52 protein-coding genes (1 of these 52 running past the window's edge) are annotated in these 57,671 nt (G+C 70.1%); 37 read left to right on the forward strand and 15 right to left on the reverse strand.

Annotated elements, in window-relative coordinates:
- Positions 1-314 precede the first annotated feature (314 nt).
- The 3 genes from QSK35_RS40215 to nusB are packed head-to-tail and all read left to right on the forward strand — an operon-like array spanning position 315 to position 2,406.
- Complete coding sequence (locus QSK35_RS40215; RefSeq protein ID WP_285753365.1) at positions 315-1,391, forward strand: M24 family metallopeptidase; 1,077 nt, start codon at positions 315-317, stop codon at positions 1,389-1,391.
- 30 nt (positions 1,392-1,421) lie between these two features.
- Entirely contained in the window at positions 1,422-1,985 is a 564-nt protein-coding gene (gene efp / locus QSK35_RS40220) for an elongation factor P (RefSeq protein WP_285753366.1), read from the forward strand.
- A gap of 1 nt (position 1,986) precedes the next feature.
- The gene (gene nusB / locus QSK35_RS40225; RefSeq protein WP_285753368.1) at positions 1,987-2,406 is read left to right on the forward strand and encodes a transcription antitermination factor NusB; all 420 of its coding nucleotides are present in this window, start codon (positions 1,987-1,989) and stop codon (positions 2,404-2,406) included.
- A gap of 130 nt (positions 2,407-2,536) precedes the next feature.
- On the opposite strand, the gene bldD is transcribed toward nusB, so the two are convergent.
- Positions 2,537-3,025 carry a transcriptional regulator BldD gene (gene bldD, locus QSK35_RS40230; protein ID WP_030471611.1) on the reverse strand — a complete coding sequence of 163 codons (489 nt, stop codon included), beginning with the start codon at positions 3,023-3,025 and terminating at the stop codon, positions 2,537-2,539.
- A 256-nt stretch (positions 3,026-3,281) separates the two neighbouring features.
- Here bldD and pyrR point away from each other — a divergent pair, with 256 nt between their 5' ends.
- The 14 genes from pyrR to QSK35_RS40300 all read left to right on the forward strand — a co-directional run bounded on the left by pyrR (position 3,282) and on the right by QSK35_RS40300 (position 19,429).
- A complete protein-coding gene (gene pyrR / locus QSK35_RS40235; protein WP_285753369.1) occupies positions 3,282-3,854 on the forward strand; it encodes a bifunctional pyr operon transcriptional regulator/uracil phosphoribosyltransferase PyrR in 573 nt (190 codons plus the stop codon).
- On the forward strand, positions 3,851-4,783 hold the full coding sequence (locus tag QSK35_RS40240; RefSeq protein WP_285753371.1) for an aspartate carbamoyltransferase catalytic subunit: 933 nt from the start codon (positions 3,851-3,853) through the stop codon (positions 4,781-4,783). The genes pyrR and QSK35_RS40240 overlap by 4 nt, the downstream gene beginning before the upstream one ends.
- Positions 4,780-6,060 (forward strand): dihydroorotase, encoded by a 1,281-nt coding sequence (locus QSK35_RS40245; RefSeq protein ID WP_285753373.1) that lies wholly within the window; start codon positions 4,780-4,782, stop codon positions 6,058-6,060. The genes QSK35_RS40240 and QSK35_RS40245 overlap by 4 nt, the downstream gene beginning before the upstream one ends.
- Complete coding sequence (locus tag QSK35_RS40250) at positions 6,057-6,545, forward strand: PH-like domain-containing protein (RefSeq protein ID WP_285753375.1); 489 nt, start codon at positions 6,057-6,059, stop codon at positions 6,543-6,545. Before QSK35_RS40245 ends, QSK35_RS40250 begins: the two co-directional genes overlap by 4 nt.
- On the forward strand, positions 6,542-7,654 hold the full coding sequence (gene carA, locus QSK35_RS40255) for a glutamine-hydrolyzing carbamoyl-phosphate synthase small subunit (protein WP_285753376.1): 1,113 nt from the start codon (positions 6,542-6,544) through the stop codon (positions 7,652-7,654). The genes QSK35_RS40250 and carA overlap by 4 nt, the downstream gene beginning before the upstream one ends.
- Positions 7,654-10,962, forward strand: coding sequence for a carbamoyl-phosphate synthase large subunit (gene carB / locus QSK35_RS40260; RefSeq protein ID WP_285753378.1), 3,309 nt, complete (start codon positions 7,654-7,656; stop codon positions 10,960-10,962). Before carA ends, carB begins: the two co-directional genes overlap by 1 nt.
- Entirely contained in the window at positions 10,959-11,771 is an 813-nt protein-coding gene (gene pyrF, locus QSK35_RS40265) for an orotidine-5'-phosphate decarboxylase (RefSeq protein ID WP_285753380.1), read from the forward strand. Before carB ends, pyrF begins: the two co-directional genes overlap by 4 nt.
- Positions 11,772-12,079: 308 nt before the next feature.
- Positions 12,080-12,397, forward strand: a complete 318-nt coding sequence (gene mihF / locus QSK35_RS40270; RefSeq protein WP_285753382.1) for an integration host factor, actinobacterial type — start codon at positions 12,080-12,082, stop codon at positions 12,395-12,397.
- Entirely contained in the window at positions 12,394-12,996 is a 603-nt protein-coding gene (gene gmk / locus QSK35_RS40275) for a guanylate kinase (protein ID WP_285753384.1), read from the forward strand. Before mihF ends, gmk begins: the two co-directional genes overlap by 4 nt.
- Positions 12,997-12,999: 3 nt before the next feature.
- Positions 13,000-13,281, forward strand: a complete 282-nt coding sequence (gene rpoZ / locus QSK35_RS40280) for a DNA-directed RNA polymerase subunit omega (RefSeq protein ID WP_285753386.1) — start codon at positions 13,000-13,002, stop codon at positions 13,279-13,281.
- Between the two features lie 233 nt (positions 13,282-13,514).
- On the forward strand, positions 13,515-14,744 hold the full coding sequence (gene coaBC / locus QSK35_RS40285; RefSeq protein WP_285753388.1) for a bifunctional phosphopantothenoylcysteine decarboxylase/phosphopantothenate--cysteine ligase CoaBC: 1,230 nt from the start codon (positions 13,515-13,517) through the stop codon (positions 14,742-14,744).
- A 75-nt stretch (positions 14,745-14,819) separates the two neighbouring features.
- Complete coding sequence (metK, locus tag QSK35_RS40290) at positions 14,820-16,022, forward strand: methionine adenosyltransferase (protein WP_285753389.1); 1,203 nt, start codon at positions 14,820-14,822, stop codon at positions 16,020-16,022.
- 110 nt (positions 16,023-16,132) lie between these two features.
- The gene (locus QSK35_RS40295; RefSeq protein WP_285753390.1) at positions 16,133-18,088 is read left to right on the forward strand and encodes a phosphocholine-specific phospholipase C; all 1,956 of its coding nucleotides are present in this window, start codon (positions 16,133-16,135) and stop codon (positions 18,086-18,088) included.
- Between the two features lie 9 nt (positions 18,089-18,097).
- Positions 18,098-19,429 carry a hypothetical protein gene (locus tag QSK35_RS40300; protein WP_285753391.1) on the forward strand — a complete coding sequence of 444 codons (1,332 nt, stop codon included), beginning with the start codon at positions 18,098-18,100 and terminating at the stop codon, positions 19,427-19,429.
- Here QSK35_RS40300 and QSK35_RS40305 read toward each other — a convergent pair.
- Both QSK35_RS40305 and QSK35_RS40310 read right to left on the reverse strand, forming a co-directional pair.
- Positions 19,426-20,511, reverse strand: a complete 1,086-nt coding sequence (locus tag QSK35_RS40305) for an alpha/beta hydrolase family protein (protein ID WP_285753393.1) — start codon at positions 20,509-20,511, stop codon at positions 19,426-19,428. The genes QSK35_RS40300 and QSK35_RS40305 overlap by 4 nt on opposite strands.
- A 40-nt stretch (positions 20,512-20,551) precedes the next feature.
- Entirely contained in the window at positions 20,552-22,033 is a 1,482-nt protein-coding gene (locus QSK35_RS40310) for an alpha/beta hydrolase (protein ID WP_285753394.1), read from the reverse strand.
- A 92-nt stretch (positions 22,034-22,125) separates the two neighbouring features.
- Between QSK35_RS40310 and QSK35_RS40315 the strand changes: the two genes are divergently transcribed.
- The 3 genes from QSK35_RS40315 to QSK35_RS40325 all read left to right on the forward strand — a co-directional run bounded on the left by QSK35_RS40315 (position 22,126) and on the right by QSK35_RS40325 (position 27,503).
- Positions 22,126-24,087, forward strand: a complete 1,962-nt coding sequence (locus tag QSK35_RS40315) for a primosomal protein N' (RefSeq protein ID WP_285753395.1) — start codon at positions 22,126-22,128, stop codon at positions 24,085-24,087.
- 110 nt (positions 24,088-24,197) lie between these two features.
- Complete coding sequence (gene ggt, locus QSK35_RS40320; protein ID WP_285753396.1) at positions 24,198-25,964, forward strand: gamma-glutamyltransferase; 1,767 nt, start codon at positions 24,198-24,200, stop codon at positions 25,962-25,964.
- Positions 25,965-26,114: 150 nt separating this feature from the next.
- Positions 26,115-27,503, forward strand: a complete 1,389-nt coding sequence (locus QSK35_RS40325) for an FAD-binding oxidoreductase (RefSeq protein ID WP_285753398.1) — start codon at positions 26,115-26,117, stop codon at positions 27,501-27,503.
- Here QSK35_RS40325 and QSK35_RS40330 read toward each other — a convergent pair.
- From QSK35_RS40330 to QSK35_RS40340, 3 genes are read right to left on the reverse strand one after another with little or no spacing between them, the layout of a single operon-like run.
- The gene (locus QSK35_RS40330) at positions 27,490-28,590 is read right to left on the reverse strand and encodes a hypothetical protein (protein WP_285753400.1); all 1,101 of its coding nucleotides are present in this window, start codon (positions 28,588-28,590) and stop codon (positions 27,490-27,492) included. The genes QSK35_RS40325 and QSK35_RS40330 overlap by 14 nt on opposite strands.
- Complete coding sequence (locus QSK35_RS40335) at positions 28,587-28,871, reverse strand: hypothetical protein (RefSeq protein ID WP_285753402.1); 285 nt, start codon at positions 28,869-28,871, stop codon at positions 28,587-28,589. Before QSK35_RS40335 ends, QSK35_RS40330 begins: the two co-directional genes overlap by 4 nt.
- Complete coding sequence (locus QSK35_RS40340; RefSeq protein WP_285753404.1) at positions 28,868-29,437, reverse strand: RNA polymerase sigma factor; 570 nt, start codon at positions 29,435-29,437, stop codon at positions 28,868-28,870. Before QSK35_RS40340 ends, QSK35_RS40335 begins: the two co-directional genes overlap by 4 nt.
- A 119-nt stretch (positions 29,438-29,556) precedes the next feature.
- On the opposite strand from QSK35_RS40340, the gene QSK35_RS40345 reads away from it, so the two are divergent.
- The 12 genes from QSK35_RS40345 (at position 29,557) to QSK35_RS40400 (ending at position 38,577) form a co-directional block, all read left to right on the forward strand.
- Positions 29,557-29,694, forward strand: coding sequence for a hypothetical protein (locus tag QSK35_RS40345; RefSeq protein WP_285753405.1), 138 nt, complete (start codon positions 29,557-29,559; stop codon positions 29,692-29,694).
- A gap of 49 nt (positions 29,695-29,743) precedes the next feature.
- The gene (gene def, locus QSK35_RS40350) at positions 29,744-30,292 is read left to right on the forward strand and encodes a peptide deformylase (protein WP_285753406.1); all 549 of its coding nucleotides are present in this window, start codon (positions 29,744-29,746) and stop codon (positions 30,290-30,292) included.
- A gap of 1 nt (position 30,293) precedes the next feature.
- Positions 30,294-31,217, forward strand: coding sequence for a methionyl-tRNA formyltransferase (fmt, locus tag QSK35_RS40355; protein ID WP_285753407.1), 924 nt, complete (start codon positions 30,294-30,296; stop codon positions 31,215-31,217).
- A complete protein-coding gene (locus QSK35_RS40360) occupies positions 31,214-32,647 on the forward strand; it encodes an RsmB/NOP family class I SAM-dependent RNA methyltransferase (protein WP_285753408.1) in 1,434 nt (477 codons plus the stop codon). Before fmt ends, QSK35_RS40360 begins: the two co-directional genes overlap by 4 nt.
- 73 nt (positions 32,648-32,720) lie before the next feature.
- A complete protein-coding gene (locus tag QSK35_RS40365; RefSeq protein WP_285753409.1) occupies positions 32,721-33,206 on the forward strand; it encodes a flavoprotein in 486 nt (161 codons plus the stop codon).
- A gap of 15 nt (positions 33,207-33,221) precedes the next feature.
- A complete protein-coding gene (locus tag QSK35_RS40370) occupies positions 33,222-34,001 on the forward strand; it encodes a hypothetical protein (RefSeq protein ID WP_285753410.1) in 780 nt (259 codons plus the stop codon).
- A gap of 32 nt (positions 34,002-34,033) precedes the next feature.
- On the forward strand, positions 34,034-34,699 hold the full coding sequence (gene rpe, locus QSK35_RS40375; RefSeq protein ID WP_285753411.1) for a ribulose-phosphate 3-epimerase: 666 nt from the start codon (positions 34,034-34,036) through the stop codon (positions 34,697-34,699).
- A 14-nt stretch (positions 34,700-34,713) separates the two neighbouring features.
- Positions 34,714-35,721 (forward strand): bifunctional diaminohydroxyphosphoribosylaminopyrimidine deaminase/5-amino-6-(5-phosphoribosylamino)uracil reductase RibD, encoded by a 1,008-nt coding sequence (gene ribD, locus QSK35_RS40380; protein ID WP_285753442.1) that lies wholly within the window; start codon positions 34,714-34,716, stop codon positions 35,719-35,721.
- Positions 35,702-36,328, forward strand: coding sequence for a riboflavin synthase (locus QSK35_RS40385; RefSeq protein ID WP_285753443.1), 627 nt, complete (start codon positions 35,702-35,704; stop codon positions 36,326-36,328). The genes ribD and QSK35_RS40385 overlap by 20 nt, the downstream gene beginning before the upstream one ends.
- Positions 36,321-37,580 carry a bifunctional 3,4-dihydroxy-2-butanone-4-phosphate synthase/GTP cyclohydrolase II gene (locus QSK35_RS40390; protein ID WP_285753412.1) on the forward strand — a complete coding sequence of 420 codons (1,260 nt, stop codon included), beginning with the start codon at positions 36,321-36,323 and terminating at the stop codon, positions 37,578-37,580. The genes QSK35_RS40385 and QSK35_RS40390 overlap by 8 nt, the downstream gene beginning before the upstream one ends.
- Positions 37,577-38,074: a 6,7-dimethyl-8-ribityllumazine synthase gene (gene ribH, locus QSK35_RS40395; RefSeq protein ID WP_285753413.1), complete on the forward strand. Its 498-nt coding sequence runs from the start codon at positions 37,577-37,579 to the stop codon at positions 38,072-38,074. Before QSK35_RS40390 ends, ribH begins: the two co-directional genes overlap by 4 nt.
- A complete protein-coding gene (locus QSK35_RS40400) occupies positions 38,071-38,577 on the forward strand; it encodes a PH domain-containing protein (RefSeq protein ID WP_285753414.1) in 507 nt (168 codons plus the stop codon). Before ribH ends, QSK35_RS40400 begins: the two co-directional genes overlap by 4 nt.
- Here the strand turns inward: QSK35_RS40400 and QSK35_RS40405 are convergent.
- From QSK35_RS40405 to QSK35_RS40430, 6 genes are all read right to left on the reverse strand, one after another.
- Entirely contained in the window at positions 38,491-38,916 is a 426-nt protein-coding gene (locus QSK35_RS40405) for a DUF1761 domain-containing protein (protein WP_285753415.1), read from the reverse strand. The genes QSK35_RS40400 and QSK35_RS40405 overlap by 87 nt on opposite strands.
- A gap of 53 nt (positions 38,917-38,969) precedes the next feature.
- Positions 38,970-39,161: a hypothetical protein gene (locus tag QSK35_RS40410; RefSeq protein ID WP_285753416.1), complete on the reverse strand. Its 192-nt coding sequence runs from the start codon at positions 39,159-39,161 to the stop codon at positions 38,970-38,972.
- A gap of 238 nt (positions 39,162-39,399) precedes the next feature.
- Positions 39,400-39,573, reverse strand: coding sequence for a DUF397 domain-containing protein (locus QSK35_RS40415; RefSeq protein WP_285753417.1), 174 nt, complete (start codon positions 39,571-39,573; stop codon positions 39,400-39,402).
- Positions 39,574-39,584: 11 nt separating this feature from the next.
- The gene (locus QSK35_RS40420) at positions 39,585-40,325 is read right to left on the reverse strand and encodes a DUF5753 domain-containing protein (RefSeq protein ID WP_285753418.1); all 741 of its coding nucleotides are present in this window, start codon (positions 40,323-40,325) and stop codon (positions 39,585-39,587) included.
- Between the two features lie 252 nt (positions 40,326-40,577).
- Positions 40,578-42,017: a S8 family peptidase gene (locus QSK35_RS40425; protein WP_285753419.1), complete on the reverse strand. Its 1,440-nt coding sequence runs from the start codon at positions 42,015-42,017 to the stop codon at positions 40,578-40,580.
- 14 nt (positions 42,018-42,031) lie between these two features.
- On the reverse strand, positions 42,032-44,284 hold the full coding sequence (locus QSK35_RS40430; RefSeq protein WP_285753420.1) for a PQQ-dependent sugar dehydrogenase: 2,253 nt from the start codon (positions 44,282-44,284) through the stop codon (positions 42,032-42,034).
- 288 nt (positions 44,285-44,572) lie between these two features.
- Here QSK35_RS40430 and QSK35_RS40435 point away from each other — a divergent pair, with 288 nt between their 5' ends.
- Genes QSK35_RS40435 through QSK35_RS40455 form a run of 5 tightly spaced genes read left to right on the forward strand, consistent with a single transcriptional unit; the run spans position 44,573 to position 56,748 of the window.
- Complete coding sequence (locus tag QSK35_RS40435; RefSeq protein WP_285753421.1) at positions 44,573-50,758, forward strand: type I polyketide synthase; 6,186 nt, start codon at positions 44,573-44,575, stop codon at positions 50,756-50,758.
- Between the two features lie 2 nt (positions 50,759-50,760).
- Positions 50,761-54,657, forward strand: a complete 3,897-nt coding sequence (locus QSK35_RS40440; protein ID WP_285753422.1) for a beta-ketoacyl synthase N-terminal-like domain-containing protein — start codon at positions 50,761-50,763, stop codon at positions 54,655-54,657.
- Entirely contained in the window at positions 54,633-54,929 is a 297-nt protein-coding gene (locus tag QSK35_RS40445; RefSeq protein ID WP_285753423.1) for an acyl carrier protein, read from the forward strand. Before QSK35_RS40440 ends, QSK35_RS40445 begins: the two co-directional genes overlap by 25 nt.
- On the forward strand, positions 54,929-55,690 hold the full coding sequence (locus QSK35_RS40450) for an alpha/beta fold hydrolase (RefSeq protein ID WP_285753424.1): 762 nt from the start codon (positions 54,929-54,931) through the stop codon (positions 55,688-55,690). The genes QSK35_RS40445 and QSK35_RS40450 overlap by 1 nt, the downstream gene beginning before the upstream one ends.
- Positions 55,687-56,748 (forward strand): glycosyltransferase, encoded by a 1,062-nt coding sequence (locus tag QSK35_RS40455; protein WP_285753425.1) that lies wholly within the window; start codon positions 55,687-55,689, stop codon positions 56,746-56,748. The genes QSK35_RS40450 and QSK35_RS40455 overlap by 4 nt, the downstream gene beginning before the upstream one ends.
- On the opposite strand, the gene QSK35_RS40460 is transcribed toward QSK35_RS40455, so the two are convergent.
- The 3 genes in view from QSK35_RS40460 to QSK35_RS40470 are tightly spaced (at most 16 nt apart) and all read right to left on the reverse strand, a layout consistent with a single transcriptional unit that may run on beyond the window.
- Positions 56,735-57,304: a class I SAM-dependent methyltransferase gene (locus tag QSK35_RS40460; RefSeq protein WP_285753426.1), complete on the reverse strand. Its 570-nt coding sequence runs from the start codon at positions 57,302-57,304 to the stop codon at positions 56,735-56,737. The genes QSK35_RS40455 and QSK35_RS40460 overlap by 14 nt on opposite strands.
- Before the next feature lie 16 nt (positions 57,305-57,320).
- The gene (locus QSK35_RS40465) at positions 57,321-57,656 is read right to left on the reverse strand and encodes a hypothetical protein (protein ID WP_285753427.1); all 336 of its coding nucleotides are present in this window, start codon (positions 57,654-57,656) and stop codon (positions 57,321-57,323) included.
- A protein-coding gene (locus tag QSK35_RS40470; protein WP_285753428.1) for a BrnT family toxin crosses the window boundary here: on the reverse strand, positions 57,653-57,671 show its 3' portion. It continues 251 nt past the right edge of the window; the window shows 19 of its 270 coding nt (coding positions 252-270); its start codon lies beyond the right edge, outside the window — the gene reads right to left on this strand; the stop codon is at positions 57,653-57,655. The genes QSK35_RS40465 and QSK35_RS40470 overlap by 4 nt, the downstream gene beginning before the upstream one ends.

Consider the following 57,671-nt stretch of genomic DNA (forward strand, 5'->3'; position numbering starts at 1 on the left):
CCCTCCCGTCGCATCGCACCTGAGGCAGCCGCATCCGAGACCCCAGGTCAAGCGAAAAGCGTGCTTGACCTGGGGTCTCGGATGCGGCAGGGCTTCGCCTGCGATGCGACGGGAGGGGCCCACCACCGGTTGGTTGCGCGCTGCGCGCGCGGTGTACCTGCCGGTTCCGTACGTGGTCGCTTCCTTGGCTGGCGGTTCCGTCGTGGTTGGTTCCGGGGCTCGCGCTTCGCGCATCGTGTGTGGGGTGTGGCTCTTTCGGGGTAGGTCGAAGTTCTGGGCCCCGCGTGCGGCCCGGCGGCCGTAGGCTGCTGGGCATGTCGGAGTCGTACGCCAACCGCCGTGCCGCACTGCGCTTGAAGCTCCGTGACCTGGAGCTGGACGCCCTGCTGGTCACCGATCTGCTCAACCTTCGTTACCTCACCGGGTTCACCGGATCCAACGGCGCGGTGCTCGTCTCCGCCGAAGGGGACGAGAAGACGGTCTTCTGCACGGACGGGCGGTACCTGACGCAGTCCGCGCAGCAGGTGCCGGACCTGGAGCGCCTCATTGAGCGGCCGTGTGACCTGGCGTTGGCGGCCAAGGCCAAGGGGCGGACGGGGTACGAGAGCCATCACGTGACGGTGGACGGGCTGGACTCTCTGGCCAAGGCGGCGGACGCCGAGCTGGTGCGGGCGCCGGGGCTGGTGGAGGAGTTGCGGCTCGTCAAGGACGAGATCGAGATCGAAGCCCTGCGCATGGCGTGCGCGGCGGCTGATCGGGCGTTGGCGGCGTTGATTCAGCACGGTGGGTTGAGGCCGGGGAGGACTGAGCGGGAGGTTGCCCGCGAGCTGGAGAGCCGGATGCTCGACCACGGGGCGACTGGGCCGTCGTTCGACACGATTGTGGCGTTCGGCGTGAACAGTGCGGTGCCGCACCACCGGCCGACCGACGCGGCCTTGCACAAGGGTGACCTGGTCAAGCTCGACTTCGGGGCGCTGGTGGACGGGTATCACTCGGACATGACGCGCACGCTCGTCGTGGGGAAGCCCGCTGACTGGCAGCGGGAGCTGTACGACCTGGTCGCGCGGTCGCAGGCTGCTGGGCGGGCGGCGTTGGCGCCGGGGGTGGCGTTGAAGGACGTCGACAAGGCGGCTCGCGACGTCATTGAGAAGGCTGGGTACGGGGAGCAGTTCCTGCACGGGCTCGGGCACGGGGTCGGGTTGGAGATCCACGAGGCTCCGGCGCTGTCGAAAGTCGGTGACGGTACACTTTCGGCCGGTATGGCGGTCACCGTCGAGCCCGGCGTCTACCTGTCGGGGAAGGGCGGGGTCCGCATCGAGGACACTCTCGTCGTGCGCGAAAGCGCGCCGGAGCTCCTCACCCTGACCACGAAGGAACTCGTGGTCGTCTGACGCCCGTCCCAACACAGGAGAAACTCCACCGTGGCCACCACGAACGACCTCAAGAACGGCCTGGTGCTGAACCTCGACGGCCAGCTGTGGACCGTCACCGCGTTCCAGCACGTCAAGCCGGGCAAGGGCGGCGCCTTCGTGCGTACGACCCTCAAGCACGTGCTGACCGGGAAGGTCGTCGACAAGACCTTCAACGCGGGCACCAAGGTCGAGACCGCCACCGTGGACAAGCGCGGCATGACGTACCTGTACAAGGACGGCGCCGACTTCGTCTTCATGGACGGCGACACGTACGACCAGATCCACGTCGCGGCCGAGGTCGTGGGCGACAACGCCAACTACATGCTGGAGAACCAGGAAGCGGTCGTCGCCGTGCACGAGGGCGTGCCGCTCTTCATCGAGCTCCCCACCTCGGTCGAGCTGGTCATCGAGCACACCGACCCCGGCCTGCAGGGCGACCGCTCCACGGGTGGCACCAAGCCCGCGAAGCTGGAGACCGGCGCGGAGATCCAGGTCCCGCTGTTCGTGACCACCGGCGAGAAGATCAAGGTCGACACCCGCGACGGTCGCTACCTCGGTCGCGTCAGCAGCTGACATGGGTGCACGGAGCAAGGCGCGCAAGCGCGCGGTCGACTTCCTCTACGAGGCTGACCTCCTCGGCACGGACCCGGTGACGCTGCTCGCCGAGCGCGTCGGCTCACCGGATGTGCCGCCGGTCAACGACTACACGGTGGCCCTCGTCGAGGGGGTCACCGCGCACCGGGCGCGGATCGACGACCTCATCTCGGAGCACTCCGAGGGGTGGACGCTGGCCCGCATGCCGGCGGTCGACCGGGCTGTATTGCGGATCGGGCTGTACGAGCTGCTGTGGGCTTCCGATGTGCCCGACGCCGTGGCGATCGACGAGGCCGTCGAGCTGGCCAAGGGGTTGTCGACGGACGACTCGCCGCGGTTCGTGAACGGTGTGCTGGGGCGGATCGCCGTCATCGCGGACCAGATCCGCGCGGTTCTCTAGACGCCGTTAAGGCCACCTTCACTGCGCTCAACGCAGTGAAGGTGGCCTTAACGGTGTCAGCAGGGAGGCACGGCTTGTGTCCCCTTGGCGCGCTCCGTCAGGACAGCGCATCAAGGGGACACAAACGCGTTCAGTCTTCCTTCGCGGGGCGGGCCTCAGGGGGAAGGACGCCCCAGTCGATGAGCTGTTCGGTCAGTTCACCAGGGGTCATGTCGTAGATGATGGCGAGCGAACGCAGGTCCTCGGTGCGGATCGAGAGGACCTTACCGTTGTAGTCGCCGCGCTGGGACTGGATGGTCGCGGCGTAGCGGGCCAGGGGACCCACCTTTTCGACCGGCAGCTGTTGCAGCCGTTCGAGGTTGATCACGATCTTCGTTGCCGGCTCGGCGCCGGAGGGGACGCGGCCCTCGGGAAGAAGCTCGGCCACGGGGACCCCGTAGAAGTCGGCCAGCTCGGCCAGCTTCTGCACGGTCACCGCACGGTCTCCGCGCTCGTACGAGCCGACGACCACGGCCTTCCAACGACCGCCGGACTTCTGCTCGACGCCGTGCAGGGACAGGCCCTGCTGCTGGCGGATAGCGCGGAGCTTGGCCCCCAGCGCCTTGGCGTAGTCGCCCATGTGGCGGTTCTCCGTTCATTCGCCCCGTCAGCAGTACGGGCGGCTGCGGGGAGGCTTAGATCGATACGCAGAGTAATGATTGCTCTCCGTGGTCATAAGGTCAAGCTGATCTCGACGAAGCCAACCGCGTCGCAACCCGACACCACCCGGAAGGTTGACCCGCCACGCCTGATACGGTGCAGGTCAGCCCGGCAATAACCGGGTGTCCGACGTCCTTTAAGGACCCGTCCAGTGAGGCGGGGAAGGAGGTCCAGCCGTGGCGCCACGTCAACGTGGTGCGACGGATCCGGCTGGAGATCGCGAGATCTTGTCAGCCGGTGATGTCGCGCGCACCGTCGCCCGAATGGCCCATCAGATCATCGAGAAGACCGCTCTCGATGCACCGAGCGCACCCGACGTCGTCTTGATGGGTATTCCCAGCCGGGGTGCCCCGCTCGCGCGCCGGCTCGCCGAGAAGATCGCCGAGTTCTCCGGCACGACGCCCAGAACCGGCACGCTCGACGTCACCCTCTACCGCGATGACCTGCGGCGCGGCCCGACCAGGCCGCTGGAGACGACGAAGCTGCCCGACGGCGGGATCGACGACAAGCTGATCATCCTGGTCGACGACGTGCTGTTCTCCGGACGCACGATCCGCGCCGCCCTCGACGCGCTGCGGGACCACGGACGGCCCCAGGCCGTCCAGCTCGCCGTGCTGGTCGACCGCGGCCACCGCGAGCTGCCGATCCGCGCGGACTACGTCGGCAAGAACCTGCCGACCGCGAAGAGCGAGGACGTGATCGTCTACCTCGACGAGATGGACGACCGGGACGGGGTGCTGATCCGGTGAAACACCTGCTCAGCACGGAGAGGATCGACCCGGACACGGCGACCGCCATCCTCGACACCGCCGACCGCCTCAAGCAGGCGCTGCTCGGCCGCGAGGTGCGCAAGCTCCCCACGCTGCGCGGCCGCACCGTGATCACGATGTTCTACGAGAACTCCACCCGCACGCGCGTGAGCTTCGAGATCGCCGGCAAGTGGATGAGCGCCGACGTGATCAACGTCAGCAGCAGCGGCTCCAGCGTCAGCAAGGGCGAGAGCCTGCGCGACACCGCGCTCACGCTCCAGTCCGCAGGTGCGGACTGCATCATCGTGCGCCACCCGGCGAGCGGCGCGGCGCACCGGCTCGCGGGCTGGCTGCAGCACACGAACACGAGCGTCGTGAACGCCGGTGACGGCATGCACGAGCACCCCACGCAGGCGTTGCTCGACGCCGCCACGCTCAGGGACCGGCTCGGGAGTCTCAACGGCCGCCGCATCGCGATCGTCGGCGACGTCCTGCACAGCCGGGTCGCCCGGAGCAACGTGCACCTGCTGCACGCGCTGGGCGCGGACGTCACGCTCGTCGCCCCGCCGACCCTGCTGCCGACGGGCGTGCAGAACTGGCCGGTCACCGTCTCGCACGAGCTGGACGCAGAGCTGTCCAGCCTCGACGCGGTCATGCTGCTGCGCGTGCAGGCCGAGCGGATGCACGGCGGGTTCTTCCCGTCCGCCCGCGAGTACTCGATCGCCTATGGCCTCAACGAGAACCGCCTCAGGCTCCTCCCGGAGCACGCGGTCGTGCTGCACCCCGGCCCGATGCTGCGCGGCATGGAGATCGCGTCCGTCGTCGCCGACAGCCCCCAGGCCGCCATCACCGAACAGGTCCGCAACGGCGTGCACGTGCGCATGGCCGTCCTGTACCACCTGCTTGCGCACGAGGAGGAGACCGCGTGAAGCCTTTGCTGCTCAAGGGAGTAAGGCCCTACGGCGAGGGTGACCCGGTAGACATCCTGATCAAGGACGGCGTCATCGCCGAAGGCACCGACGACAACGCCGAAGTGATCGAGGGCAACGGCGCGATCCTGCTGCCGGGCTTCGTCGACCTGCACACCCACCTGCGCGAACCGGGCCGCGAGGACACCGAGACCATCGCGACCGGCTCCAAGGCCGCGGCGCTCGGCGGCTACACGGCGGTCTTCGCCATGGCCAACACCGATCCGGTCGCGGACAACGCGGTGATCGTCGAGCACGTCGCCCGCCGGGGGAAGGAAGTCGGCCTGGTCGACGTCCACCCGGTCGGCGCCGTCACGGTCGGCCTCAAGGGCGAGAAGCTCGCCGAGCTGGGCACCATGGCGAAGTCCAGCGCGAACGTCCGGGTGTTCTCCGACGACGGCCACTGCGTGCACGACCCGTTGATCATGCGCCGGGCGCTGGAGTACTCGAAGGCGTTGAACGCCGTCATCGCCCAGCACGCCGAGGAGCCCCGGCTCACGATCGGCGCGCAGGCCCACGAGGGTGAGAACGCGAGCAGGCTGGGCCTGCAGGGCTGGCCGGCCGCCGCCGAGGAGTCGATCGTCGCCCGCGACTGCATCCTCGCGAAGCAGGTCGACGCGCGGCTGCACGTCTGCCACGTCAGCACGACCGGCACCGCCGACGTGCTGAAGTGGGCGAAGGAGCGCGGCACCAAGGTCAGCGCCGAGGTCACCCCGCACCACCTGCTGCTGACCGACGACCGGCTGGAGACCTACGACCCGGTCAACAAGGTCAACCCGCCGCTGCGCACGCAGGCCGACGTGGACGCACTCCGCCAAGCGCTGGCCGAGGGCACGATCGACTGCGTCGCCACGGACCACGCCCCGCACGCCGTGCAGGACAAGGACTGCGAGTGGTCCGCGGCCCGCCCCGGCATGCTCGGCCTGCAGACCGCCCTGTCCGTCGTCATCAAGACCATGGTCCAGACGGGTCTGCTCGACTGGCGCGGCGTCGCTCGCGTGATGAGCGAGAAGCCCGCCGAGATCGCCGGTCTGACCGACCACGGCCGGCCGATCGAGGCCGGCGAGCCCGCCAATCTCACGCTGGTCGACCCGGACGCGACGTGGGTCGTCAACGGCGCCGAACTGGCGAGCGTGGCGGGCAACACCCCGTTCGAGGGCATGGAACTGCCCGGCGTGGTGACGACGACCATCTTGCGTGGGCAGGTCACGGCCGCGCGGGGAAGGATTGACGCATGACCCGCGTGTTGCTCGTCCTGATCGTCTTCCTCTTCTTCGCGCTCTGCGTGTACGGCATGTGGCACGGCTGGCGACGACGCGCGCGCAAGCAGGCCGAGTCCCTGCCCGCGTTCCCCGCGAAGCCGGAGCAGCTCGGTGACGAGATCCTGAACGCGACCGGCGTGTACATCGGCACGACGAACGCGGGCAACTGGCAGGACCGCATCCAGGTCGGCGACATCGGCCACCGCGCCGAGGCCGAGCTGCACCTGCACCCCGAAGGCGTCGCGATCGAACGCGTCGGCGCGGACGACCTGTTCATCCCGAAGACCGCGATCAAGGACGTCCGGACGGACAAGGGACTCGCGGGCAAGGTGATGTTCGACGAGGGCCTGCTGGTCATCCAGTGGGAGCTGGAGGACCGCGTGTTGGACACCGGTTTCCGCGGCGACGACAAGAGTGTTTATGGCCAGTGGGTTGACGCCCTGGTGGGAGGTAAAGCGTGACGAACGCGGCTCTGGTTCTTGAAGATGGTCGCGTTTTCCGCGGCGAGAAGTTCGGCGCGGAAGGGCGTTCGCTCGGTGAGGTCGTGTTCTCCACGGCCATGACCGGCTACCAGGAGACCCTGACCGACCCGTCGTACCACCGGCAGATCGTGGTGCAGACGGCACCGCAGATCGGCAACACGGGCTGGAACGACGAGGACGACGAGTCGTCCCGCATCTGGGTCGCCGGCTATGTCGTGCGGGACCCGGCGCGGACCCCGTCCAACTGGCGGTCCAAGCGCAGCCTGGACGACGAGCTCGTCCGGCAGGGGATCGTGGGCATCTCGGGGATCGACACCCGGACCCTGACCCGGCACATCCGGGAGCAGGGCGCGATGCGCGCGGGTGTGTTCTCCGGTGACGCGCTCGGGCCGAAGGACTACATGCTCGAGCAGGTCCGCGAGTCGGCGGGGATGCTCGGCGCGAACCTCGCGGGCGACGTCACGACGGCCAAGCCCTACGTGGTCGAGGCGATCGGCGAGAAGAAGTTCACCGTCGCGGCACTCGACCTGGGCATCAAGTCGAACACCCCGCGGATGATGGCGGCGCGGGGCATCGAGGTGCACGTCATGCCGTTGACAAGCACGATCGACGACATTCTGAGCGTGAACCCCACGGGTGTCTTCCTGTCGAACGGTCCGGGCGACCCGGCCACGCAGGACCACGCGATCGGCCTGACGAAGGAAGTGCTGCAGCGGAAGCTGCCGTTGTTCGGCATCTGCTTCGGCAACCAGATCCTGGGCCGCGCGGTGGGTCGGGGGACGTACAAGATGCGCTACGGCCACCGCGGCATCAACATCCCGGTGATCGACGTCGCCACCGGCAAGGTCGCGATCACGGCGCAGAACCACGGGTTCGCGCTGGAGGGAGAGCCGGGGGAGGAGTTCGGTTCGGACTTCGGCCGGGTACAGCTGAGCCACTACTGCCCGAACGACGGCACGGTCGAGGGCGTGCGGCTGCTGGACACGCCTGCGTTCTCCGTGCAGTACCACCCCGAGGCCGCGGCCGGTCCGCACGACGCCGCGCCGCTGTTCGACGAGTTCGTGAACCTGATGAGCGAGGCCAACTGATGCCGAAACGCACCGACCTGAAGCACATCCTCGTCATCGGTTCCGGCCCGATCGTCATCGGCCAGGCCTGCGAGTTCGACTACTCCGGCACGCAGGCGTGCCGGGTGCTGCGGGAGGAGGGCCTGCGCGTCAGCCTGGTCAACTCCAACCCGGCCACGATCATGACCGACCCGGAGTTCGCCGACGCCACCTACATCGAGCCGATCACGGCCGAGTTCGTGGAGAAGGTCATCGCGCAGGAGCGCCCCGACGCGGTCCTGGCGACGCTGGGCGGGCAGACCGCGCTCAACACCGCGATCGCGCTGCACGAGCGTGGGGTGTTGGAGAAGTACGACGTCGAGCTGATCGGCGCGGACATCGACGCGATCCAGCGCGGCGAGGACCGGCAGATGTTCAAGGACATCGTGCGCAAGATCGGCGCCGAGGTCCCGCGTAGTGCCGTGTGCAAGTCCATGGACGAGGTCCGCGCCACGGTCAAGGAACTCGGCCTTCCCGTCGTCATCCGGCCCTCGTTCACCATGGGCGGCCTGGGGTCGGGCATGGCGCACACCGACGAGGAACTCGAGCGTCTCGCCGCGACCGGCCTGGCCGAGTCCCCGGTCACCGAGGTGCTGATCGAGGAGAGCGTGCTCGGGTGGAAGGAGTACGAGCTCGAGCTGATGCGCGACCGCAACGACAACGTGGTCGTGATCTGTTCGATCGAGAACATCGACCCGATGGGTGTGCACACCGGTGACTCCGTCACGGTGGCGCCGGCGATGACGCTGACCGACCGCGAGTACCAGCACATGCGCGACGTCGGCATCAAGGTCATCCGCGAGGTCGGCGTCGACACCGGTGGTTGCAACATCCAGTTCGCCATCCACCCCGACAACGGCCGCATGGTCGTCATCGAGATGAACCCGCGCGTGTCCCGCTCGTCCGCGCTGGCCTCCAAGGCGACCGGCTTCCCGATCGCCAAGATCGCCGCCAAGCTGGCGATCGGCTACACGCTGGACGAGATCACCAACGACATCACCGGCGAGACCCCGGCGTCGTTCGAGCCGACGCTGGACTACGTGGTCGTGAAGGTGCCGCGGTTCGCGTTCGAGAAGTTCCCCGGCGCGGACCCGACGCTGACCACGACGATGAAGTCGGTCGGCGAGGCGATGTCCATCGGCCGCAACTTCATCGAGGCGCTGGGCAAGGCGTTGCGCTCGATGGAGACCAAGGCCGTCGGGTTCTGGACGCGGGAGGACCCCGAGGGCATCACGCTCGGGTCCACTTTGGAGCAGCTGAAGACGGGCCACGACGGCCGCCTCTACACCGTGGAGCGCGCGCTGCGGCTCGGTGCGTCGATCGAGCAGGTCTACGAGGCCTCGCGCATCGACCCGTGGTTCATCGAGCAGATCGCCTGGCTCGGGACGCTGCGGACCGAGCTGGTCGACGCCCCGGTGCTCGACGAACCGTTGCTGCGCAAGGCGAAGCGGGCCGGGTTGTCCGACCGGCAGATCGCCGCGCTGCGGCCGGAGCTGGCCGGTGAGGACGGCGTGCGGGCGCTGCGGCACCGCCTGGGTGTGCGGCCGGTCTACAAGACCGTGGACACGTGTGCGGCGGAGTTCAAGTCCGAGACGCCGTACCACTACTCGGCCTACGAGCTGGACCCTGACGCCGAGTCCGAGGTCGCCGAGCAGCGCGAGCGGCCGAAGGTGATCATCCTCGGCTCGGGGCCGAACCGGATCGGGCAGGGCATCGAGTTCGACTACTCGTGCGTGCACGCCGCCATGGCGCTGCGCGAGGCCGGGTACGAGACCGTGATGGTCAACTGCAACCCGGAGACCGTCTCGACCGACTACGACACCTCCGACCGCCTGTACTTCGAGCCGCTGACGTTCGAGGACGTGCTGGAGGTCGTGCACTCCGAGCAGGCCTCCGGTGATGTGGCCGGGGTGATCGTGCAGCTGGGCGGCCAGACGCCGCTGGGTCTCGCGCAGCGCCTCGCAAACGCCGGGGTGCCCGTGGTGGGCACGCCGCCCGAGGCGATCCACCTCGCGGAGGACCGGGGCGCGTTCGGCAAGGTGCTCACCGACGCCGGGCTGCCCGCGCCGAAGTTCGGCACCGCCACCTCGTTCGACGAGGCCCGCGCCATCGCCCAGGAGATCGGCTACCCGGTGCTCGTCCGGCCGTCGTACGTGCTGGGCGGGCGCGGCATGGAGATCGTCTACGACGAGGAGACGCTCGCCGGCTACATCGCCCGCGCCACCGAGGTCACCCCGGAGCACCCGGTGCTGGTGGACCGGTTCCTCGATGACGCCATCGAGATCGACGTCGACGCGTTGTGCGACGGCACCGAGGTGTTCATCGGCGGCGTGATGGAGCACATCGAGGAGGCCGGCGTGCACTCCGGTGACTCGTCGTGCGCCCTCCCGCCGATCACGCTGGGCGCGTCGGACATCGAGAACGTGCGGCGCTCGACGGAGGCCATCGCGCGCGGCATCGGCGTCCGCGGGCTCCTGAACGTCCAGTACGCGCTCAAGGACGACGTGCTCTACGTCCTGGAGGCCAACCCGCGTGCCTCGCGCACCGTGCCGTTCGTCTCCAAGGCGACCGCGGTGTCGATGGCCAAGGCGGCGTCGCGGGTCATGCTCGGCGCCACCATCGCCCAGCTCCGCGAGGAGGGCATCCTCCCGAAGAAGGGCGACGGGGCGCAGCTGCCCGAACACGCGCCGGTGGCGGTCAAGGAAGCGGTCATGCAGTTCCACCGCTTCCGCACCCCCGAGGGCCACGGCGTCGACTCGCTGCTCGGCCCGGAGATGAAGTCCACCGGCGAGGTCATGGGCATCGACTCGTCGTTCGGCAAGGCCTTCGCGAAGTCCCAGACCGCCTCGTACGGCTCCCTGCCGACTTCCGGCCGGGTGTTCGTGTCGTTCGCCAACCGGGACAAGCGGGCGATGATCTTCCCGGTCAAGCGGCTCGCCGACCTCGGCTTCGAGGTTCTCGCGACGTCCGGCACGGCCGAGGTGCTGCGCCGCAACGGGATCCCGTGCACGGTGGTGCGCAAGCACTTCGAGGGCGAGAAGAACGTGGTCGACATGATCCTCGGCGGTGAGGTCGACATGATCTTCAACACCCCTTACGGCAACAGCGGGCCGCGCGTGGACGGCTACGAGATCCGCACGGCGGCGGTGGCCCGCGACATCCCGTGCGTCACCACGATCCAGGGCGCGGCGGCGGCCGTGCACGGCATCGAGGCGCTGATCCGCGGCGACATCGGCGTTCAGCCGCTCCAGGCCCTTCAGGCCGCTCTGCGGGCCGGTGGTTCCGAATGACGTTCGGAGAACGGCTCACGAAGGCTGTGGACGCGTTCGGGCCGCTCTGTGTGGGCATCGACCCGCATCCGGGCCTGATGGACGCCTGGGGGCTGTCTCAGGACGCCTCCGGGCTGGAGCGGTTCGCGCTGACCTGCGTGGAGGCGTTCGGCGGCCGGGTGGCGGTCGTGAAGCCGCAGTCGGCGTTCTTCGAGGCGTGCGGGTCGCGTGGCGTGGCGGTGCTCGAGCGTGTCATCGCCGATCTGCGCGACTCGGGGACGCTCGTGCTGCTGGACGCCAAGCGCGGCGACATCGGCTCCACGATGGCCGCCTACGCGGCGGCGTACCTGACCGAGGGGTCGCCGCTGGCGGCGGACGCGGTGACGCTGTCGCCGTACCTCGGCTTCGGGTCGCTGGAACCGGCCCTGGAGGCCGCTCGGGCGAACGGGCGGGGCGTGATCGTGCTCGCGCTGACGTCCAACCCGGAGGGCGCTTCGGTCCAACGCGCGGTTGGGCCGGATGGGCGAACCGTGGCTCAGTCGATCGTGGATTTCGCTGCGGAACGGAATTCCGGCATTTCCCCCGTGGGTGATGTCGGTCTGGTCGTCGGGGCCACGATCGGGGAAACCGGGGTCGACCTGTCGAAGCTCAACGGCCCCGTCCTGGCGCCCGGTTTCGGCGCCCAGGGAGCCACCGTGGCCGACCTGAAGGCGTTGTTCGGCGCCGATTTGCGGAACATTCTGCCGACTTCGTCGAGGGACGTCCTCAAGCATGGCCCGGACGTATCTTCGCTGGTCAGCGCGGTGCAGCGGGTGCAGGAAACGCTCTGAGGAGGTGTGCGCCACGCCGTCCTGGGGAAACTTAGGGGCGTGGCGCGCTCACCTGGGCAAACCTGTGTTGGTAGGGTCCCTGCCACCAGGAGCCCCGCTGGTCATCGGGCCCACTACCACACAGGCCGTGGGCAGTCAGTTACCGAGGTCGGTGATCAGGCTTCTGGAGGGTGTTGGTACTACTACCACCCGCCGCTACGAACGGGCCGCTGAGAGATTTAGCTGACTGGGTCACGTTGTCCCCAGGCAATTGCGGTCGGTACGGTCGCGGCACCGATCCGAAAAGAATCCACACCACGGAGGAAATCGTGGCCCTTCCCCAGCTTACCGAGGAGCAGCGGGCCGCAGCGCTGGAGAAGGCTGCTGCCGCTCGTCGCGCTCGGGCTGAGCTCAAGGAGCGCCTCAAGCGCGGTGGCACGACCCTCGCGGACGTGCTCAAGGCCGCCGAGAGCGACGAGGTCCTGGGCAAGATGAAGGTGTCCGCGCTGCTCGAGGCCCTTCCGGGCGTCGGCAAGGTTCGCGCGCAGCAGCTCATGGAGCGCCTCGAGATCGCTCCGAGCCGTCGTCTGCGCGGCCTGGGCGACCGCCAGCGCAAGGCCCTGCTCTCCGAGTTCAGCGGAGAGTGAGTGACACCGAGGCGGGCGCGGGTTCGCCCCGCGCCCGCCTCACCGTCCTGTCCGGGCCGTCCGGAGTGGGCAAGTCGAGCGTTCTTGCCGCGCTCCGGGTGATGGCACAGGAGCAGCAGCTCTATTTCAGTGTCTCGGCGACCACCAGGCCGCCGAGGCCGGGAGAAGTCGACGGAGTGCATTACCACTTCGTCGATCGCGAGAAGTTTCAGCGCATGGTGGCCGAGGGCGAGTTCCTCGAGCACGCCGAGTTCGCGGGGAACCACTACGGCACCCCGCGCACGCCAGTACTGCAAGCCCTCGCGTCCGGAACGCCCGCGCTGCTGGAGATCGAACTCCAGGGGGCGCGGCAGGTCCGGGCGGCGATGCCGGAGGCCCAGCTCGTCATGCTGGCCCCGCCGTCGTGGGAGGACCTGGTCGGCCGGCTGACCGGCCGGGGGACCGAGGATCCCGCCATCGTCGAGCGCAGGCTCGAGATCGCCAGGGAAGAGCTGGCCGCCGAAAAGGAGTTCGACGAGGTCGTCGTGAACTCCGATGTCAAGACCGCCGCGGCCGACTTGCTATCCTTGGTGGTCGGACCACGAATCTCAGGAGTTTGACGAGTGATCACCCACACCGAGCTCGGTCATCTGACCGGTTCTCCGGAGGGCATCACCAACCCGCCGATCGACGACCTGCTTGAGCAGGTGAGCTCGAAGTACGCGTTGGTGATCTACGCAGCGAAGCGTGCCCGCCAGATCAACGACTACTACGCGCAGCTCGGCGAGGGCCTGCTCGAGTACGTCGGCCCGCTCGTCGAGCCGGGCCCGCGTGAGAAGCCCCTCTCCATCGCGCTCAGGGAGATCCACGCCGGTCTCCTGGAGCACACTGAGGGAGAAGGCTAGAGGCGACGGCTCTGGGTGAGGTCTGTCTGCGGAATGCGCAGACCGACGTCGCCGCAGCCGTGTTTTCTGGGGGCCGAGCCCCCAGACCCCGCGCCGGGGGCAAGCCCCCGGACCCCGCTGACGGCACGTTCCCGGAGCACACTGGGGGCAAGTCCCCGGAACCCACGGCGGCATGTCCCTGAGCAGTCTGGGGGCGCGCCCTCGGGGTTCCTGTCACTAGATGGCGAGGGTAAGTGAGCTCTACTTCCGCTGATGCCCCCTCCCGCCCCCGCGTCATTCTCGGGGTGGGCGGGGGCATCGCCGCGTACAAGGCCTGCGAGCTGCTCCGCCGGCTGACCGAGTCCGGTCACTCCGTGCGGGTCGTGCCGACCGACGGCGCGCTCAAGTTCGTCGGCGCCGCCACCTTCGAGGCGCTCTCCGGCGAGCCGGTGACCGCGGACCCGTTCGACCGGGTGCACGAGGTGCCGCACGTCAAGCTCGGCCAGAACGCCGACCTCGTCGTCGTCGCGCCCGCCACCGCGAACCTCATCGCGAAGGCCGCGCACGGCCTCGCCGACGACCTGCTCACCAACACGTTGCTCACCGCGCACTGCCCGGTACTCCTCGTGCCCGCGATGCACACGGAGATGTGGGAGCACCCGGCGACGCAGCACAACGTGGCGCTGCTCCGCGAGCGCGGCGTGAACGTGATGGAGCCCGCGTCCGGGCGGTTGACCGGAAAGGACACCGGCAAGGGCCGGCTGCCCGATCCCGCCGAGATCTTCGAGTTCGCCCGGTTGCTCCTTGCACGTCCGGACGCGCTGCCGCGGTCGATGGCGGGCGTGCGGGTCGCGATCTCAGCAGGTGGGACGCGCGAGCCGCTGGACCCCGTTCGATTCCTGGGTAACCGGTCGTCCGGCAAGCAGGGGTATGCGCTCGCCCGAGTGGCCGCACAGCGGGGCGCGGACGTCACGCTCGTCGCCGCACACACCGCTGACCTGGGGGAACCCGCCGGCGTGACCGTCGTGCGGGTCGGCACCGCGCTTGAACTCCGGGACGCGATGCACGCTGCGGCCGAGACCGCGGACATCGTGGTGATGGCCGCCGCCGTGGCCGACTTCCGGCCCGTGGCGCTTGCCACACACAAGATCAAGAAATCGTCTGCGGACCCGGATCCCGTTGTGCTAACAAAGAATCCGGACGTCCTGGCCGAGCTGGTCGCGGCGCGCCGCGAGGGGCAGGTGATCGTCGGGTTCGCCGCCGAGACGGGCGACGAGACCGGTGACGTGCTGGAACACGGCCGTGCGAAGTTGAAGCGCAAGGGCTGTGACTGGCTGGTGGTCAACGCGGTCGGCGACGGGAAGGCGTTCGAGGTCGAGGATAACGCGGGCTGGCTGCTCGCCGATGACGGTAGGGAGACGCCGATCCCGCACGGCTCGAAAGCGCAACTCGCGGCCACAGTGTGGGACGCCGTCACCGCGTAGTGCTCAGTACTCGACACACTATTGAGTGACCGTCCGTAAACTTGTTCCATCTGCCGTAGACCAAAGGGAGCGTCCGTGAGCCAGCACAGCAGCAGGCTGTTCACCAGTGAATCCGTCACTGAGGGACACCCTGACAAGATCTGTGACGCCATCAGCGACTCCATTTTGGACGCGCTGCTCGCGAAGGACCCGCGCTCCCGCGTCGCCGTCGAGACGCTGGTCACCACGGGCCAGGTGCACGTCGCCGGCGAGGTGACGACCGAGGCGTACGCGGACATCCCGTCGATCGTGCGCGACGTGATCCTCGGCATCGGCTACGACTCGTCCGCCAAGGGCTTCGACGGCCACTCGTGTGGCGTCAACGTCGCGATCGGCTCGCAGTCCCCGGACATCGCGCAGGGTGTCGACACCGCGTACGAGAACCGCGTCGAGCACGCCGAGGACGAGATCGACAAGCAGGGCGCGGGCGACCAGGGCCTGATGTTCGGCTACGCGTGCACGGACACGCCTGAGCTGATGCCGCTGCCGATCGCGCTCGCGCACCGGTTGTCGCGCCGCCTGACCGCCGTGCGCAAGGACGGCACCGTCCCGTACCTGCGTCCGGACGGCAAGACCCAGGTCACCATCGAGTACGCGGGTGACCAGCCGGTTCGTCTCGACACGGTCGTCGTGTCCACGCAGCACGCCGACGGCATCGACCTCGAGAAGCTGCTCGGCGTCGACATCCGCGAGCACGTGGTGGCGCCCGAGATCGCCGAGCTCGGCCTGGACACGTCGAACGTCCGGCTGCTGGTCAACCCGACCGGCCGGTTCGTCATCGGCGGTCCGATGGGTGACGCGGGCCTGACCGGCCGCAAGATCATCGTCGACACCTATGGCGGCATGGCGCGGCACGGTGGTGGCGCGTTCTCCGGCAAGGACCCGTCGAAGGTCGACCGGTCCGCCGCGTACGCGATGCGCTGGGTGGCCAAGAACGCCGTGGCGGCGGGTCTGGCCACGCGGATCGAGGTTCAGGTCGCCTACGCGATCGGCAAGGCCGCCCCGGTGGGTCTGTTCGTGGAGACGTTCGGCACCGAGACCGTGGACCCGACGAAGATCCAGCAGGCGATCAGCGAGGTGTTCGACCTGCGTCCGGCCGCGATCATCCGCGACCTGGACCTGCTGCGCCCGATCTACGCGCCGACCGCCGCGTACGGCCACTTCGGCCGCACCGACGTGGCGCTGCCGTGGGAGTCCACGGACCGCGCGGAGGCCCTGCGTTCGGCGGCAGGAGCCTGACCGTCCGGCGCAACTGTGTGTGAGCAGTCAACGATCCCGGTCCGAAAGGGCCGGGATCGTTCATACTCCGGTAGGTTCCGCGTCACGTCCGGGAACTAGAAACTGCAGGCATGTCCTTGAGTCGTCGCGGTTTCATGGCCGCTGCCGTCGCAACCGCGGCGGGTTCACTGCTGCCACCGTCCGTGCACGCCGCGCTCGCCCGTGAGCCGCGGCCGGGCGGGCTGCGCGCGATCAAGCACGTAGTGCTGCTGATGCAGGAGAACCGGTCGTTCGACCACTACTACGGGTCGTTGCGCGGTGTGCGCGGCTTCGGTGACCGCAACGCGCTGCCCGGCGTCTTCCAGCAGTCGGGCGTCTACCCGTTCCCCGTGCGCGAGGCGGCGCTCGGGCGCGACGTCCAGTACATCGGCGACCTCGACCACAGCTGGAACGGCGGGCACACCGCGTTGCGCCACGGTTGGAACGACAACTGGGTGCCCGCCAAGACCGCGGCCACCATGGCCTTCTACGACCGGCGCGACGTGCCGTTCCACTACGAGCTCGCCGAGACGTTCACGATCTGCGACGCCTACCACTGCTCGTTGCCGTCCTCGACGTCGCCGAACCGCAACTACTGGGTCAGCGGCTACACGGGGTTCGAGCCGAACGGCAACCGCGCCACCGGCAACGCGGCCTACGACGAGGACAACCACGCCGGGTACACCTGGACGACCTACGCGGAACGCCTGGAGCAGGCCGGCGTTTCCTGGCGCGTGTACCAGGAACACGACAACTTCCAGGACAACAACCTCGAGTTCTTCGTGCGGTTCAAGGAGATCGCGCGCAAGGTGCTGCCGCCGGGGTTCAAGTCGCTGGACAAGCTCTACGCGCACGGCGATCCGAAGCTGATCGACCTGTCGAGGCTGACCCCGGCCGAAAGGCGGTTGTACGACCGGGGACTGCACCGCGTCGCACCGAAAACGCTGGGGCAGGTGTTCCGCGACGACGTGGAGCACGGCCGCCTGCCCGCGGTGTCGTACCTGGTTCCGTCCTCTGTGGACTCCGAGCACCCCGGCGCTTCTTCCCCCGCGGCCAGCGCGTCGATCACCTACCAGGTGCTGGACGCGCTCGCGTCGTCGCCGGAGGTGTGGGAGTCGACGGTTCTGTTCATCACCTATGACGAGAACGACGGCTTTTTCGACCACGTGCCGCCGCCGCGTCCGCCCGCGCAGCACACCGACGAGTGGGTGGGGGACCGGCCGCTCGGGCTGGGCGCGCGCGTGCCGATGACGGTCGTGTCGCCGTGGAGTGTCGGCGGGTACGTGTGCTCGCAGGTGTTCGACCACACGTCGATGACGCGGTTCCTGGAGCGCTGGCTGGACGTGCGTGAGCCGAACGTCAGCGCGTGGCGGCGAGCGGTGTCCGGTGACCTCACGTCGGCGTTCGACTTCGACCGGCGGCGCACCTGGCCGGACGTCGGCGAACCCGCTCCCGTGCCGCCCGCGTCGCCGCGCTGGCGGCCCACCCCGCCCGCCACGCAGGCCATGCCGGAGCAGGAGGCCGGGCGGCGGCGGGCCAGACCGCTGCCCTACCAGCCGGACGCGCAGGCTTCGTTGTCGGACGGCAAGGTGAAGCTGGAGCTGTCGAACTCGGGCAAGTCCTCCGTGCACTTCGCGTTGTATCCGTACGCCAAGGAGTTCGAGAACCCGGCGCACTTCGACGTCACGTCGTCGCAGGAGCACGTGGTTCCGTTCGGCGAGTCGTACGACCTGTTGCTGATGGGGCCCAACGGGTTCCGCCGCGAGTTCGCGGGTTCGGCGCACGGGACGGCGCAGGTGTCGTCGTCCGTGCGCGGGTACAGCCGCGTGCTGACGCTGACGTTCGCCAACCTCGGCGACAAGCCGCTGACGTTCGTCGCGGGACGGCGCAAGGTCGTCGTGCGCGCCGGGCGGCGGGCGGTGATCCCGTGGCTCACCGTGATGAACTCCGGTTGGTACGACCTGACCGTCACCGTGGTGGAGGAGCCGGGGTTCCGGCGCCGGCTGGCCGGTCACATCGAGGACGGCAAGGAGTCGATCTCGGGATAGGTTGGCCGGGTGGAGCTGACCAGCGGTGAGTTAGTCGATCTCGACGGCGAGACGATCAAGGCGTCGGTGATCCGCGACCTGCTGGTCGAGGCCGATCGCCTCGACCCGCGCGGCGTGCGGATCCGCAACGCGCGCATCGACGGGCAGCTCGACCTCTGTGACGTCGTCGCCAAGCGGCCGTTGGTATTGCGCGACTGCGTCGCTTCGGAGAAGTTGCTGTTCGACCGCGCGCAGCTGTCCGCGCTGGACCTGACGGGGCTGACGGCGCCGGCGGTCAGCGCGCCGTGGCTGAAGCTCGACCACTACCTGTACCTCTCGAACGCCCGGCTCGACGGCGGCCAGGACTGGGCCGTCGACCTGGGCGAGGCGCACATCGGCGGCCACATCAGCATGTCCGGTGCCACGTTGTCCACGGAGGGCGAGTACGCGTTGCACGCGCTCAAGCTGCGCACCGGCAGCCAGGTGTACCTGACGGCGGTCACGGCGGTGGGCACGTTGCGGTTCGACGGGGCCCGGATCGGCGGCAGCCTGCGCTGCGACGGTGCCTCGTTCAGCGCGGAGCACGCCGCGTTCCTCGGGACGGACATCCAGGTCGAGGACAGCATCCTGTTGCACAGCGGCTTCCGCGCGCGTTCGGAGAGCTATGCGGCCGTGCGCATCCGCGGCGCGCGGATCGGCGGGCAGCTCGTGCTGCGCGAGGGCCGGGCGACCGGGCCGATCGCCCTGGACCTCAAGCACGCGCGGATCGGCCAGGAGATCTTCCTCAGCGCCGACTACGCCGAGGGTGCGGTGGATCTCGACGGGCTGACCTACACCGGCGTGCCGCGTGACTCGGACCTCGGCACGTGGCTGGACATGTTGGCGCACAAGACACCCAGGTTCGCCAGCCAGCCGTACCTGCAGCTCGCTGCCGCGCACCAGGCGGCCGGGCAGGAACGGGACGTGCGGCGGATCCGCATCGCGCAGCAGCGGGACCTGTTGCGGCGCGGGCAACTGACGCGATGGGGCCGGACGTGGCACCGCGTCACCGGGGCGACGGTCGGGTACGGGTACCGGCCGGCGATCGCCCTGCTGTGGCTGGTGGCGACGCTCGCCGTGTCCGTCGGTGTGGTGCTGTCGTCGGGCGCCGTGCGATGTGCCGTGGTGGATCAGATCGGCTACGCGTTGAACGCGGCGACGCCGTTGGTGAAAACCGATGTGCAGCAACGGTGCCAGGTCGCCACGACCACGGGGGCGGGTCAGTTCGTGGTCGTGACGACGTGGGTGCTGCAGCTGCTGGCGTGGGCGTTCGCCACGCTGTTCGTGGCCGGGTTCACCGGCCTGGTGCGGAAGAACGCCTAAGGGACGAACCTCGCGTCCGGATAGGACGGTGAGTCGCCGTCGAACAGGTGCCGGTCGATTCCCTTGAGGTGCAGGTCGAAGTACGCGGCCAGGTAGTCGTGCTGGACGGCGAGGGAACCCGCGGGATCGATGGTGCCGATGTACGGCGCGCGTTGAGCCGGGGTGAGGAAGTCCATCTGCGGCAGGGCGAACTGCAGGTCCGTGAAGCCGTAGTGCGCGCCGCGGCCCAGGTTGAGATCGCGTTTCCAGCCGCGCTGGTTGGACCAGAACTGCGCCCACGATGGGTCCTGTTCGGTCGCCAGGTGGGAGTGGCCCTGGCTGCCCACCAGCAGGAACGGGCGGTCGAGGCCTTTGGTGACGTCGCCGGGCATGGCGCCGTCGAGGTTGACCCCGGCGTCGATCCGCTGGTCCTGGAGCATCGTCTCGCCCGCGGTGAAGCCGCCGTACGAGTGGCCGACCATGCCGACGTGGTCCAGGTCGGCGCCGGGGAGCCGGAGCTGCGAGAGGACGAACCGGGTGTCGGCGACGCGGGTGTCGATGGCCTTTCTCGTGTTCGCCCAGCTCCCGACGACCGAGTGTGCCACGCGGTCGCCGGGGAACTCGACGGCCGCGGCCTCGAAGGTGTGGGAGATCGAGACGACGATGTAGCCGTGGCTGGCGAGGTCGTCGACCAGCCCGGCGTGCATTTCGCGCACGCTGCCGAAACCGTGGGAGACCAACAGGACCGGCCACCGGCCCGGCGCGACCGGGGCCCCGGTGGCCGCGTGTCTGCGGACCGACCGCCAGTCGACCGCGCCGGGGGTGAGGAGGAGCTCTGCGTTCACCGCGGTCGCCACGGCCGGCCCGAGCAACGGCGCCCGTTGCCCGCCCCGCAGTGCGGGGTAGGACACGGTGACCATGAGCTCGCGCTTGTTGTCCGGCCGCCAGGGGTCCTGGCGGCCGGAGTCGACGAGATGCAGGTCCGTGGTGCCGACGGGGTACTGCCCGGTGAGTGCGGGCATCTGGATCGTCGTGGCCGCCTTCGCGGGTGCGGCGGCGACCAGTGTCACGATCGCGAGCAGGCCCGTCAGCAGTGTGCGCATCTTCCTTTCGTAACAGTGGTTCCCGGTGGTCTCCGTTGTCTTAAGCGAAAGGCCCGCGGTCGATGCCGCAGTTCGTTACTTTCGGGAGCACACCTGTGAAGAGGTAATCCCGCTTGGCCTTCTCCGCGCACGTGCTGCGCACGAGCATCGTCGAGTGCCCGTAGCCCTCGACCGTGAGGAAACCGGTGCGGGCGAGCTCGGCGGCACCGTCCTTGGCCCCGTGGTACGGGGTCGAGGGGTCGAACCGGTTGTTGATCACGAGGATCGGCGCGGACGTCCACCGGTTCCACGGGCCGGTGTAGCGGTCGGTGTCGCGGCCCTGCCAGAACGCGCACGCCATCATGTCGAACACGACGATGCGGCCGAAGTCCGGGACGCGCTTGTCCTCCGAGGCGCCATAGCTGGTGTAGACGTTCGTGTCGCGCGGGAAGTCGCTGTCCGCGCACTGGATCGCGTTGAACGCCTCGGTGCGGTTGCTGATGTAGCTCTTCGTCGTCAGCGAGGCCGGAGCGTCGTAGAGCTCCTGCATCGTTTTTGCCGTCTCCTGCCAGGTGTCCGGCACGGAGAGCGCGCCGTTGACCGTGCCGATCAGCGCGACGTAGTCGTAGGTGCCGGACGGGATGGTGACCGGGCCGGCCTTGACCTTGTCGACCAGCTGCCGCCACTTGAGCTTCAGGTCACCGCCCGCGAAGGCGCAGTGGGCACCCGGCGCCGCGCACTGGGTGAGGAACTGGTCGAACGTCTCCGCGGCGCCGCGCGGCACGTCCTGACGGGTGTCCAGCGGCACGGTCGTGCCCTGGTCGCCGTGGCCGGTGGCGTTGCCGATGAAGTCGAGCGTGCCGTCGAACGCCATGGCGCGCACCTTGTTCGGGAACAGGTTGGCGTAGATCGCGCCGAGGTGCGTGCCGTACGAGATGCCGTGGTAGGTCAGCTTCTGGTCGCCCACGGCCTTGCGCAGCTGGTCGAGGTCGCGTGCGGTGTTCGCGCTCGACACGTGGTCGAGCAGCTCGCCCGCCTTGTCCTTGCAGCGCTGCGCGAACTCCTTGTACTGCGAGTAGAAGCCCGGTTCGGCGTTCTGGTCCGCGGGGAACTCCGGGATCTGGCCGAGGAACTGCTGTTGCTGCTCCTCGGTGTCGAAGCAGTTGACGGGCGTGCTGCGGCCGATGCCGCGCGGGTCCCAGCTCACGAGGTCGAACCGTTCGCGCAGCTCCGGTGAGAAGAGCCATGTCCAGCCCGCGCGTTCGCGCAGCCGGTTGACGCCGGACGCGCCGGGGCCGCCGAAGTTCACGAACAGCGAACCGATCCGCTTGCTGGGGTTGGTCGCCTTGAGCCGGATGACCGCGAGGTCGATCTTGCGGCCATACGGGTCGTCGTAGTCGAGCGGGACCTTGGCGGTCGCGCACTCGAAGCCGTCCTGGCAGTCGGCCCAGGTCAGCGCGGTCGTCTCCTCGGCCTGCGCGGCTGGTGCGAGTCCAACGAGGACGGCCGCGGCGACGAGCAAGGTGCTGATTTTCAGCTTCATGTAACCCCCATGTTTTTCCTTAACACGATCTTGGCGGCCGATCGGTTGCCCTCGATCCGGATTTGTCAGACCCGTCTGGTAGACCAGCGGGTATGGCGAACAACCGGCGCGGAGAGCGGACCCCTGCTCCGGTGCTGCCTGTCGCCAGGATCGTGGTGGACGTGCCGCTCGCTCACCTCGACCGGCCGTTCGACTACCTGGTTCCGTCCGAACTGGACGCGGACGCGGTGCCGGGCTGCCGCGTGCGGGTGCGGTTCGCCGGGCAGCTGGTCGACGGGTTCCTGCTGGAGCGCGTGGAGACGTCGGAGTACGGGAAGAAGCTGGCGTACCTGGAACGGGTCGTGTCGCCCGAACCCGTGCTGTCACCGGAGATCGCTTCGCTGGCCCGCGCCGTGGCGGACCGGTACGCGGGCGGGATGATCGACGTGCTGCGGCTGGCGATCCCGCCCCGGCACGCGCGCGCCGAGTCCTCCGTTCCCGATGGTTCGTGGGAGCCGCCGCCGGTTCCTTCGTTCGACGGCTGGTTGCGCTACCACCCGCGCGGGGCCTCGTACCTGGAGGCGTTGCGCGCGGGCCGCTCCGCGCACGCCGTGTGGCAGGCGCTGCCCGCGGAGGACTGGCCGGCGCGGCTGGCCGAGGTGGCGGCGGTCGTGGCGTCCACGGGCAAGGGCGTCGTGATCGTGGTGCCGGACCACCGCGACCTGGCGCGGCTGGATGGCGCGTGCTCCGCGCTCATGTCCGGAGTGGTCACCCTTTCGGCTGATCTTGGTCCGGCGGAGCGCTATCGGCGATGGCTGATGGTCCGGCGCGGTGTCGCGCGAGTGGTGCTGGGGACGCGCGGCACGATGTTCGCGCCTGTGGTTTCTCCTGGCCTGTTCGTCGTGTGGGACGACGGGGACGACCTGCACAGTGAACCGCGCGCGCCCTACCCGAACGTGCGGGACGTGCTGGCCCTGCGCGCGCACGCGTCCGGTGCCTCGTTGCTGGTGGGTGGCTTCGCCAGGACGGCCGAGGCGCAGCTGCTGGTCGACTCGGGCTGGGCGCACGAGATCGTGGCGTCCCGCGAGACCCTGCGCTCCGTGGCCCCACGCGTTGTGTCGGTCGGTGATTCGGACTGGCAGGAGGTGAAGGACCCGGCGGCCCGTTCGGCCCGCCTCCCGTCCATCGCCTTCGAGGCCGCTCGCGCGGCTCTCGCCGATTCGCCCGTGCTCATCCAGGTGCCGCGCCGCGGGTACGTGCCCGCCCTCGCGTGTCAGCAGTGCCGCCAGCCCGCGCGGTGCCGGCGGTGCGCCGGTCCGCTGGCCATGCCCGATACGGGGTCTCCGTACTGCCGGTGGTGTGGCGTGTCCGAGGCGGGGTTCAGGTGCCCGGCCTGCGGGTCCCGGCGGTTGCGCGGGCAGGTGATCGGGGCGCGGCGGACGGCGGAGGAGCTGGGACGGGCGTTTCCCGGGGTTCCCGTGCGTACTTCCGGGGCGGAGGAGGTGCTGGCGTCGGTTCCGTCGAAGCCGGCTCTGGTGGTGTCGACGCCGGGCGCCGAGCCGTTCGCCGTTGGCGGGTATGGCGCTGTGCTTCTGCTGGACGGGTGGGCTTTGCTCGGGCGGGCCGACCTGCGGGCGGGCGAGGAGGCTCTGCGGCGTTGGATGACCGCGGCGGCCCTCGTTCGTCCTGGGAACGGGCGGGTCGTGGTGATCGCCGATTCGTCGTTGGCGCCGGTGCAGGCTTTGGTGCGGTGGGATCCGGTGTGGCATGCGCGGACCGAGCTGGCGGCGCGGACCGAGCTCGGGTTCCCGCCCGCGGTGCGGATGGCGACCGTCGACGGGTCTCCGGAGGCTTTGAACGCGTTGCTGGATGAGCTGCGGTTGCCTTCGACGGGGGAGATTCTGGGGCCCGTGCCGTTGGGGGAGGACGAGCAGAAGGAGCGGGCTCTGCTGCGGGTGTCGCGGGCCGAGGGGCGGGCGCTGGCTGCGGTGCTGGCTGAGGCGCAGGCGGTGCGGACGGCGCGGAAGGAGCCGGACCTGGTGCGGATCAAGCTCGACCCGGTGGAGGTTTTGTGAGCCTGCCTCGCGATCCGTGCCGCCCTTCGGATCCCACATCCATGTCAGTTCGCCGGCTTTGCATCCGGTGGGGGTGTTGCCTGCGTCGCCGCAGCGGTAAAAGGGTCAATATGCTGCTGCGAACGGTTGCCGCTGTCGTGTCCCTGCTCCTCGTAGCACCACCCGCCGCCTTCGCGGAGGCGCCGCCGCGTCAGCCGCTGGCCGTCGGCTGGGGTGGCGCGGTGTCGAGCGTCGACCCGGACGCGTCGCAGATCGGGATCGAGGTCCTCCAGCGTGGCGGCAACGCCGTGGACGCTGCGGTGGCGACGGCCGCGGCGCTCGGCGTCACGGATCCGTTCTCCGCCGGGATCGGCGGGGGCGGGTTCTTCGTCTACTACGACGCGGACTCCGAGAAAGTGTCCACAATCGACGGTCGTGAGACGGCGCCGATGAGCGCCGACGCGAACCTGTTCCTGGAGAACGGGACACCGCTCCCGTTCGCCGAGGCGATGACCAGTGGGTTGTCCGTGGGCGTGCCCGGGACGCCGAAGACGTGGCAGCAGGCCCTGAAGAAGTGGGGCACGCTGAGTCTCGAGGACGCCCTGGAGCCGGCGGAGGAGCTGGCGCGGCGCGGGTTCGTCGTCGACGCGACGTTCAACGGCCAGGTCACCAACAACGCGGCGCGGTTCGCGGACTTCACGTCCACGCGGGCGTTGTACCTGCCGAACGGGCAGGCGCCCGCGGTGGGCAGCACGTTCCGCAACCCGGAGCTGGCGGACACCTACCACGAGCTGGGGCGGACGAACCTGCGGTCGTTGTACGGCGGCGCGGTGGGGCAGGACCTCGTGAAGACCGTGCAGCAGCCGCCGGTGGTGCCGGGGTCCACGCGCAAGGTGCGGCCGGGCAACCTGCAGCTGAGTGATCTCTCGCGGTACGAGGCGCCGTTCCGGCAGCCGACGAAGACGAAGTACAACGGGTTCGATGTGTACGGGATGGCGCCGCCCTCGTCCGGTGGGACGACGGTGGGGGAGGCGCTCAACATCCTGGAGAGCTACGACCTCGGCAAGCTGACCGAGCCGGAGTACTTCCACCGGTTCATCGAGTCGACCAAGCTCGCGTTCGCCGACCGCAACCGGTGGGTGGGCGACCCGGCGTTCTCGGACGTGCCGACGCGCGAGCTGCTGAGCCAGCGGTTCGCGAACTCGCGGGCCTGCCTGATCAAGCCGGACTCCGTCATCAAGGCGCCGACCGCGCCCGGAGACCCGCGCAAGCCCGCGCCCTGCGCTTCGAGCGGGGTCGAGGCGCCCACGCGGGTCGACGCTGAGCGCACCACGCACCTGACGGTCGCCGACCGGTGGGGCAACGTCGTCGCGTACACGTTGACCATCGAGGCCGAAGGCGGCAGCGGCATCGTGGTGCCCGGCCGCGGGTTCCTGCTGAACAACGAGCTGACCGACTTCAACTTCGCGCCGGTCAACCCAGGCGTGCCCGACCCGAACCTGCCCGGTCCCGGCAAGCGGCCGCGGTCGTCGATGTCGCCGACCATCGTGCTCGACGACGGCGACGTGGTGCTCGCCCTCGGGTCGCCCGGCGGCGCGACCATCATCACGACCGTCACGCAGGTGCTGACCTCGCGGCTGGATCGCGGGCTGGGCATCCAGGACGCCATCGCGGCGCCGCGCGTGTCGCAGCGCAACAGTGCGGCCACGCCGGCCGAGAAGGAGTTCCTGTCCGGACCGAACGTGCCGGCGTTGGAGGCCAAGGGGCACGTGTTCACGGCCAACGCCGAGATCGGCGCCGTCACCGCGATCGAACCCGCCGGCCGAGGGCGGTGGCGTGCGGCGGCCGAGCCCGTGCGACGGGGCGGTGGGGCGGCTCGCGTGGTCTATCCCGGCTGAGCACCGGCCGAGTTGCCGGGCGGCCTGTGTCATGGAGCAATCGGAGCAACACCGTCCGCTGAACGGGACGTTCGCGGGACAGAAGACCCTGTGACGTCCCTCACGTGGTTGCTTACCGTGACCGTGCCCTAGGCCGCCTGGAGGAACCCCATGACCATCGACCTTGACGTGACCACTCTGCGCACTGGCTTTCACGGCATCGTCTGTACGCCCGGTGACCCGGAGTACGACGAGGCGAGATCCATCTGGAACGGCGCCATCGACCGGCGCCCGGCGCTGATCGCCCGCTGCGGGAGCGCCGGGGACGTCGCCGCCGCGGTGCGGTACGCGAGGGAGACCGGGCTCGAGATCGCGGTGCGGGGCGGTGGGCACAGCTTCTCCGGCGCGTCCGTGTGCGACGACGGGTTGATGATCGACCTGAGCCGGCTCAACGAGGTCACGGTCGACCCGGTGAACAGGACCGCCGTGTGCGGTGGCGGGGCCGCGCTGGCGGACCTCGACGCGGCCACGCAGGAGCACGGGCTCGCGGTGCCCGCGGGCACGATCAGCCACACCGGCGTCGCCGGCCTCACGCTCGGGGGCGGGTTCGGCTGGCTGACCGCGCGGCACGGGTTGTCGTGCGACAACCTCATCGGGGCCGACGTGGTGCTGGCCGACGGGCGGCTGGTGCGCGCGTCCGCGACGGAGAACCCGGACCTGTTCTGGGCGATCCGGGGTGGCGGCGGCAACTTCGGCATCGTGACGGCCTTCGAGTTCCGGCTGTTCCCGATCGGGCCCATGGTGAACCTGGGCATGTTCTTCTTCACCCTCGAGCAGGGCGCCGACGCCCTGCGGCTGGCTCGCGAGATCGTGCCCGCGCTGCCGCGCAGCTGCGGCGCGCTGGTCGCCGCGCTGAACGCGCCGCCGGCGCCGTTCGTGCCCGAGCAGCACCACTTCGCGCCCGGCTTCGCGATCCTCATCGCCGGGTTCGAGTCGCCGGAGGAGCACGCTTCGCTCGTCGCGCCGATCAGGGAGGCGTTGCCGCCGCTGTTCGAGTTCGTCACGCCGTTGCCGTACGCCGCGCTGCAGTCGATGCTCGACGACAGCGCGCCGTGGGGCATCCTCGGCTACGAGAAGGCGGTGTACGTCGACGACCTCACCGAGGACGTCGTCAACGTGATCGCCGGGCTGGTTCCCAGCAAGGCGTCCCCGATGTCGCTCATGCCGATGTTCTATCTCGGTGGCGCGTTCTGCGACACCGGTGCGGACGACACGGCGTTCGGTGGCGACCGGAACGCCAAGTGGGTGATCAACATGGCCGCCGTCGCGCCGACGCCCGAGCTGCTGGAGGCCGACCGGGCGTGGTCGCGCGCCTTGTTCGACGCGTTGCTGCCGCACACCTCGGAGTCCGGCGTGTACATCAACTTCATGGCCGAATACGACGCGGACCGGGTGCGCGCGACCTACGGGCCGGAGAAGTACGCGCGACTGGCCGCGTTGAAGGCCCAGTACGACCCCGAGAACCTCTTGCACCGCAACATGAACATCAAGCCGGCTTGACCGGACCGTCGTACACCACCGTTCCGTTGATGTCGTAGAGCCGGATCTTCGACTCTGTACCGGCCCGGAGGTTGATCACGGCCGCGAAGCTGCCGTGGTCGATCTCCGCGGGTTGCCCGGTGCCGGCTCCGTCGGAGGAGACCAGCACCACCCGCGCGACTGTCGAGTCGACCAGGCCGGCCAGGAAGAAGCGGCCGTCGCTGAACTCGGTGTGGAACAACGGTGCCCAGTGGTTCGCGATCGGCCCGAACGCGATGGTCCCGTCGAGTGAGGCGGGGGCGTTGCCGTTCGGGTCGATCGGGCAGGTGCCCCACTCGCCCTTCGAGTTGAACGCGGTGAGCACGCCGGGCCGCACCATCGCGCCGGGCCGCCAGTCCTGCTCGAACCCGGTCGACGAGCGTCTCGCGATGGCGTTGTCGAGGCAGCGCGCCAGCACGTTCACCGGGCTCGCCGGGTTCGGGTCGCCGCTGACGAAGCTGTCCTTCGGGACGCCCTGCCTGCTGATGTCGCCCCAGCGCAGGTCCACCGAGTGGTTCTCGAACTTCAGCGTCAGCTTCGAGTCGGCGACGTTGTTCGGGCTCGCGTCCACGAGGAACAGGTCCGGCGTGATCATCGTGGGCGGTGACCAGTTCGCCAGGCTCTTCTCCGGGTCGGTGTGCCGCGCGGACATCGACTTGGCCCGTACGGGCGGTACGCCCATGACCAGTCCGCTCGGCGTCTGCACGGCCGTCGCGGGGCCGAGCTCCACTGTCGTGGCGGTCGAACGGCCCAGCTCGCAGATCTTGCCGTCCGTTCCGAGCAGGACCGTGCGCGCCTGGAACGACAGCGCGTACTTCGCCCGCCATCCGGCATTGTCGAACGCCGTTCGGCATCGGGCGATGTCGGCTTTGGCGGCGGGTTGTGCGGGTGCTGGTACTTCAGCGTCGTCGCGGGTGGTCTGCACGGTGATGATGCCGCCCGCGACGATCAGTGCGGCGGCGGCCGCGGCGCCGATCCACGTGCGGTGCCGGGTCTGCGTTAGGCGGGGGCGCATCCGCTCCTTGATCTCCGGCGGTAGCTCCCGGCGTGGGGGTAGCTGGATGGTCATGACTCGACCTCCGTGAGGGTCCGTGGCCGGGCGCGGGAGATGGGGGTGCGGATGCCGGCTTCGGCGATCCCGTGTACCTCGGCGACTGGCAGCTCGCGCAGCAGGACGAGCTCGACCGGCGCGTGTTCGGCATTGGGGAACGTTGCGGTCGCTTTCAGCGCGGTTCGCAAATGGCGTTCGACATGGCCGAACGCGGCGGCCTCGTCGACGTGCCCGCGCACCACGTCGTTCGAGGGCCCCGTAACCGCCCGCCCTCGGCGCAGGGGTGGCTGGATGGTCATGACTCCACCTCCATCAGAGTCCGCAAGCGGGCGCGCGCACGCGAAATGCGGGTGCGGACGCTGACCTCCGCCACACCGAGCACCTCGGCGGCCTCGGCGACCGGCAGTTCGCCCAGCAGGACGAGCTCGACCGCCTCGCGTTCGGCATTGGGGAACGTTGCGATCGCCGCAAGCACCATTCGTAGGCGGCGTTCGACATCGACGAACGCGGCCACCTCTTCGGCATGGTCGCGCACCACGTCGTTCGGCGGGACGCGGTGCAGCAGCCTGCGGAACCGGGCCGCCCGGCGGAACTCGGTGCGCGCCAGGTTCGCCGCCACGGTGAACAGCCACGGCAACGCGCTGTCGCGCACCAGCCGCACCTCGCGGCGGCGGCGCCACGCGGTGAGGAAAGTGCTCGACGTCAGGTCCTCCGCGGTCGACCACGACGCGGTCAGCCGGTAGGCGTGGTTCCACACCGCCTCGGCATACCGGTCGTACAGCTCGGCGAAGGCGGCCTCGTCACCGCGCTCCCAGAGCGTCGCGTCGGAGGAGTCCACGGCCGCCGCCCCCTGCATCAGCCTCATGACCTGGGTGTGTCCACCATCCGGCCGGGTGTTGCACCTGATCTTCATACCAGCGCGGTAGATGACTTTCATACGGCGAGTGGAGGCGCGCTGACCTGCGAGAGGAGCATCGTTGTGGCATGACGACGACAACCCTCCACGCGCCGGTCGCGATCCCGAATGTCCTGCGTCCCCTGCTCACCGCCCTGCGGTTCGCCGGGCACTTCGTCCTCGCGCTGGTCGGCGTGATCTTCCTGGGCAGCGGCACCGAGTACTGACCGTCCTCCTCGTAGACTGGCCTGCAGTCCACCCCGAGGAGTAGTGCGCGTGACCGTTCAACCCATCCGTCTGTTCGGCGACCCGGTGCTGCGAACACCCGCCGTCGAGGTCACCGACTTCGACGCGGAGCTGCGCACGCTGGTGAAGGACCTCTGGGAGACGATGCAGAACGCGGGCGGCGCGGGGCTCGCGGCGCCCCAGCTCGGTGTCGGGCTGCGCGTGTTCACCTACCACTGCGACGGTTTCGCCGGGCACCTGGTCAACCCGACGTTTGACATTGTCGGCGACGAGACGCAGGACGGGCCCGAGGGCTGCCTCTCGATTCCCGGGATGTCGTGGGACTGCCGCCGCCACCTGCACGTCGTGGCGAAGGGCTGGAACATGCACGGCGACCCGGTCGAGGTCGAGGGCAGCGACCTGCTGGCGCGCTGCATCCAGCACGAGACGGACCACCTCGACGGCGTCATGTTCCTCGACCGGCTCGACGCGGAGACCCGCAAGGAGGCCATGAAGGCCATCCGGCAGGCGGAGTGGTTCGACGGTAACGTTCCCACGCTCAAGCAGAGCCCCCACCCACTCTTCGGCAGGGCCAACTGACATGCGCCTGGTGTTCGCGGGCACGCCCGAGGTCGCACTGCCCTCGCTGCGTGCCTTCATCGACTCTCCCCGCCACGAGGTCGTCGCGGTCGTCACGCGGCCGGACGCCCCGGCCGGACGCGGCCGGCGGCTCGAGCGGTCGCCCGTGGGCGCGCTCGCCGACGAGCACGGGATCGAGGTGCTGACGCCGCCGAAGGCCGGGGACCCCGAGTTCCTCGAACGGTTGCGCGAGCTCGCTCCCGACCTCTGCCCGGTCGTCGCGTACGGCGCCCTGTTGCCGCAGAAGACTTTGGACGTGCCGAAGCACGGGTGGGTCAACCTGCACTTCTCCGTGCTGCCCGCATGGCGTGGCGCCGCACCCGTGCAGGCCGCGGTGCGCGCGGGCGACGACATCACCGGTGCCACGACGTTCCGCATCGTCAAGGAACTCGACGCCGGACCGGTGTTCGGCGTCGTGACCGAGCAGGTGCGCGAGCGCGACACGTCCGGTGACCTGCTGCACCGGCTGTCCGAGTCCGGTGCGCGCCTGTTGCTGTCCACTGTGGACGGCATCGAGGACGGCATTCTCGAGGCCAAGGACCAGCCCGCCGACGGTGTGACCTACGCGTCGAAGATCACCGTCGAGGACGCACGACTCGACTTCACCGCGCCCGCGCACATCGTGGATCGGCTGGCCCGTGCGGTGACGCCGGATCCGGGCGCGTGGGCCGAGTTTCGCGGCGAACGGCTCAAGCTCGGCCCGGTGACACCGGTGGACGACAAGCTCGAACCCGGTGAGATCCGGGTGGAACGCAAGCGCGTGCTCGTCGGGACCGCGACGCAGGCCGTCGCGCTCGGCGAGGTGCAGGCACAGGGTAAGAAGCGCATGAACGCGACCGACTGGGCTCGCGGCGTGCGCATCGAGGCGGGGGAGAAGATCGCGTGAACTACTCCCGTGGAGCCTCGAAGCCGTCCCGGCCGCGCAAGCCGGCGCCGCCCCGCAGGCGCACCGGCCCGTCCCGGCCGCCCGTCGAGGACCCGGCGCGCCTGGCCGCGCTGGACACGTTGCGCGCGGTGCGCCAGCGCGACGCGTACGCCAACCTCGTGCTGCCGCAGCTGTTGCGGGAACGCAAGATCAGCGGCCGGGACGCCGCGCTGGCGACCGAGCTGGCCTATGGCGCCTCACGTGCGCAGGGGCTGCTCGACGCGGTGATCGAGGCGTGCTCGGACCGACCGTTGTCCGAAGTGGACGGATCGGTGCTCGACGCGCTGCGGCTGGGCACTTACCAGTTGCTGCGCACCAGGATTCCCGCGCACGCCGCCGTTGCGTCCACTGTGGACCTCGTGCGTGGCGAGCTGGGCTCGGGCGCGGCGGGGTTCGTGAACGCCGTGCTGCGCCGCGTCACCGAACAGGACGAGAACGCGTGGGTCGACGAGCTCGGCCCGGACCCGGACGAGGACCCGATCGGCTACCTCGCGCTCGCCAACGCACACCCGCGCTGGGTGGCGCAGGCGTTCGCCGAGGCGCTCGGCAGCCGCGACGAACCGTTGAAGCTGGCCCTGGAGGCCGACGACGCGCGGCCCGCCGTGCACCTGGTCGCGCGGCCCGGCGAGGTCAGCTCGGACGAGCTTGCGGCGATCACCGGCGGCGACGTCGCGCCGTACTCTCCCTATGGCGTGCACCTGGAGCCCGGCGCGGGCGATCCCGGCGACCTGGAACCGGTGCGCGAACGCCTCGCGAACGTCCAGGACGAGGGCAGTCAGCTGTGCGCGCTGGCGCTCACCCGCGCGCCGCTCGACGGACCGGACCTGCGCTGGCTGGACCTGTGTGCGGGCCCCGGCGGCAAGGCGGCTCTGCTGGCCGCGCTCGTCGGTCTGGAAGGCGGCGAACTGGACGCCGTCGAGAAGGCGCCGCACCGGGCGGACCTCGTGCGCAAGATCACCAGCGGACTGCCGGTGAACGTGCACATCGGTGATGGCCGCGAGTCCGGCCTGGAGCACGGGGTTTACGACCGCGTGCTGGTCGACGCGCCGTGCACCGGGCTCGGAGCGTTGCGGCGGCGGCCGGAGGCGCGGTGGCGGCGGCAGCCCTCGGACGTCGGGCAGCTCACCAAGCTGCAGCGCGAGCTGCTCACCGAGGCGTTGCAGCTGGCCCGGCCCGGCGGTGTCGTCGCGTACGTCGTGTGCTCGCCGCACCTGTCCGAGACGGTCGGCGTGGTGGCGGACGTCGCGCGGCGGACCGGGGCCGAGGTGCTGGACACCAGGGAGTTCTTCCCCGGCGTCCCGGACCTCGGCAAGGGGCCGTACGTGCAGCTGTGGCCGCACCTGCACGGCACGGACGCGATGTTCTGCGCGGTGCTCCGGCGGCCCGCCTGACGGCTATGAGGGGACCATTCATAGCGGTCAGCGCTGGGAAAGCTCCCCTCATGGCAAGCCGTAGACTCGCGGCGTGATCTTGGGGTTGGTGGCGTCGGCGGGTGGCGGCGTGGAGCGTTGGTTCCGCACCGGCCTGGCCGAGCCCGCGGCACGCAGGGGCTGGCAGCTGGCGATCACGTTCACGCCCACCGTCGCGCGGTGGTTCGAGGCCGCGGGCGAGCTGGAACCGTTGCAGGCGTTGACGGATCTCCCGATCCGGTGGACGCCGCGACTGCCGTCCGAACCCAAGCCGTATCCGGTACCGGACGCGTTCATCTTCGCGCCCGCGACGGCGAACTCGCTCGCCAAGCTGGCGCTGGGCATCGCGGACAACCAGGCCCTCACCGCGCTCGGTGAGGGCTTGGGCACGGGCAACCCGTTCGTCGTGCGGCCGCAGGCCAACGACGCGCAACGCCGTCATCCGGCGTGGGCGGGTCACATCGAAACGCTGACCAAGGCAGGCGCTGTGGTGGCCGAACCGGATTCGCCGGAACGGCTGATCGACTTGGTCGACGGCTGAGCAGACTCTGGACGGGTGGACCGCAACCGCATCAGCGGAAATCTCTGGGGCAACGCGGTCCAGGCCAGGGACATCCACGGTGACGTTACGTTCATCGTCAGACACCGTTGGTGGCTAACCGCTCTGCTGGTCGTCATCGGGATCGCCGCGTCCACCACTGCGGTCTACTGGATCACCAGGCCTGGGGAGGTCGGCACGGCCAAGGCCGGACCGCCGCCACCGCGGTTGGTGAGCAAGGTCAGCTACGAGTCGTGTGGCCTGCAGCACCATGAGGGCGACCCGAAGGCCGCTGATGTCGGACGGATCAAGAAGGGCGAGGATCCGACACTGACGCACGTCCAGTCGAGCCTGCTCACACTGGACATCTACGCGCAGAACCCGAGCCCGCAGGAGGTCATCCTCACGGACCTGCGCGTGGAGGTGCACAAGAAGACCTCGCCGCCCACGACCGGCTACCTGGCGGACACCAGCCCGTGCGGCGGCCCGGTCGAGCCGCGCTACCTGCTGGTGGACCTCAAGCCGGTCACGCCGACTGTCGTTCCGGACCCCGGTGAGCAAGGGGAGGAGCCGGTGAAGTTCCCGTACCAGGTGAAACAGGGCGACCCGGAGCTGTTCCGGCTGCATTTCGCAGAGCTGACGGACTACGTCGAGTTCCTGGTGGTGCTCGACGTCATCGTCGAGGGGCGCGAGTACCAGATCCCGCTCGACAACGAAGGCCGCTACTTCAAGGTCACCGGACCGAGCGACCTGCCGCGGTACCAGGCGCAGGGTGACCGGCTGGTCCCCAGCGGCTGAGCCTAGACTCAGCGATCGTGGTCCACTCGCCGATGATCGCTCCGAGCATCCTGTCCGCCGACTTCGCGAACCTCGCCGCCGAGGTCGCCGCGATCCCGACCGCGGACTGGATCCACGTCGACGTGATGGACAACCACTTCGTGCCGAACCTGACGATCGGCCTGCCGGTCGTCAAGTCGCTGCTGAAGTACACGAACATCCCGCTCGACTGTCACCTGATGATCGCGAACCCGGACAAGTGGGCCATCGGGTACGCCGAGGCCGGCGCGTACAACGTCACGGTGCACGTCGAGGCCGCGCACGACCCCGTGATGCTCGCCAAGAACCTGCGCGCCGCGGGTGCGAAGGCCGGGCTGAGCGTCAAGCCGGGCACGCCGCTGGAGCCGTACATCGAGACGCTCAAGCACTACGACACGCTGCTCGTGATGAGCGTCGAACCCGGATTCGGCGGGCAGTCGTTCATGCCGGAGGTGCTGGACAAGGTTCGTGAGGCGCGGCGTCTGGTGGACACCGGACACCTGAAGCTGGTCGTGGAGATCGACGGCGGCATCAACGCCGACACCATCGAGCAGGCCGCCGAGGCCGGCGTCGACTGCTTCGTCGCCGGGTCCGCGGTCTACGACGCGGGCGACCCCGGCAAGGCCGTGGAAGCGTTGCGGGCCAAGGCTGCCCAGTTCAAGGTGGACGAGGCAAGGTGAACCCGGAGGACGCGATGGCGCTCGCCATCGCGGAGAGCGAACGGGTCCGCGGCACCACGAGTCCCAACCCGCCCGTCGGCTGCGTCATCGTGGACCGCGACCGCAAGCCGGTCGGGTTCGGCGCCACCCAGCCGCCCGGCGGCAGGCACGCGGAGATCATGGCGCTGCACGACGCGGGGGAGCGGGCGCGCGGCGGAACCGCGTACGTGACGCTGGAGCCGTGCTCGCACTGGGGCCGCACGCCGCCGTGCACCGACGCGCTCATCGAGGCCGGCGTCAAGCACGTCGTCTACGCCGTCGCCGACCCGAACCCCGAGGCCGCCGGTGGTGCCGAGGTCCTGCGCAAGGCCGGGATCACGACGGCCGACGGCGTGCTCCGCGAGCAGGTCGAGAAGGGGCCGCTGCGCGCGTGGCTGCACTTCGCCCGCACCGGGCGCCCGCACGTGACGTGGAAGTACGCGGCCTCGCTGGACGGCCGGGTGGCCGCGGAGGACGGCACGAGCCGGTGGATCAGTTCCGAGGTCTCGCGCGCCGAGGTACACGAGCTGCGGACCAAGATCGACGCGATCGTGGTCGGCACCGGGACGGTCCGCGCGGACGACCCGGCGCTCACGGCGCGAGATGCCGATGGAATGCCGTTGGACCGCCAGCCGTTGCCGGTGGTCGTGGGACACAGCGATCTGCCCGCGGGCGCCAAGCTGGAGGCGACCGCGCTGCACGTGCGCACGCACGATCCGGACGAGGTGCTGCGCCTGCTCGCGGGCAAAGGCGTCGTGGACGTGCTGCTGGAAGGCGGTCCGACGCTGGCCGGGGCGTTCCTGGAACAGGACCGGATCGACCGCGTGGTGGCCTACGTCGCGCCGGTGCTGCTGGGCGCGGGCCCGGCGGCCCTCAAAGACGCGGGCGTGTCAACCATCACGGACGCTGTCCGGCTGGACGTCGAAGAAGTCACCATGAGCGGACCGGACATGCGGATCAGTGCGGTTCCGCAAAGGAGGAATGGTGTTCACCGGGATCGTTGAGGAACTCGGCAGCGTCGTGACGGTGACCGACCTGCCGGACGCGGCGCGGCTCACCATCGCGGGGCCGCTGGTCACGAGCGACGCCAAGCACGGCGACTCGATCGCGGTGAACGGCGTCTGCCTGACCGTGGTGGACGTCGTCGAGGGCGCCTTCACCGCGGACGTGATGCGCGAGACGCTCGTTCGCAGCAGCCTGAACAAGGTCGCCGAGGGCGACCGCGTGAACCTGGAGCGCGCGGCGGCGCTCGGCCAGCGCCTCGGCGGCCACATCGTGCAGGGCCACGTCGACGGCACCGGCACGATCCTGGCGCGTGAGCAGGCCGAACACTGGGAGCTCGTCCACATCGGACTGCCGCCCGCGCTGTCGCGGTACATCGTCGAGAAGGGCTCCATCACGGTCGACGGCGTCTCGCTGACCGTGGTGAGCGTGCAGCCGGACCAGTTCACCGTGAGCCTCATCCCGACCACCCTGGAGCTGACCACGCTGGGCCACCGCAAGCCGGGTGACCTGGTCAACCTCGAGGTGGACGTGCTGGCGAAGTACGTGGAGAAGCTGGCGACCCCGCATCTGGGTGACAATGTGGGCGAGGAGGCCCGTGGTGAGTGAGTTCCCGGAGATCGAGCGGGCGATCAAGGACATCGCCAACGGACGGCCCGTCGTCGTCGTGGACGACGAGGACCGCGAGAACGAGGGCGACCTGATCTTCGCCGCGGAGAAGGCGACGCCGGAGCTGCTGGCGTTCATGGTCCGCTACACGTCCGGCTACGTCTGCGTGTCGCTGACCGACAAGGACTGCGACCGGCTCGACCTGCCGCCGATGTACCACACGAACCAGGACCAGCGCGGCACCGCGTACACGGTCACCGTCGACGCGCGCGACGGCATCAGCACCGGTATCTCGGCCGCCGACCGCGCCCGCACGATCCGGCTGCTGGCCGATCCGAACGCCAAGGCGTCCGACTTCAACCGGCCCGGCCACGTGGTTCCGCTGCGCGCCAGGGACGGTGGCGTGCTGCGCCGTCCGGGCCACACCGAGGCGGCCGTCGACCTGGCCCGCCTGGCCGGCCTCGCGCCCGCGGGCGTGCTCTGCGAGATCGTGTCGCAGAAGGTCGAGGAGGACATGGCGCGCCGCGACGAGCTCGAGGTGTTCGCCGCCGACCACGACCTGGCCTTGATCACCATCGCGGACCTCATCGCGTACCGCCGCCGCGTCGAGACGCAGGTCGAGCGGGTCGCGGAGGCGCGCATCCCGACCGCACACGGCGTCTTCACCGCAGTCGGCTACGACAGCCTGCTCGACGGCATCGAGCACGTCGCGCTGGTCTACGGCGACATCGGCGACGGCGAGGACGTCCTGGTGCGCGTGCACTCGGAGTGCCTGACCGGTGACGTGTTCGGCTCGTTGCGCTGCGACTGCGGCCCGCAGCTCGACGCCGCCCTGGAGGCCGTCGCCGCGCAGGGGCGTGGCGTCGTGCTCTACATGCGCGGTCACGAGGGCCGCGGCATCGGCCTGATGCACAAGCTGCAGGCCTACCAGCTGCAGGACGCGGGCCACGACACCGTGGACGCGAACCTCGCGCTGGGCGTGCCCGCCGACGCGCGCGACTACGGCACGGGCGCGCAGATCCTGATCGACCTCGGCATCAAGTCGATGCGCCTGCTGACCAACAACCCGGCCAAGCGGGTCGGCCTGGAGGCCGGCTACGGCCTGCGCGTCGTGGACCGCGTGCCGCTGCCGATCTCGCCGAACCCGGAGAACCTGCGGTACCTGCGCACCAAGCGCGACCGCATGGGCCACGAACTGCACCAGCTCGAACAGTACGAGGCCGTCGTCTCGTCCACCGAGGAGAACGAATGAGCGGCGAAGGCCGTCCCGACATCGAGGTGCCGCGGGCAGACGGCCTGCGGCTCGCGATCGCGGCGACGCGTTGGCACACCCGCATCACGGACACGCTGGTCGAGCGCGCGCTGGCCGCGGCGGCCAAGGCTGGTGTGGTTGAGCCGACCGTCGTGCGCGTGCCCGGTGGGATCGAGCTTCCCGTTGTGTGCCAGGAGCTCGCGCGTCACCACGACGCGGTCGTCGCCCTCGGCGTCGTCATCCGCGGCGGCACCCCGCACTTCGAGTACGTGTGCGACGCCGTGACCGCAGGCCTGACGCGCGTCGCGCTGGACGAGTCCACGCCGGTCGGCAACGGCGTGCTCACGTGTGACACCGAGGACCAGGCGCTGGCGCGCGCCGGCCTGCCGGACTCGGTGGAGGACAAGGGTTTCGAGGCGTGTGTCGCGGCCATCGACACCGCTCTGGTGCTGCGCGGGCTGCGTCAGCCGTGGACCGAGCGGGGCTACGAATGAGCCTCGAGGTCCGGCCCCGCAAGGTGAAGCGCGTCGCCTGGGCGGCCGCGATCCTGCTGGTGGTGCTGTTCACCGTCGTCGGCCTGCTGCTGGGCCGGTCGGACACGGGCGTGATCTTCCGGGTGTCCGATCAGGTGGCCATGATCGTGCTGGGCGTGCTGATGGCGGGCGGGATCCTGCTGCTCACCCGCCCGCGTGTTCGTGCCTCTTCGGAAGGTGTGGAGGTGCGCAACGTGCTCACCTCGCACAGTTTCAAGTGGACGGACGTGCTCGCGGTCAGCTTCCCCGACGGCGCTTCCTGGGCGCGGCTGGAGCTGCCCGACGACGAGTACGTCTCGGTCATGGCCGTGCAGGCCGCCGACCGCGAGCACGCCGTCGCGGCCGTTCGAGCCCTGCGGTCGTTGCACCGCGCCGCGTCACGTCCAGACGCTGAGGATGACGCTGGCGAGGAGCAGGCCCACGAAGTGGTACCCGGCGCTGATGGCGACGGTGGTCATCGCTGACGGCTTCGTCGAGTCGAACACGCCGGTGACGGTCAGGACCGCCGCCGCGACGCCGATACCGACGACGATCGCCAGCACGATCGCCTCGCCGACCGTGTCCGTCCCGGTGGCTTTCGCGATCATGGCGGTGGCCAGCGTGGCGACGAAGCAGGTGACGAGCGGGAAGACGTAGATCCCCGCGCCGCCGCCCTCGGGGGCGTTGCCCTCCCAGCCCATGGCCTTCTGCCACTGCTTGCCGAAGAGGAACTCGGCGTACCAGAGGCCACCGAGTCCGAAGTAGACGACGGTGGCGACGATGACGGCGAGCCAGTTCAGGTCGCCCAGGACGCTGAAGCTCATGGTTCCTCCAGCCGTGATCAGGTGCCTTGGAATCGCGGCTCAGCGGAGGTTCGTTACCCCCAGCCCAGCGCTGGGATAGAACCACGGGCTGGGCTCGCCGCGGCGAACCGCTCGACCCACTCGCGCACGACCGGAACCGGCTCGTACTCCGGCCAGCACCAGCCGAACCAGTCGGTGTCCTCCCACAGCAGGTCTGCCGTCCACCGCAACGCCAGCCGGACGACTCCCGCATCGTCGAGGGACATCCTCGAGCTACGGCCGGAGGTCGTCGTACACGCTCGCGAGCCCGCCAAGCGACGTGGTCAGCTCGGCGGCGAGCAGCTCACCCAGCGTCTCGTGGCCCGCGATCATGTCCAGGATGCGGTGACCGAACCTCTGCCAGCCGAACCGCCACTGCTCGGGGCTCCAGTGGCACGGCGGCGGGATCGCCTACCAGCAACCGGAGATCCGCCTCGCTGTAGCAGGCGCGGCATCCGTCCAGCATCACCTCGACAGGTGGCTGGACTTGACCGCCGTGAGGAACGAGCTCCACGCGGGTGCGTTGACCGGGAGATGGCCCGCGGCTACCGCCTTGCTGTCGCGGATGCCGACGCCATGGCCGACCTCGACGCAGTTCATTCCGTTGCCGCTGTAGCTGCTCTTGCGCCAGACCATCATCGGCGCCTCCCTCAGGTCATTAGCTTGGTGATCCACCTCCTCGATTGTTCCGCATCCAAGCTGGTCTGATCGAGTGACTCTATGACTTGCTCATAGCCCTGGACGGACTGTTGCGACTCGATGATCAGCATGGAGTTCTCGTTCTCCAGGAACACGACCTGCGGGACCTTGTCGAACCTCATGAGGTCGAATGCGCCGCCGAGACCTGCGTGGGCGCCGATCGCCGTGGGCACCAGGCGAATGGTGATGTTGGGCCGTACCTCCATCCGAAGCATGTGATGGAGCTGGTCGCGCATCACCCGTTTGCCGCCGACCGGCAGGCTGAGGGCCTGTTCGTGGATGTAGAACGTGCACTGGAGCATCCGCCGGAACACGTCCTGGGTGCCAGTTCGCGCCACGACACGCGTCCCGATCTCATCGCGCGGAATGGTCGCGGTGGCCCGGAAGACCTCATGCATGTAGTGGGGGATCTGCAGCAGGCCGGGCACCAGGAGCGGTGACCAGCTGACGTACCGCGTCGCGATGTTGAGGTGCTCGACGAACGTCCGCGGCTGGATCGGCGCGCTCGTGCCGTGTTCCTGCAGCCAGCCCCTGAGATGCGCTTCCCGGAAGAGCTTCAGCAGGTGGTCGCGTTCCTCGTGCGGGGTGCGGCAGACGCCGAGCAGGATGCCGACCTCCAACTCGGTCGAGCCGCCCTTGCCGTTCAACAGAGCGGAGATCTTGGCTTCGTCCCAGTGCAGCAACTCGGACACCGAGCGGGACGTCAGCCCCGCCGCGGTGAGCGCGGCCCGGACCCCGTCGCCGAACTCTCGGCCGCGCACCGTGGAGATTCGTCGTGGCATGTAACGAAGTTAGGGCCGGAGGTTGCCGGACCTCCATCGTTTGGGCCGAAGTCAACCCGAACGGGGAGCGCTTTGGAAGGCCTCCAAAACCCTTGCCCGCCAAGGAAACCGTTATGGCCACCTTCACGGACCTCAAGTCCGTGAAGGTGGCCATAACGGTCGTCAGCTCACGGCCTTCAGGGCGTCGATCTCGCCGCTGCCGTAGAAGCTGTTGTGCGCCGGACCGCCGGTGCACTCCTGCGGCTCCCCGCTGTTCTGCGGGAACGGCGCGTAGATCGACATGTCGGACGGACACGCCAGCGGGTTCGTCGCCGTCTGCAGCTGGGAGGCCACCGAGCCCGCCGTGCCGCCGCGGGCGCTGAGGATCAGCGCCGCGACACCGGCCGCGTGCGGGCCGGCCATCGACGTGCCCTGCAGGTAGCAGAACTTCGCGCCGTTGTCGGTCACCTGGATCGCGCAGCCGAGGTAGCTCGGCCACGTCGACAGCACGCGGCCGTTCGGGGCCTCGGCGGTCAGCTGCAGCCGCCGGTCACCGCCCGGCGCCGCCACGTCGGCGGTGGAGATGCCGTAGCTGGAGTAGTACGACTTGAACCGCTTGTTGCCCGTCGCGGTCACGCCGACGACGCCGGGCACCTCGACCGGGACGACCGAGCAGGCGTTGGTGATCTCGCGTTCCTGCTCGCTGCCGGGCGGGAAGTCGGGGCTGATCACGTCGACCCGCGGGTGCGAGAGGTCCGTGCTCTCGTTGCCCTCGGAGGCGACCACGACCGTGCCCTTGGACTGGGCGTAGCGGATCGCGCGGCGCTCGGCCTTCCAGATCGCCCGCTGGTCCGCGTCGTTCTTGCAGTTGAACAGCCACGGGTCGGCGAAGTAGCTGTTGTTGGTGACGTTGATTCCCTTGGCGGCCACCCACATGTAGGCGCAGATGACCATCTCGGGGAAGAAGAAGCCGTCGTCGTTGCTGGTCTTCACGCCGGCGATCTTCACGTTCGGCGCCACACCGACGATGCCGGTGCCGTTGGCGGCCGCGGCGATGGTGCCCGCGGTGTGCGTGCCGTGGCCGTTCTGGTCGTTGCCCGCGGCCAACGGGGTAGCGGCGCCGCTTGAGCAGTCCGCGCTCTTCGAGGCGTCGTAGTTCGGCGCGATGTCGGGGTGCGTGAAGTCGAGACCGGTGTCGAGGTCACCGACGACCACGGTGCGGCTGCCCGCGTTGACCGCGTGAGCCTGCGGCACGTTGATCTGCTTCATGTCCCACTGCAGGCCGGAAAGCGTGTCGCCCCAGGCGGCCTGGGCGACCTCCGCGGTGCCGGTGTCCTGATCGGCCGCGACCCGCGTGCCGAGGCCCGCGGTGGACGCGACGCCCTCGACCGCGGAGTTCTGCCGCAACGACGAGGCGAACCCGTCTCTCGACGAGCGCGCGATCACGACACCGATCTGGTCGTAGCGGGCGACGAGCGTGCCGCCCGCCTGCGAGACGGCGCTCGCCGCGTTCGCCGACGACGCCCCCTCGCGATACAGGACCACGTAGGTCGAGTCCGGGGTGGCTTGGGCTGGTACGACGAAGAGTGCCGCGCCGAGACAAGCCGTTGCCAGCACTGCCATGGGACGGTTCATGGTCACCGCTTCCGGTAGTAGGCCGTGTAGGTGGTGTTCACCGCGGGCGCGATGATCGTGTGGTCCTTCGCGCCGCCGTCGGACCAGGACGCGAAGGCGTAGGTCGAGCGGTTGAACACCTGGGTCTCAGGTGCGCTCACCGAGTTGCCCGACCCCACGATCACCGTTGCGCTGAACGGGGTCGACTGCGCGGACTCGTTGAACCCGAGCCCGGACAGCTTGAGCCCGCCGGGGTTGGTCTTGAACGTGAGCACGACCGTCAGCGGGTCGAGCCGCACGCTCGTCGTGGTCGACAGCCCGCCGGAATCCGTTGCGGTCAAACGAAGTTGCAGGTAGGACGGGTACTGGTGGTCAGGGGCGGCGAACTGTCCACTTGCGACACCGGAGTATGTCTGAACAACATGCTCGTGGCAATCACTTGCACTGAAGCAATGGTTCATAACCAGTTGCCAGTTGAGCCCGGACGCGGGAATCGTGCCGTCCTGCGTGTCCGTGGCGTGGCCGGAGAAGCTGATGACGTCACCGACCTTCCAGCGCAGAGATGCAGTGGGCGAGTCGATGGCCGGCATCGGCGGTGTGTTGCCGACGGTGATCGTGACACTGTCGGTGTCACTGGCGCCCTGCGGATCGGTGACCCGCAACGACGCGACGTAGCTGCCGGAAGCGTTGTAGGTGTAGCTGGTCGTCGCGGTGGTGGCGTCGCCGTAGACGCCGTCGCCGTTGAGGTCCCAGCTGTACGTCAGCGCCGCGTTCTCGGGATCGGTCGACGTCGTGCCGCTGAAGTTCACGGTCAGCGGGGCGTTTCCGCTCGTCGGGGTGGCGGTGACCCGCGCGGTGGGCGGCTGGTTCGCGGCGGTGTAGACGATCCGGTGGATCGTGCCGTTGTCCATGTTGACGTAGAACAGGTCGCCGTTCGGCCCGATCTCCAGGTCGACCGGGTGTCCCGCGCCCGCACCGGTTCCGTCGACGCACACCAGGCACTGGCGGTTCGCCGGATCCGGCAGACCGTTGGTACCGGGCATCATCGCCCAGATCTCGTTGCGGCTGTGGTCGCCGAAGAACAACGCGCCGTTGTACTGGGCGGGGTACGAACCGCCGCTGTAGAACGCCATGCCGGTGATCGACGAGCTGCCGGTGCGGCAGCCGGAGTAGTTCACCACGCAGGCACTGTGCGCGTAGGTGTAGTACGGCGCGGTGACCGAGCCCGGCGTGTTGTACAGCTGCGAGCACATGGTCAGGTTCGCGCTCTGGTACCCGGACTGGATGCCGGCGCCCTCGTAACACGGCCAGCCGAAGTTCTGGCCGGAGGTGAGCCGGTTGATCTCCTCCCAGTTGTTCCAGCCGACGTCACCGATCCAGATCTCGTCGGTGCCCGGCCGCTGGGTCATCCGGAACGGGTTGCGCAGGCCGTAGCCGAGGATCCGCCGAGCGTTGGGGTCGGTCGACGACGCGAACGGGTTGCCCGGCAGGCCCTCTCCGGTGGTGGGGTCGATGCGCAGGACCGCGCCGTCGAGCGTCACCGGGGTGCGCCGCACGCTCTGGCTGCGCAACGCGCCACCCTGCGCACCCGGTGGGGTCAGCGGGGTGCCGACAGTGCCCGGCGGGTCACCGCACGGGTTCGCCTGGAAACCGGGGTAGTTCGCGCCGTACTGGCCGTAGTCGACGTTGTTGAAGCTCGCGCCGTCACCGCCGCTGACGTACAACGCGCCGTCGCGCCCGAACAGCAGCGTGCCGATCGAGTGGCTGGGGTACTGCTGGCACCAGTCGTTGATCAGCACCGTCTCGTTCGTCACGGTGTTGCCGCTGGCGGTCAACCGGCTCAGGCGCCCGTAGACCAGGCAGCCGTCGGTCGTCGGTCCGGGCGGGGTCGGGCAGCCGTCGCCCCAGCGTCCACTCGGGTCGTAGGCGTACAGCGCGTACGCGTAAGGCGTCGCCGGGAAGTTCGGGTGCAGCGTGAAGCCGAGCAGGCCGCGGTCCCAGAAGTCGTGCACGCTCGCCGACAGGTCGGCGAACGTCGTGGCCGTCGTGTCGGTCAGGTTGTCGAAGACCTTGATCTGACCGTTCTTCTGCGCGACGAACACCCGGCCGTCATTGGCGAACTGAATGGCCGTCGGGTTCGTGAGCCCGCTGAACACCACTCGATCACTGAAGTTGGGCGGCAGCGTCGAGGCCGCCGCGACGGGCATCGCCACCGTCGCGGGCGCCAGCAGGACCACTGCGAGCAGTGCTGTCTTGAGTCTGGGGCGCAGCTTCATCGCGGCCCCCTTCCTGTCCGCCTGGAAGGGACATCGGGGGTCGACGAAATGCGTTACGTGGCAACGGAAAGTGCCCGGACGGCTACAGGCCGGTCCTTATCAGCTGCCGGGCGTAAAGGCGAGAACGCCACGTTACAAGCACCAAAAGAGTTGCTCAGCGTATCAATAGCTTAACTATGGGTGATGTCGATCACGACTCCATCGGTAAGGCATAGGAACGTTCCTAGACTCCGATCCGGTCCATTTTGATCACGCGTGGTGATCGAGCAGGCACTGTGAGGGGTCACCATGGGTGAAGTTCTGGGGATCACGCCGTCGGCGCGAGTCGCCGCCACGCTGTGCGCCGCGGGAGCCGTCGGCGTGCTGGATCTCGGTGCCGGGGACCGGAACGCGGTGCGGGAGCTGCGCCGGGCGGCGCGGTCGATCGATGGAACGTTCGGCGTGCGGGTCGGCGCGGCCACAGCGGAGGTGTTGCCGGACCAGGTTTCCCTGGTCGTGACCGACACCGTCGGCGAGTGGCGGGCCGCCGGACGACGGGTCGTCGTCGAGGTCGCTGACGTGGCCGCGGCGCGTGCGGCCGTGTGTGCGGGCGCGGATGGCCTGCTGGTCAAGGGCGACGAGACGAGCGAGCTGACCTCGTTCGTGCTGCTGCAGTACGTGCTGTCCGAAGTGGACGTACCGGTGTGGGTGGCGGGTGGTATCGGGCCGTGGACCGCAGCGGCGGCCGTCGCCGGTGGAGCGGCCGGTGTCGTGCTGGACTCGCCGGACGCCGGCGCGGTGCGCGCGGTGCGGGACGCGATCGCGGCGGCGCGGCGACCGGAGATCGTGTCCACGCTGGCCGAAGGATCGCCGTTGGCGCAACGGCTCGGCTGCCGGTTGCCGGTGGCGCAGGGGCCGATGACCAGGGTCAGCGACCGGCCCGAGCTGGCGCTGGCCGTGGCCGGCGCCGGAGGCATGCCGTTCCTCGCGCTCGCACTGGCGGACGAGGCGGCCACCACGGCGTTGCTGCGCGAGACCTCGAAGAGTCTGGGCGAGAAGCCTTGGGGCGTGGGCATTCTCGGTTTCGCGCCGGAGGAGGTGCGGGCGGCGCAGCTCGACGCGATCCGGCGGGAGCGGCCCGCCGCGGTGATCATCGCCGGCGGGCGGCCGACGCAGGCGAGCGCGCTGGAGGCCGACGGCATCCCGGCGTTCCTGCACGTGCCGTCGCCGAGGCTGCTCGGGCAGTTCCTGGACGCGGGGGCGCGGCGGTTCGTCTTCGAGGGCGCCGAGTGCGGCGGCCACATCGGGCCGAAGTCGAGCTTCCGGCTGTGGCAGGAGCAGGTCGACGTGCTGGTCGGCTTTCTCGACGCGCGTCCGGGCACCGTGGTCGACGTGTTCTTCGCGGGCGGTGTGCACGACAGCCGGTCCGCCGCGATGGTGGCGGCGCTGGCGGCCCCGCTGACGACGCGCGGCGCCGGGGTCGGCGTGCTGATGGGCACGGCGTACCTGTTCACCGCGGAGGCCGTGACCAGTGGCGCGATCGGCGCGGCGTTCCAGCGGCAGGTGCTCGCCGCCGCCACGACCGCGGTGCTGGAGACCGCGCCCGGCCACCAGACCCGGTGTGTCACCAGCCCGTTCGCCGACGAGTTCACCGCGTTACGCGCCGAGTTGCGGGAGCAGGGCGTGCCCGACCGCGAGGCGTGGGAACGGTTGGAGCAGCTCAACATCGGGCGGTTGCGCATCGCCAGCAAGGGACTGCGCCGCGCCGGTGACGCGCTGGTCGAGGTGGACGAAGCCACGCAGGTCGCCGAGGGGCTGTTCATGGCCGGGCAGGTCGCGGTGCTGCGCGACACCGTGACGACGGTCGCCGAGCTGCACGCGGACGTCACCGCGGGTGCGACCGAAGTGCTGGCGCGCAACGTGATCGAGGACGACGACGCGTTCGTCGCACCACCGCTGGACATCGCGATCATCGGGATGGCGGGCGTCTTCCCCGGCGCGACCGACACGGCCGCGTTCTGGGCGAACGTGCTCGACGGGGTGGACGCGGTCACCGAGGTGCCCGCGCACCGCTGGGACCCGGCGCTCCACCACCCCGGCCGCGTACCGTCCAAGTGGGGCGGGTTCCTGCCGGAGATCGGGTTCGACCCGCTGCGCTACGGCATCCCGCCCGCCTCGCTCGCCTCGATCGAACCGGTGCAGCTGGTCGCGCTCGAGGTCACGGCGCGAGCCATCGCCGACGCCGGGTACGCCGACCGGTCGTTCGACCGCTCACGCACGGCGGTCGTGTTCGGTGCCGAGTCCGGTGGCGAGCATTCCAACGCCGTGATGCTGCGTGCGATGCTGCCCGGTTACCTCGCCGAGGTACCCACCGAGCTGGACGAGCAGCTGCCGGCGTTCACCGAGGACACCTTCCCCGGTGTGCTGGCCAACGTCATCTCCGGCCGCATCGCCAACCGGCTCGACCTGGGTGGCGCGAACTTCACCGTGGACGCGGCGTGCGCCTCGTCGCTCGCCGCACTGCACGTCGCCTGCCGGGAGCTGACCAGTGGCAGCGCCGACCTCGCGCTGGCCGGCGGCGCGGACACCCACAACGGGCTCTACGACTACCAGCTGTTCGGCGCGGTCGGCGCGTTGTCTCCGACCGGCCGGTCCCGCGCGTTCGACGCGAGCGCGGACGGCATCGCGCTGTCCGAAGGCGTCGGATGTGTTGTGCTGAAACGACTTGCCGACGCCGAACGCGACGGCGACCGGGTGTACGCGGTGATCCGGGGCATCGGCACGTCCAGCGACGGGCGTTCCCTCGGGCTCACCGCGCCGCGTCCCGACGGCCAGCGCGCGGCGATCACCAGGGCGTACGCGAACGCACGGGTCACCCCGGCGGACGTGGGCATCGTCGAGGCGCACGGCACCGGCACGGCCGTCGGTGACCGCACCGAGCTCGCCACGCTCACCGAGATGTTCGCCGGGACCGCGCCGGGCGGCACGGTGCTGGGGTCGGTCAAGTCCCAGATCGGGCACACCAAGTGCGCGGCCGGACTCGCCGGGCTGATCAAGACCGCGATGGCGCTGCACACCGGCACCCGGCCGCCGACCGCGCACCTGACCAGGCCGGTCGAGCCGTGGTCGGCGGACGACAGCCCGTTCGCGTTCCACACCTCGGCCGCACCCTGGCCCGGTGTCGCTTCCGACCGGGTCGCGGGCATCAGCGGGTTCGGCTTCGGCGGCACCAACTTCCACGCGGTGCTGACCGGTCACGGCGGGCCGTCGCCCCGGCACGGCCGCGACCAGTGGCCCGCCGAGCTGTTCGTGTTCCGCGCCCAGTCCGATGTGGACTGGTTGCGGACGCTGGTCGACGCCCGCCCGGACGCCCGGCTGCGGGACCTCGCGCTGACCGCCGCCCGCCGGTTCGAACGGACCGAGGCGCGCGCCGGTGCCGCGTTCGTCGCACGCGACGTGGCCGAGCTGACGCGCAAGCTCGCGGACGTGACGATCAGCGAACCGCGCCCGCTGGGCGAGGTGGCGTTGCTGTTCCCGGGCCAGGGCAGCCAGCGGCCGGGCATGGCGGCCGAGCTGCTCGTCGCGTTCCCCGAACTGCAGGAGCTCGCGGACCGGCCGTGGGCCGGCGTGCTGTTCCCGCCCGCCGCCTTCACCGAGGAGCAGGCGCGGCGGCAGCAGGATCGGTTGCGGGACACCAGGATCGCGCAGCCGGCACTCGGTGTCGCCGGGCTCGCCTACCACCACGTGCTCACGACGGCCGGGGTGCGGCCGGACATGGCGGCCGGTCACAGCTACGGCGAGCTGGTCGCGCTGACCGCGGCCGGTGCGCTGGACCCGGACGACCTGGTCGGGCTGAGCGAGGCCCGCGCGGCCGAGATCCTCGCCGCCACCGGGGACGACCCCGGCGCGATGGCCGCGGTGACGGCGCCTCCGGCCGAGGTCGAGCCACTGCTCACCGGTGGGGTCGTGATCGCCAACCACAACTCGCCGCGGCAGACCGTGATCTCCGGTCCGACCGCGGACGTCGAGCGCACGGTCGAGGCGTTGTCGGCGGCCGGGCTGCGGGTGAAGCCGATCCCGGTGGCGTGCGCGTTCCACAGTCCGCTGGTCGCGGATGCCGGGCCGCGGTTCGCCGCACGGGTCGCCGAGCTGGAGCTCGCGGCGCCGCTCTTCCCGGTGTGGGCCAACCGGACCGCGTCCGAGTACCCGGCCGACGCTGACGTCGCAGTCGAGCTGGGCGCCCAGATCGGCGCTCCGGTGCGGTTCGCCGAGCAGATCGAGGCGATGTATGCCGCCGGTGCCAGGGTGTTCGTGGAGTGCGGTCCCGGAACGGTGCTCAGCGGACTCGTCGACGCCGTGCTGGGCGACCGTCCACATCAGACGGTGCACATGGAGCGCTCGGGTGGCGGCCTCACCGGTGTCCTGACCGCGCTGGCCGAGCTCGCCGCTGCCGGTGTGCCCATCAGGCCGAGCGGGCTGTGCGACGGCCGGGCCGCCGACCTCACCGACACTGTGGCGAAGCGGCCACAATGGACGGTGGACGGCCAGGCGGTGCGGACCGCGGCGGGAGAGTTCGTCAGCGGCAGGCCGCCGAAGCGGGTCACGCTGACCCGCACCGCGCGCGGCGGCGACCCGGACGCGGTCATCGACGACTACCTGCGCACCACCAGGGAGTTCGTCAACGCGCAGCGGGACATCATGCTCGCCTACTTCGGTGCGGAGCAGCGCCCGTTGCCGCGGGCCGAGTCCGTGCCCGCGCCGGTGGAGCCGGTTGTCGTCGAGTCCCAGCAGGAAGAACCCGTCGGTTCCACGCTCGACGTGGTGACCTCGTTGATCAGCGAACGCACCGGCTACCCGGTCGAGATGATCGAACCGGGCCTCGACCTGGAGGCCGACCTGTCGATCGACTCGATCAAGCGAACCGAGCTGGTCGGCGAGCTGGCTGCCCGGTTCGCCGGACGGGTGGGCGATGCCGACATCGAGGAGCTCGCCAAGGCCCGCAGCGCGGGTGCGCTCGCCGAGTCGCTGGACCGCAGGCTGGGTGGTGCCGCGGAGTCGAAGCCGGTCGTGCGGGTGGAGACGCCGTCGGGTGTCGCGCCGACCCGGTTCGTGCTCACCGAGGTCGTCGCGGAGGCCGAGCCCACCGGTGAGCTGACCGGCAGGCGGCTCGCGGTCACCGGTGCGGACACGCCGTTCGGCGCCGCGGTCGCGACGGCACTTGTCGAACGGGGTGTGGTGCTTGACCCGGACGGTCCGGACGGGCTGGTGTACCTGGACGCGCTCGCCCCGGCCGGGGCCGAGGACGATCCGATGCTGTTGCCGGAGCTGTTCCCGCGGTTGCGGGCCGCCGCGCTGACCGGCGGGACGCTGCTCGTCGTCGTGCGCGACGGTGACCGCAGGGCCGCCGGGCTGCGCGGGTTCATGCGGTCGGTGTTCCGTGAGTGTCCACAAGCGACGATCAAACTGGTGGAGCTGACCGGCGAACCGGACCCGGACCTGGTGTGCGCGGAACTGCTGTCTCGCGGTGAACCCGTGGTGCGGCTGGGGGAGCGGCGCTCGGCGTTCACCCTCACCGCCGCACCGCTGGGACTGCTCGGCACCGCGGGCGGCGGGCCGGACGGTCAGGGCGGCGCGGAAGCGGCCGCACTGGGCCTGGGCCGTGAGTCGGTGCTGGTGCTCGTCGGTGGCGCGCGTGGCATCACCGCGCGGTTCGCCGAGACCGCGGCCGCCGCGAGCGGCTGCCGGATCGTGCTGGCCGGGCGCACCGACCTGGCCGGTGACCCCGAGCCCGCCGAGGTGGCCGCCGCCGCGGATCTGGCCGGGATCCGCGCCGCGCTCGCGGCTCTCGGCACGCGGGAACCCACCGAGCTGGACCGGCTCGCGCGGCGGGTGCTGGCGCGGCGCGAGGTGAACGCCACGCTCACGCGGCTGCGCGGCCTCGGCAGCGACGTGCGGTACTGGACGCTCGACGCGACGGACACCGCCGCGGTGCGGACCCTGGTCAAGCAGACGCACGCCGAGTTCGGCCGGGTCGACGGCGTCGTGTTCGCCGCCGGCGTGATCGAGGACCGCCTGCTCGCCGACAAGACCGTCGACTCGTTCCGCCGGGTGTTCGGCACCAAGGTCGACGGCGCGTCGGCGTTGCTCGCGGCGCTCGCCGACCTCCCGGACGCGCCGTCGTTCACGGTGTTGTTCGGCAGCATCGCCGCGGTGCTGGGCAACCGCGGCCAGTGCGACTACGCCGCCGCCAACGACGCGCTGGAGACGCTCGGCCGGGAGTTCGCCGCCCGCTCCGGGTCGCGTGCGCTGACCGTCCATTGGGGACCGTGGGCGCCGGACGCGGAACACGGCGGCATGGTCACGCCCGAGCTCGCCGTGGACTACGCGCGCCGGGGCATCGAGCTGATCGACCCGGAGGAGGGCGCGGTCGGCCTGCTGCGCGAGCTCGCGTGGGGCGCGCAGGACTGCGTCGTGTACACGGCGTCCGGGTGGTGAGCGTGGAACCCGTTGCCGTCGTCGGAATGGGGGCGCTGTTCCCCGGCGCCCCCGACCTGGACGCGTACTGGCGCAACCTCGTCGGCGGAGTGGACTGCATCACCGGCGTGCCCGAGGACTACGGCCTGGACGGGTTTCCCGGCGCGCGAGGCGGTTTTCTCGGCGACCTCGCCACCGTCGACGTGGCCGGGCTGGGACTGATGCCGGCCGCGTTGCCGTCCACCGAACCCGACCAGCTGCTCGCGCTGCACGTTGCCAAAGCAGCGATAGCCGACGCCGGTGACCTCGGCGACCACGCGCGGGTCGGGGTGATCCTCGGCCGGGGCGGCTATCTCACCGCCGGGTTGTCGCAGATCGACCTGCGGACCAACGTCGCGCGCCAGCTCGTGACCACGCTCGGCGAGCTGCTGCCCGACCTCGGACCCGCCGAGCTGGACCGGGTGCGCACCGCGTTCCTCGACCGGCTCGGGCCCGAGTCGCCGGGGTCGGAGATCGGTCACGTGCCGAACCTGGCCGCGTCCAGGATCGCGAACCGGCTCGGGTTCGGCGGCCCCGCGTACACGGTCGACGCGGCGTGCGCCTCGTCGTTGATCGCGATCGACCACGCCGTGAACGAGCTGGCCGGCGGCCGGTGCGACGCGGTGCTGGCCGGTGGGGTGCACCACGGGCACGACGCGACGCTGTGGACCGTGTTCGCCCGGCTCGGCGCGCTGAGCCGGACGGCGGGCATCCGGCCGCTCTCCGGAAACGCCGACGGCCTGCTGATCGGTGAGGGCACCGGAATCGTTGTCCTGAAACGACTTTCCGACGCGCGTGCGGCCGGTGACCGGGTCTACGCGGTGGTGCGGGGCACCGGTGTCGCGAGCGACGGTGGTGGCGTCAGCCTGATGCACCCGGCCAGCGGCGGGCAGGTGCTCGCGGTCCGCCGGGCGTGGGACGCCGCCGGTCTGGATCCCGCCGCGCCGGACTCGGTGGGGCTGATCGAGGCGCATGGCACCGCCACCCGTGAGGGTGACGCCGCCGAGGTGGCGACACTGCGAGACGTGTTCGGACCGGGCGAACCCGCGGTGGTCGGGTCGGTCAAGTCGATGATCGGGCACACCATGCCCGCCGCGGGCATCGCCGGGTTCATCAAGGCCGCGCTGGCGGTGCACCACGGCGTGCTGCCGCCGACGCTGCACTGCGAGACCCCGCATCCGGGACTGGCAGGCACCCGGTTCCGGCCGATCGCCGAGGCACAGCCGTGGACTGGGACGCGCCGGGCCGCGGTCAACGCCTTCGGCTTCGGCGGGATCAGCGCGCACGTGGTGCTGGAGCAGGAGAGTTCGCCGGTTGTCGTGCGCACGCCGACGCGGGTGTTGCGGATCGCGGCGAACTCCGCCGGGGAACTGGCCGAGTTGCTGAACGCCGGCCGGTCTGTGGGATCCGGCCCGGTCCGTATGTCCATTGTGGATCCTGACGAGCGGAAGATCGCGACCGCGCACCGCGTGCTCGTGGCGGGCAAGCCGTGGCGCGGACGAGGCGACATCTGGTTCAGCCCCGCGCCGCTGCTGCCCGAAGGGAAGATCGCGTTCCTCTATCCGGGGCTGGAGGCGCAGTTCTCGGCCGAGGTCGAGACGGTCGCCCGCCGGTTCGGGTTCGCCGCACCGGAGTTGTCCACGCACACGCTCGGCAGGCACGGCGCAGCCGTCTCCGACGTCGGCCGGATGATGGACGCGGCCGTACGGATGCTCGGCATCCTTCCGGACGCCGTGGCGGGCCACTCGATCGGTGAGTGGAGCGCCATGACATCCGCCGGGATGTACGACGAGGACGAGCTCAGCGCCGTGCTCGACACGTTCGACCTGGACAACTTCCCGGTGCCGGACGTGGTGTTCGCGACGCTGGGCGCTCCGGCGGAGCGCGTCGAGCCGAGGCTGACCGGCGATCTCACGCTGTCGCACGACAACTCGCCCAACCAGTGCGTCGTGTGCGGTCCGGCCGACCAGGTGCGCGCGCTGCTGGCGGAGCTGCTCGACGAACGGGTGCTCGGCCAGGAACTGCCGTTCCGGTCCGGGTTCCACACGCCGGCGTTGCGGCCGTACGTCGGGCGGATCGAGAACGGCCTCGGTAAGCACGTGCTGCGTCCGCCCGCGGTGCCGATCTGGTCGGCCACGATCGCCGCGCCGTATCCGGACGACATCGACGAGGTGCGCGAGCTGTTCACCCGGCACCTGCTGGAGCCGGTGCGGTTCCGGCCGATGATCGAGGCCATGTACGCGGCGGGGTTCCGGGTGTTCGTCCAGGTCGGACCGGGCCAGCTGCACACGCTGGTGTCCGACGTCCTGGCCGGCCGCGACCACCTCGCGGTCGCCGCGAGCTCCACCCGGCACGACGGCATCGGCCAGCTCACCAGGGTCGCCGCCGCGGTGTGGGCGGACGGCGGTGCGGTGCGCGACGAGCTGTGGCCGCCGCTGCCGCTGACCCCGACGCGGTTGCGGCTGGGCAGGCCGCTGGTCTCCCTCGGCCCGGATGCCCCGGCGCTGATCGGGTCGGTGCGTGCCGAGCCCGCGCGGCCGGACCGGGTGGCGGCATTTCTGCGTGACACCGAACAAGCAGTCGCTGACGTGCTCGCGGCGGCACGGGTCACCGGTGGTCATCAAGAGCACGAGATGTCGTTGCGCACCATGCCTTATCTGCGCGACCACTCGTTCTACGACCTGCCCGCGGGCTGGCCGGACGCGCACGACGGCTTCCCGGTCGTGCCGGCGACCGAACTGGTGCGCCAGCTCATGGCCGCCGCGGAACGGGCGATGCCCGGTATGCGCGCGATCGCCGTGCACGACGCGAGGTTCGAACGCTGGCTCGCGGTCGAACCGGCGGTGCGGGTGCGGTTCGAGATCACTCCCGTGGGACCACGGCGGATCCGGGTGACGGCCAAGGGCCACGCGCAGGCGGAGATCGAGCTGGCCGCCGGATATCCCGGTGACCGGCCGGTGCCGTGGACGTTGCCCGCCGACCGTGAGCCGCTGCTCACCGGCGAGGAGATGTACCGGCGGCGGTGGATGTTCCACGGTCCCGCCTACCAGGGCGTGTCGGAGATCAGCGGGATCGGCGACCGGCACGTGCACGGCGTGATCACCGTGCCCGACGCGCCGGGATCGTTGCTGGACAACGCGGGCCACTTCGTCGGGTACTGGGTGATGGAGGAGTTCGAGGAGAACTGCTGGACGTTCCCGAAGCGGTTCGGGCACATCCGGTTCTTCTCCGACCCGCCACGCCCCGGCGACAAGGTGGTCTGCCAGGCACGGCTCGTCTCGGTCACCGGCACCTCGGTCGAGGCCGAGCTGCTGCTGGTCCGCGACGACGGCACGGTGTGGGCGCACGCGACCGGCTGGCAGTTGCACCGGTTCGCCTGTACGCCACGGGTGCGGGCGATGAAGGAGAACATGGGCACCGCCATGATCGCGCACGACCGGGACGGCTGGTACTGGGTCGGCGAGACCTGGCCGGACCTAGCCACCCGCGAGCTGATGGCCCGGATGTACCTGACCCGCGCCGAGCAGGCCGACTACCAGTCCCAGCCGCCGACGGCCCGGCGCGGGTGGCTGCTCGGCCGGATCACCGCCAAGGACGCGGCACGGGCGTGGCTGCTGGCCTCCGGCCGGGCCGAGGTGTTCCCGGCGGAGCTGGAGGTCGGCTCGGGCGTCGTGACCGAACGCTTCGGCGCGCGGTCCACTGTGGACGTGACGGTGGAGCAGTGCCGTGAGGTCGCCGTCGCCCTGACCGGACCCGGCCGCATCACCGTGCTGGACACCGAGCCGTCCTTGGCCGAGCTGGGCCCGGAGGTTCGGCTGGAACGCCTGTGGCACAACGATCGCGAGTACTTCGTCGCATGGACCAGGGAGAGTGGACGTTGAAGGAGACCGTGCTGACCGAGGTCGCCGACGCCGTGCGGCAGGTGCTCGACGGCGTGCCGCTGGACGAGATCACCATGGAGACCAGCTTCGCCGACGACCTGCAGTTCGAGAGCATCGACGTCGTCGTGCTGAGCGGCCACCTGACCGAACGCTACGGCGACGCGGTGAACGTGCCGAAGTTCTTTACCGACCTGGAGCTGGACGAGATCATCGCGCTGACCGTCGGCGACCTGGTCGCGTTCATCTCGACCGGACTCGAGGCGGCCCGCTGATGGGGTTCGTCGAGGCGAACGGGATCCGCCTGCACTACCAGCGCCAGCCGCACACCTCCACGGACCGGCCGACGGTGGTGTGCCTGCACGGGCTCGCGGACACGTTGGCGGGCTTCTACTTCACGCTCGTGGGCCCACTCGCCCAGGCGGGCTTCGACGTGATCACCTACGACCTGCGCGGGCACGGCCGTTCCGACCAGCCGACGTCCGGCTACACGATCGGTGACCACCTCGACGACCTGACCGGCCTGCTCGACGAGCTCGGCGTCACGGGCCCGCTGCACGTGCTCGGCTTCTCCTTCGGCGGCACGCTGGCGTTCTCCTTCGCCGAGCGTTTCCCCGCGCGGATGCTGACGCTGACGGTGATCGAGTCCGAGCCGCCGACGAAGGCGTGGGCGCGGCGCACCTCGGCCGGGTTCGGGAAGCTGGACACGGTGCTGCTCGACGAGGTGTTCGTGCGCGCGCAGCCCAGGGTGCTGCGGCGGATGGCCCAGTCGATCATGACCGCCGGGGAGACCAGCGTCGCCGTGGACACGGTCGCGCCGGAATGGCTGATCAGTTCCGACGAGATCCGGAAGATCACTTGCCCGGTGCACCTCGTGGTCGGCGGCGACTCGGAACTCTCCCGCCACACCGAGGAGTTCGTGCCGCTGCTGCCGGACGTCACGGTGAACATCGTGCCCGGCGAGGAGCACATGGTGCTGACGTCGTCCCCGCGTGAGGTCGCGGCGCTCGTCGTACCGTGGCTGGCCGCCCGATGAGCCGCTTCCTGCTCGTCGTGCCCCCGTTGCCCGGCCACATCGCGCCGTTGCGCGGAGTGGCCGACGCGCTCACCGCCCGCGGGCACGAGGTGGCGTGGGCGGGTGTGGGCGAGGTGTTCCCGTGCGACACCGATGACTTCCACCCGGCGTCGTTCCACCGGCCTTCGCTGCGCGGGGCGGCCGCACTGAAGTTCCTCGTCGAGGACTACCTGGTGCCGCTGGCACAACGCATGGAACCGGGCGTGACCGCTGCGATCAAGACGTTCGAGCCGGACCTCGTTGTCGTGGACCAGCAGACCTACGCCGGCGCGTTCGCCGCCGACCGGCTCGGCGTGCCGTGGGTGACCTCCGCGTCCACCACGACCGAGCTGACCGACCCGTACCCGCCGAAGATCGAAGAGTGGCTGCTCTCCCGGCTGACCGAGTTGGGTGGCTTCGACCCCAGGTTCTCGCCGTCGCTGGTGCTGGCCTACAGCTCCGCCGAGCTGACCGGCCCGGTGAGCCGTCCGGTGAGCTTCGTCGGCCCGATGCTGCCGCCGTGCTCACCGTCCCCTGTGGACCCACCACTCGTGTTCGTCACGCTGGGCACGGTCAACGACGGCATCGGCGGCCGGTTCCTGAACGAGTGCGTATCGGCGCTGGCCTCGCGCGACGTGCGTGCCGTGGTCGTGGATCCCGGCGGCCATCTGGGTCCGGTGCCGCCCAACGTGGTCGTCGCGCCGCACGTCGACCAGCTCGCGGTGCTCGCGTCCGCTTCGCTGGTGATCTGCCACGGCGGCCACAACACGGTGTGCGAGACGCTGTGGCACGGCCTTCCGCTCGTGGTCGCGCCGATCAGGGACGACCAGCAGGTCGTGGCGGGTCAGGTCGCTGCTTCCGGTGCGGGCGTCCGGCTGCGGTTCGCGCACGCGACCGCCGCCCAGATCGGTGCCGCTGTCGACGAGCTTCTCGTGTCGCCGTCGTTCTTGGCTGCGGCACAACGGATCCAGCGTTCTTTCTTGGATGCGGGTGGTGCCGCGGCCGCGGTCGGGCTGCTGGAGGGGCTCATCTCCGCATGAGGAAGGCGGCGAAGCCGTTCTTCGGTTCGTCGAGGCGCTCAATCTCGAACGTGTCCGCGAACAGGGTGGTCTCCTCGCCGGGTTTGAGGCCGGGGAAGCGGGCGCCCTTGCGGCGCCACCACGGGATCTCGTCGTAGAAGCACCACAGCAGGAAGCGTGATCCCTGGTGGGACAGTCGCTTGACGGTCCGCGCCATTTTCTCGCGGTCCGGACCTTTGAGGTCGTCCAGTACGCCGTAGTCGACCAGCAGGTCGAACGTGCCCTCGACGCCGGGGATCTCTTCGGCGGTCAGGTCGCCTTCGACGAACTCGATGGGCAGCTTGCCGGCGTTATCTCTGGCCTTCTCGAGCCCTTTGGGGGAGAAGTCGACGCCGGTCACGTCGAAGCCGTGCTCGGCCAGGAAGATCGCGTTGGCGCCGCTGCCGCAGCCCAGGTCGATCGCGCGGCCCGGTTTCAGAACGCCGCTCTCGACGAGTGCGACCAGTTCGGCGCGCGGCCCGGTCTCCCACGGCGCCCAGGTGCGGTACATGAAGTCGTATGCCCTGCGGCCCACCATGGTGCCGACGGTACGCCTAGCCCGCGGAGCGCTCGTGGTCGGCGATGAACTGCCGCACCGGCGCGAGCTCGTCGTGCACGACCTGACGCATCAGCTCCTCGAGTGTCGACACGTCGTTCGCGCTCGCCTGTTCCACCCAGCGGCGCATCAGCGCGGTCGGCTTGACGCCCTCGTCCGCGGCACGTGCGCGCACGCGGTCGAGAACGCTCTTCGGGAGCCGGAGCGAGGTGGTGATCATCGGGTCCGGATCGACCGTCTCGTCGAGCTCCGCGTGCTCGAGCTCGCTCGACAGGTCCGTGGTGTCGTAGTGCTCGGCCAGCTTCGTCAGGTCCTTCTCGCGCAACGCCCTCACCTCGCCTTCCTGCGG

This window comes from Lentzea sp. NBRC 105346, assembly GCF_030269605.1.
GTDB lineage: Bacteria > Actinomycetota > Actinomycetes > Mycobacteriales > Pseudonocardiaceae > Lentzea.

Bases quoted from the DNA above. Each gene is read 5' to 3' on its own strand.
- QSK35_RS40345 (WP_285753405.1), top strand. From the start codon at position 29,557: ATGACGACGACAACCCTCCACGCGCCGGTCGCGATCCCGAATGTCCTG.
- QSK35_RS40250 (WP_285753375.1), top strand. From the start codon at position 6,057: ATGACCCGCGTGTTGCTCGTCCTGATCGTCTTCCTCTTCTTCGCGCTC.
- QSK35_RS40315 (WP_285753395.1), top strand. From the start codon at position 22,126: ATGGCGAACAACCGGCGCGGAGAGCGGACCCCTGCTCCGGTGCTGCCT.
- nusB (WP_285753368.1), top strand. From the start codon at position 1,987: ATGGGTGCACGGAGCAAGGCGCGCAAGCGCGCGGTCGACTTCCTCTAC.
- QSK35_RS40425 (WP_285753419.1), bottom strand. From the start codon at position 42,017: ATGGCAGTGCTGGCAACGGCTTGTCTCGGCGCGGCACTCTTCGTCGTA.
- QSK35_RS40460 (WP_285753426.1), bottom strand. From the start codon at position 57,304: ATGGTGGGCCGCAGGGCATACGACTTCATGTACCGCACCTGGGCGCCG.
- QSK35_RS40295 (WP_285753390.1), top strand. From the start codon at position 16,133: ATGTCCTTGAGTCGTCGCGGTTTCATGGCCGCTGCCGTCGCAACCGCG.
- ribD (WP_285753442.1), top strand. From the start codon at position 34,714: ATGGCGCTCGCCATCGCGGAGAGCGAACGGGTCCGCGGCACCACGAGT.
- pyrF (WP_285753380.1), top strand. From the start codon at position 10,959: ATGACGTTCGGAGAACGGCTCACGAAGGCTGTGGACGCGTTCGGGCCG.
- ribH (WP_285753413.1), top strand. From the start codon at position 37,577: ATGAGCGGCGAAGGCCGTCCCGACATCGAGGTGCCGCGGGCAGACGGC.
- QSK35_RS40400 (WP_285753414.1), top strand. From the start codon at position 38,071: ATGAGCCTCGAGGTCCGGCCCCGCAAGGTGAAGCGCGTCGCCTGGGCG.
- carB (WP_285753378.1), top strand. From the start codon at position 7,654: ATGCCGAAACGCACCGACCTGAAGCACATCCTCGTCATCGGTTCCGGC.
- QSK35_RS40430 (WP_285753420.1), bottom strand. From the start codon at position 44,284: ATGAAGCTGCGCCCCAGACTCAAGACAGCACTGCTCGCAGTGGTCCTG.
- ggt (WP_285753396.1), top strand. From the start codon at position 24,198: ATGCTGCTGCGAACGGTTGCCGCTGTCGTGTCCCTGCTCCTCGTAGCA.
- QSK35_RS40410 (WP_285753416.1), bottom strand. From the start codon at position 39,161: ATGTCCCTCGACGATGCGGGAGTCGTCCGGCTGGCGTTGCGGTGGACG.
- fmt (WP_285753407.1), top strand. From the start codon at position 30,294: ATGCGCCTGGTGTTCGCGGGCACGCCCGAGGTCGCACTGCCCTCGCTG.
- rpe (WP_285753411.1), top strand. From the start codon at position 34,034: ATGATCGCTCCGAGCATCCTGTCCGCCGACTTCGCGAACCTCGCCGCC.
- QSK35_RS40215 (WP_285753365.1), top strand. From the start codon at position 315: ATGTCGGAGTCGTACGCCAACCGCCGTGCCGCACTGCGCTTGAAGCTC.
- bldD (WP_030471611.1), bottom strand. From the start codon at position 3,025: ATGGGCGACTACGCCAAGGCGCTGGGGGCCAAGCTCCGCGCTATCCGC.
- QSK35_RS40450 (WP_285753424.1), top strand. From the start codon at position 54,929: ATGGGGTTCGTCGAGGCGAACGGGATCCGCCTGCACTACCAGCGCCAG.
- QSK35_RS40310 (WP_285753394.1), bottom strand. From the start codon at position 22,033: ATGAAGCTGAAAATCAGCACCTTGCTCGTCGCCGCGGCCGTCCTCGTT.
- QSK35_RS40325 (WP_285753398.1), top strand. From the start codon at position 26,115: ATGACCATCGACCTTGACGTGACCACTCTGCGCACTGGCTTTCACGGC.
- QSK35_RS40405 (WP_285753415.1), bottom strand. From the start codon at position 38,916: ATGAGCTTCAGCGTCCTGGGCGACCTGAACTGGCTCGCCGTCATCGTC.
- QSK35_RS40445 (WP_285753423.1), top strand. From the start codon at position 54,633: ATGGACCAGGGAGAGTGGACGTTGAAGGAGACCGTGCTGACCGAGGTC.
- QSK35_RS40340 (WP_285753404.1), bottom strand. From the start codon at position 29,437: ATGAGGCTGATGCAGGGGGCGGCGGCCGTGGACTCCTCCGACGCGACG.
- QSK35_RS40305 (WP_285753393.1), bottom strand. From the start codon at position 20,511: ATGCGCACACTGCTGACGGGCCTGCTCGCGATCGTGACACTGGTCGCC.
- QSK35_RS40330 (WP_285753400.1), bottom strand. From the start codon at position 28,590: ATGACCATCCAGCTACCCCCACGCCGGGAGCTACCGCCGGAGATCAAG.
- QSK35_RS40455 (WP_285753425.1), top strand. From the start codon at position 55,687: ATGAGCCGCTTCCTGCTCGTCGTGCCCCCGTTGCCCGGCCACATCGCG.
- QSK35_RS40335 (WP_285753402.1), bottom strand. From the start codon at position 28,871: ATGACCATCCAGCCACCCCTGCGCCGAGGGCGGGCGGTTACGGGGCCC.
- QSK35_RS40435 (WP_285753421.1), top strand. From the start codon at position 44,573: ATGGGTGAAGTTCTGGGGATCACGCCGTCGGCGCGAGTCGCCGCCACG.
- QSK35_RS40415 (WP_285753417.1), bottom strand. From the start codon at position 39,573: ATGATGGTCTGGCGCAAGAGCAGCTACAGCGGCAACGGAATGAACTGC.